The organism is Pseudomonas sp. UBA6753, assembly GCF_002453565.1.
GTDB classification, from domain to species: domain Bacteria; phylum Pseudomonadota; class Gammaproteobacteria; order Pseudomonadales; family Pseudomonadaceae; genus Aquipseudomonas; species Aquipseudomonas putida_Z.
Genome location: NZ_DKHD01000003.1, coordinates 362 through 57,359, shown reverse-complemented (window position 1 = coordinate 57,359; position 56,998 = coordinate 362). Strand labels below are relative to the sequence as shown.

General features: G+C 63.8%; 50 protein-coding genes, 1 other RNA gene and 1 pseudogene (1 of these 52 only partly in view). 31 read left to right on the top strand and 21 right to left on the bottom strand.

Going from position 1 to position 56,998, the window contains the following annotated elements; translation table 11 throughout:
* A protein-coding gene (locus tag B2790_RS02000) for a class I adenylate cyclase (RefSeq protein ID WP_286918145.1) crosses the window boundary here: on the bottom strand, positions 1-2,183 show its 5' portion. 667 nt of this gene lie to the left of the window's left edge; only the first 2,183 of its 2,850 coding nucleotides appear in the window; the start codon lies at positions 2,181-2,183; its stop codon lies beyond the left edge, outside the window.
* A gap of 172 nt (positions 2,184-2,355) precedes the next feature.
* Between B2790_RS02000 and B2790_RS01995 the strand changes: the two genes are divergently transcribed.
* Positions 2,356-2,808, top strand: a complete 453-nt coding sequence (locus B2790_RS01995) for a YaiI/YqxD family protein (protein WP_085592371.1) — start codon at positions 2,356-2,358, stop codon at positions 2,806-2,808.
* Between the two features lie 128 nt (positions 2,809-2,936).
* Here the strand turns inward: B2790_RS01995 and elbB are convergent, their stop codons facing one another.
* A complete protein-coding gene (gene elbB / locus B2790_RS01990) occupies positions 2,937-3,605 on the bottom strand; it encodes an isoprenoid biosynthesis glyoxalase ElbB (RefSeq protein ID WP_046613644.1) in 669 nt (222 codons plus the stop codon).
* 112 nt (positions 3,606-3,717) lie between these two features.
* Here elbB and B2790_RS01985 point away from each other — a divergent pair.
* Positions 3,718-4,344, top strand: a pseudogene (locus B2790_RS01985) (sterol desaturase family protein); the annotation flags it as partial.
* A 501-nt stretch (positions 4,345-4,845) separates the two neighbouring features.
* On the opposite strand, the gene B2790_RS01980 reads toward B2790_RS01985, so the two are convergent.
* Positions 4,846-5,490, bottom strand: a complete 645-nt coding sequence (locus tag B2790_RS01980) for a DedA family protein (protein ID WP_085704029.1) — start codon at positions 5,488-5,490, stop codon at positions 4,846-4,848.
* 213 nt (positions 5,491-5,703) lie between these two features.
* Here B2790_RS01980 and ppk1 point away from each other — a divergent pair, with 213 nt between their 5' ends.
* Positions 5,704-7,947: a polyphosphate kinase 1 gene (ppk1, locus tag B2790_RS01975; protein ID WP_286918144.1), complete on the top strand. Its 2,244-nt coding sequence runs from the start codon at positions 5,704-5,706 to the stop codon at positions 7,945-7,947.
* Here the strand turns inward: ppk1 and ppx are convergent.
* Complete coding sequence (ppx, locus tag B2790_RS01970; RefSeq protein WP_025341063.1) at positions 7,934-9,436, bottom strand: exopolyphosphatase; 1,503 nt, start codon at positions 9,434-9,436, stop codon at positions 7,934-7,936. The genes ppk1 and ppx overlap by 14 nt on opposite strands.
* A gap of 256 nt (positions 9,437-9,692) precedes the next feature.
* Here ppx and trxA point away from each other — a divergent pair, with 256 nt between their 5' ends.
* From trxA to B2790_RS01945, 5 genes are all read left to right on the top strand, one after another.
* Positions 9,693-10,019 (top strand): thioredoxin TrxA, encoded by a 327-nt coding sequence (gene trxA, locus B2790_RS01965; protein WP_012274768.1) that lies wholly within the window; start codon positions 9,693-9,695, stop codon positions 10,017-10,019.
* Positions 10,020-10,347: 328 nt separating this feature from the next.
* On the top strand, positions 10,348-11,607 hold the full coding sequence (gene rho / locus B2790_RS01960; RefSeq protein ID WP_003253661.1) for a transcription termination factor Rho: 1,260 nt from the start codon (positions 10,348-10,350) through the stop codon (positions 11,605-11,607).
* A 204-nt stretch (positions 11,608-11,811) separates the two neighbouring features.
* Complete coding sequence (gene ubiD / locus B2790_RS01955; protein WP_025341062.1) at positions 11,812-13,278, top strand: 4-hydroxy-3-polyprenylbenzoate decarboxylase; 1,467 nt, start codon at positions 11,812-11,814, stop codon at positions 13,276-13,278.
* A complete protein-coding gene (locus tag B2790_RS01950) occupies positions 13,278-14,246 on the top strand; it encodes a CDP-6-deoxy-delta-3,4-glucoseen reductase (RefSeq protein WP_025341061.1) in 969 nt (322 codons plus the stop codon). The genes ubiD and B2790_RS01950 overlap by 1 nt, the downstream gene beginning before the upstream one ends.
* Before the next feature lie 245 nt (positions 14,247-14,491).
* Positions 14,492-15,142: a gamma-glutamylcyclotransferase gene (locus tag B2790_RS01945; RefSeq protein ID WP_025341060.1), complete on the top strand. Its 651-nt coding sequence runs from the start codon at positions 14,492-14,494 to the stop codon at positions 15,140-15,142.
* Positions 15,143-15,256: 114 nt separating this feature from the next.
* On the opposite strand, the gene B2790_RS01940 is transcribed toward B2790_RS01945, so the two are convergent.
* The gene (locus tag B2790_RS01940) at positions 15,257-16,234 is read right to left on the bottom strand and encodes an NADPH:quinone oxidoreductase family protein (protein ID WP_286918143.1); all 978 of its coding nucleotides are present in this window, start codon (positions 16,232-16,234) and stop codon (positions 15,257-15,259) included.
* A gap of 169 nt (positions 16,235-16,403) precedes the next feature.
* Between B2790_RS01940 and B2790_RS01935 the strand changes: the two genes are divergently transcribed.
* A complete protein-coding gene (locus tag B2790_RS01935; RefSeq protein WP_025341058.1) occupies positions 16,404-16,808 on the top strand; it encodes a flagellar basal body-associated protein FliL in 405 nt (134 codons plus the stop codon).
* 198 nt (positions 16,809-17,006) lie between these two features.
* Here B2790_RS01935 and B2790_RS01930 read toward each other — a convergent pair whose 3' ends face one another.
* The 4 genes from B2790_RS01930 to B2790_RS01915 form a co-directional block, all read right to left on the bottom strand.
* Positions 17,007-18,119, bottom strand: coding sequence for an ABC transporter permease (locus B2790_RS01930; RefSeq protein ID WP_286918142.1), 1,113 nt, complete (start codon positions 18,117-18,119; stop codon positions 17,007-17,009).
* A 1-nt stretch (position 18,120) separates the two neighbouring features.
* Entirely contained in the window at positions 18,121-20,841 is a 2,721-nt protein-coding gene (rbbA, locus tag B2790_RS01925; RefSeq protein ID WP_274078267.1) for a ribosome-associated ATPase/putative transporter RbbA, read from the bottom strand.
* Positions 20,838-21,797 (bottom strand): HlyD family secretion protein, encoded by a 960-nt coding sequence (locus tag B2790_RS01920; RefSeq protein WP_085704041.1) that lies wholly within the window; start codon positions 21,795-21,797, stop codon positions 20,838-20,840. Before B2790_RS01920 ends, rbbA begins: the two co-directional genes overlap by 4 nt.
* A gap of 227 nt (positions 21,798-22,024) precedes the next feature.
* On the bottom strand, positions 22,025-22,474 hold the full coding sequence (locus B2790_RS01915) for an EVE domain-containing protein (protein WP_286918141.1): 450 nt from the start codon (positions 22,472-22,474) through the stop codon (positions 22,025-22,027).
* Between the two features lie 178 nt (positions 22,475-22,652).
* Here B2790_RS01915 and B2790_RS01910 point away from each other — a divergent pair, with 178 nt between their 5' ends.
* Positions 22,653-22,805: a hypothetical protein gene (locus B2790_RS01910; protein ID WP_013974724.1), complete on the top strand. Its 153-nt coding sequence runs from the start codon at positions 22,653-22,655 to the stop codon at positions 22,803-22,805.
* A 17-nt stretch (positions 22,806-22,822) separates the two neighbouring features.
* Here B2790_RS01910 and B2790_RS01905 read toward each other — a convergent pair whose 3' ends face one another.
* The 4 genes from B2790_RS01905 to B2790_RS01890 all read right to left on the bottom strand — a co-directional run bounded on the left by B2790_RS01905 (position 22,823) and on the right by B2790_RS01890 (position 24,207).
* The gene (locus B2790_RS01905; protein ID WP_003259369.1) at positions 22,823-23,431 is read right to left on the bottom strand and encodes a 5-formyltetrahydrofolate cyclo-ligase; all 609 of its coding nucleotides are present in this window, start codon (positions 23,429-23,431) and stop codon (positions 22,823-22,825) included.
* Positions 23,432-23,510: 79 nt separating this feature from the next.
* A non-coding RNA gene (ssrS, locus tag B2790_RS01900) (6S RNA) lies at positions 23,511-23,690 on the bottom strand.
* 17 nt (positions 23,691-23,707) lie between these two features.
* Positions 23,708-24,028, bottom strand: a complete 321-nt coding sequence (locus B2790_RS01895) for a cell division protein ZapA (RefSeq protein ID WP_003259368.1) — start codon at positions 24,026-24,028, stop codon at positions 23,708-23,710.
* Positions 24,025-24,207, bottom strand: coding sequence for a TIGR02449 family protein (locus tag B2790_RS01890; protein WP_029886233.1), 183 nt, complete (start codon positions 24,205-24,207; stop codon positions 24,025-24,027). Before B2790_RS01890 ends, B2790_RS01895 begins: the two co-directional genes overlap by 4 nt.
* Positions 24,208-24,388: 181 nt before the next feature.
* Here B2790_RS01890 and B2790_RS01885 point away from each other — a divergent pair, with 181 nt between their 5' ends.
* The 10 genes from B2790_RS01885 to gcvP all read left to right on the top strand — a co-directional run bounded on the left by B2790_RS01885 (position 24,389) and on the right by gcvP (position 36,899).
* Positions 24,389-24,943 carry a YecA family protein gene (locus B2790_RS01885; protein WP_003259367.1) on the top strand — a complete coding sequence of 185 codons (555 nt, stop codon included), beginning with the start codon at positions 24,389-24,391 and terminating at the stop codon, positions 24,941-24,943.
* A gap of 21 nt (positions 24,944-24,964) precedes the next feature.
* Positions 24,965-26,299 (top strand): Xaa-Pro aminopeptidase, encoded by a 1,335-nt coding sequence (gene pepP, locus B2790_RS01880; RefSeq protein WP_025341052.1) that lies wholly within the window; start codon positions 24,965-24,967, stop codon positions 26,297-26,299.
* Complete coding sequence (gene ubiH, locus B2790_RS01875; RefSeq protein ID WP_025341051.1) at positions 26,296-27,495, top strand: 2-octaprenyl-6-methoxyphenyl hydroxylase; 1,200 nt, start codon at positions 26,296-26,298, stop codon at positions 27,493-27,495. Before pepP ends, ubiH begins: the two co-directional genes overlap by 4 nt.
* Positions 27,492-27,977, top strand: a complete 486-nt coding sequence (locus B2790_RS01870) for a DUF4442 domain-containing protein (protein WP_025341050.1) — start codon at positions 27,492-27,494, stop codon at positions 27,975-27,977. The genes ubiH and B2790_RS01870 overlap by 4 nt, the downstream gene beginning before the upstream one ends.
* 9 nt (positions 27,978-27,986) lie before the next feature.
* Positions 27,987-29,204, top strand: coding sequence for a 2-octaprenyl-3-methyl-6-methoxy-1,4-benzoquinol hydroxylase (locus tag B2790_RS01865; protein ID WP_167506578.1), 1,218 nt, complete (start codon positions 27,987-27,989; stop codon positions 29,202-29,204).
* Positions 29,205-29,421: 217 nt separating this feature from the next.
* Positions 29,422-30,423: an extracellular solute-binding protein gene (locus B2790_RS01860; protein ID WP_274078265.1), complete on the top strand. Its 1,002-nt coding sequence runs from the start codon at positions 29,422-29,424 to the stop codon at positions 30,421-30,423.
* Between the two features lie 143 nt (positions 30,424-30,566).
* Positions 30,567-32,189 (top strand): ABC transporter permease, encoded by a 1,623-nt coding sequence (locus B2790_RS01855; RefSeq protein ID WP_286918140.1) that lies wholly within the window; start codon positions 30,567-30,569, stop codon positions 32,187-32,189.
* 125 nt (positions 32,190-32,314) lie between these two features.
* Complete coding sequence (gcvT, locus tag B2790_RS01850) at positions 32,315-33,397, top strand: glycine cleavage system aminomethyltransferase GcvT (protein WP_286918139.1); 1,083 nt, start codon at positions 32,315-32,317, stop codon at positions 33,395-33,397.
* A gap of 51 nt (positions 33,398-33,448) precedes the next feature.
* Complete coding sequence (gcvH, locus tag B2790_RS01845; RefSeq protein WP_286918138.1) at positions 33,449-33,832, top strand: glycine cleavage system protein GcvH; 384 nt, start codon at positions 33,449-33,451, stop codon at positions 33,830-33,832.
* Positions 33,833-34,025: 193 nt separating this feature from the next.
* Complete coding sequence (gene gcvP, locus B2790_RS01840) at positions 34,026-36,899, top strand: aminomethyl-transferring glycine dehydrogenase (protein ID WP_286918137.1); 2,874 nt, start codon at positions 34,026-34,028, stop codon at positions 36,897-36,899.
* A gap of 126 nt (positions 36,900-37,025) precedes the next feature.
* On the opposite strand, the gene B2790_RS01835 is transcribed toward gcvP, so the two are convergent.
* The 3 genes from B2790_RS01835 to B2790_RS01825 form a co-directional block, all read right to left on the bottom strand.
* Positions 37,026-37,340, bottom strand: coding sequence for a DUF2388 domain-containing protein (locus B2790_RS01835; protein WP_003259356.1), 315 nt, complete (start codon positions 37,338-37,340; stop codon positions 37,026-37,028).
* 89 nt (positions 37,341-37,429) lie between these two features.
* Positions 37,430-39,115: a GspE/PulE family protein gene (locus tag B2790_RS01830; RefSeq protein WP_286918136.1), complete on the bottom strand. Its 1,686-nt coding sequence runs from the start codon at positions 39,113-39,115 to the stop codon at positions 37,430-37,432.
* Between the two features lie 206 nt (positions 39,116-39,321).
* Positions 39,322-39,627 carry a hypothetical protein gene (locus B2790_RS01825; protein WP_003259353.1) on the bottom strand — a complete coding sequence of 102 codons (306 nt, stop codon included), beginning with the start codon at positions 39,625-39,627 and terminating at the stop codon, positions 39,322-39,324.
* 126 nt (positions 39,628-39,753) lie between these two features.
* Here B2790_RS01825 and B2790_RS01820 point away from each other — a divergent pair, with 126 nt between their 5' ends.
* Positions 39,754-40,224 (top strand): Lrp/AsnC family transcriptional regulator, encoded by a 471-nt coding sequence (locus B2790_RS01820; protein ID WP_015272225.1) that lies wholly within the window; start codon positions 39,754-39,756, stop codon positions 40,222-40,224.
* A gap of 117 nt (positions 40,225-40,341) precedes the next feature.
* Here the strand turns inward: B2790_RS01820 and B2790_RS01815 are convergent, their stop codons facing one another.
* Complete coding sequence (locus B2790_RS01815; protein ID WP_003259352.1) at positions 40,342-41,709, bottom strand: CYTH domain-containing protein; 1,368 nt, start codon at positions 41,707-41,709, stop codon at positions 40,342-40,344.
* Positions 41,710-41,929: 220 nt separating this feature from the next.
* Here B2790_RS01815 and argE point away from each other — a divergent pair, with 220 nt between their 5' ends.
* Both argE and argA read left to right on the top strand, forming a co-directional pair.
* Complete coding sequence (gene argE, locus B2790_RS01810; protein WP_286918135.1) at positions 41,930-43,072, top strand: acetylornithine deacetylase; 1,143 nt, start codon at positions 41,930-41,932, stop codon at positions 43,070-43,072.
* A 124-nt stretch (positions 43,073-43,196) separates the two neighbouring features.
* On the top strand, positions 43,197-44,495 hold the full coding sequence (gene argA / locus B2790_RS01805) for an amino-acid N-acetyltransferase (protein WP_013974710.1): 1,299 nt from the start codon (positions 43,197-43,199) through the stop codon (positions 44,493-44,495).
* 151 nt (positions 44,496-44,646) lie between these two features.
* Here argA and B2790_RS01800 read toward each other — a convergent pair whose 3' ends face one another.
* Together B2790_RS01800 and B2790_RS01795 are read right to left on the bottom strand one after the other, a co-directional pair.
* Complete coding sequence (locus B2790_RS01800; RefSeq protein WP_015272222.1) at positions 44,647-46,023, bottom strand: glutamine synthetase family protein; 1,377 nt, start codon at positions 46,021-46,023, stop codon at positions 44,647-44,649.
* A gap of 272 nt (positions 46,024-46,295) precedes the next feature.
* Entirely contained in the window at positions 46,296-46,556 is a 261-nt protein-coding gene (locus tag B2790_RS01795) for a hypothetical protein (protein ID WP_085664312.1), read from the bottom strand.
* A 41-nt stretch (positions 46,557-46,597) separates the two neighbouring features.
* Here B2790_RS01795 and B2790_RS01790 point away from each other — a divergent pair, with 41 nt between their 5' ends.
* The 7 genes from B2790_RS01790 (at position 46,598) to B2790_RS01760 (ending at position 54,906) form a co-directional block, all read left to right on the top strand.
* The gene (locus tag B2790_RS01790; protein WP_013974708.1) at positions 46,598-47,956 is read left to right on the top strand and encodes a glutamine synthetase family protein; all 1,359 of its coding nucleotides are present in this window, start codon (positions 46,598-46,600) and stop codon (positions 47,954-47,956) included.
* 46 nt (positions 47,957-48,002) lie between these two features.
* Entirely contained in the window at positions 48,003-49,364 is a 1,362-nt protein-coding gene (locus tag B2790_RS01785; RefSeq protein ID WP_286918134.1) for an aspartate aminotransferase family protein, read from the top strand.
* Positions 49,365-49,534: 170 nt separating this feature from the next.
* Positions 49,535-50,632 carry a polyamine ABC transporter substrate-binding protein gene (locus B2790_RS01780; RefSeq protein WP_025341036.1) on the top strand — a complete coding sequence of 366 codons (1,098 nt, stop codon included), beginning with the start codon at positions 49,535-49,537 and terminating at the stop codon, positions 50,630-50,632.
* A 158-nt stretch (positions 50,633-50,790) separates the two neighbouring features.
* The gene (locus B2790_RS01775) at positions 50,791-51,885 is read left to right on the top strand and encodes a polyamine ABC transporter substrate-binding protein (protein ID WP_025341035.1); all 1,095 of its coding nucleotides are present in this window, start codon (positions 50,791-50,793) and stop codon (positions 51,883-51,885) included.
* Between the two features lie 71 nt (positions 51,886-51,956).
* Positions 51,957-53,099, top strand: coding sequence for a polyamine ABC transporter ATP-binding protein (gene potA / locus B2790_RS01770; protein ID WP_013974704.1), 1,143 nt, complete (start codon positions 51,957-51,959; stop codon positions 53,097-53,099).
* The gene (locus B2790_RS01765) at positions 53,096-54,016 is read left to right on the top strand and encodes an ABC transporter permease subunit (RefSeq protein ID WP_013974703.1); all 921 of its coding nucleotides are present in this window, start codon (positions 53,096-53,098) and stop codon (positions 54,014-54,016) included. Before potA ends, B2790_RS01765 begins: the two co-directional genes overlap by 4 nt.
* Entirely contained in the window at positions 54,013-54,906 is an 894-nt protein-coding gene (locus B2790_RS01760) for an ABC transporter permease subunit (protein ID WP_286918133.1), read from the top strand. The genes B2790_RS01765 and B2790_RS01760 overlap by 4 nt, the downstream gene beginning before the upstream one ends.
* 149 nt (positions 54,907-55,055) lie before the next feature.
* On the opposite strand, the gene B2790_RS01755 is transcribed toward B2790_RS01760, so the two are convergent.
* Complete coding sequence (locus B2790_RS01755; protein ID WP_286918132.1) at positions 55,056-55,511, bottom strand: REP-associated tyrosine transposase; 456 nt, start codon at positions 55,509-55,511, stop codon at positions 55,056-55,058.
* Positions 55,512-56,037: 526 nt separating this feature from the next.
* Here B2790_RS01755 and B2790_RS01750 point away from each other — a divergent pair.
* The gene (locus B2790_RS01750) at positions 56,038-56,310 is read left to right on the top strand and encodes a DUF3077 domain-containing protein (protein ID WP_286918131.1); all 273 of its coding nucleotides are present in this window, start codon (positions 56,038-56,040) and stop codon (positions 56,308-56,310) included.
* A 121-nt stretch (positions 56,311-56,431) separates the two neighbouring features.
* On the opposite strand, the gene B2790_RS01745 is transcribed toward B2790_RS01750, so the two are convergent.
* Positions 56,432-56,998 (bottom strand): hypothetical protein (locus tag B2790_RS01745; RefSeq protein ID WP_286918130.1); only part of this gene is annotated, 567 nt, incomplete at its 5' end.

Sequence of the window (56,998 nt, the reverse complement as noted above, 5' to 3'; positions counted from 1 at the left end):
GCGCTACGCTCTTCGCCCAGGTAGTCCAGCAGCGCCTCGTGCTCGGCCAGGGTGGTGAGGTTGACATGGCCGGCCAGCAGCTCCAGCACATGGGTGTGCTGGGCCACCTGCAGCAAATAGCGGTGGTTCAGGCCCTGGTCCAGCAGCAGCTGCACGGTGTCGAAGATTTCCTCCACGCGTTGGCCGATGGCCTGGGCGCGGCTGTGGCAGAAGCAGCGCACCCGCACCCTCGGCCGGTGGCCGCGCAGCACGGGGCTGTTGAGGAAGTCGCGCAGGCAGCGCACCAGCGCGTGCTCGCCGTCATAGCGCTGGACCAATACCTCGTTCCAGCTGTTGAGGGTGACCTGGTCCAGGGTAAGGACCAGGTTTTCGCGCACGCCTGCATAGCTCAACGAGTCGGTACGCTCGGTGGTCATCAGGATGTTCAGGTCGCGGTGGTGGCGCAGCGGGTCGATGGCGACGTTGACCAGCAGCAGCACCTCGTCGGCAACGCTGGGTTGCAGCAGGCGCACTTCGCTGACGGTCGGCAAGGGCAGGGGGATGCTCTGCTGCAGGCAGCCGACCAGGTTGAACAGCTCGAATTCGCTGAGATCGCTGACACCCGGGTGCAGCGCCAGGCGCGTGCTGCTGTCGATCACCCCGTTGCGATGGGCCCATGTCAGCAGCTCGAGCAGTTCGCGGCAACGCTTGAGCGGGCTGAAGTGGTCCACCTCATGGGGGCTCAGGTTGCCGGTGTACAGCTCCCAGTGGTGGCTGCCGGGCTCTTTGCGGTTAGGCGCCTGGACCAGGGTCAGGGTGCCTTCGGCCAGGTCCGGGGCGATACCGGGGTTGATCACTTCGACCTTGCCGGCGCGGCGCTCGAAGGCCGCGTAAAGGCGCCGGCCCAGCACATTGAGATCGCGCTGGTCGGCGCGGCTGCTGGCGTTCTGGGTGCGGGCGAACTGGCTGAGAAAGCGGTAGCTGTGGTTCAGTTCGGCCACCAGCTCGCGGCGCTCGACGGCAACCTGCTGCACTTTCCATTGGTTGCGACTGTCCAGCAGGGCCAGCTGGCGCTCGTCCCAGCCCCACTCGTCGGCCAGGCGCTGCAACAGCCGGCGTTGCCAGCCATTGGCCCGGGCCGGGTCGCTGAGCTTCTTGTTCACCTTCAGGTACAGGCTGCGCCGCACCAACTCCAGGCGCGCGTGTTCGCCACGCTGCAGCAGGTAGCGCTCGATGCGCCGGTACACCATCACGTACGGGTCCAGCTCGTCGAGGTCGAGCTGGTTGGCGAACACTGCCTGCTTGTAGTCCAGGCTCAGGCAGCGTACGGCGGGGTGTTCGCTGGCATAGGCCTCGGTCAGCAGCAGCTTGAGCAGCGACTTGTAGGGCGAGTCGATGCCTTTGAACAGTTGCCACAAGCCGGCGCCGACGAACTCGCCGGGCGGAATGTGCGCCAGGTTGCCGAGGTCGAGGGCGTCCTGGCTGCGGATGAAACGCTTGGACAGCAGGGTCTGGGTATAGGTGTGGTAATCGTCTTCCTGGTAGACCGGCACCAGCCACCACAGTGGCGTGCGCCCGGCCAGCCAGATAGTAGTGCGGTAGAACTCGTCCAGCAGCAGGTAGTGCTGGGTGGTGCCGCAATCGTCGGAACCGAGCTGGCCCTCGCGTTGGCCCTGGGCGAAACCTTGCGTGTCGATCAGGAAGAAGTGTGCCTCGGCACCCAGGCTTTCCGCCCATGCCTCCAGCAGTTGGCATTTGCGGCGCAACTCGCCCAGCAGCTCGTCGGCCAGACCGGGTGCATGGCACACCCACAGGTCCATGTCGCTGTGCTCGGCCTGGGCCAGCGAGCCCAGGCTGCCCATCAGGAACAGGCCGTGGATCGGCCGCGGCGGGTTGCCATGGCGGGCCTTGTAGGTGAACGAGCGGGCCAGGCGCTGGGCCTCGACTACCAGGTCGGCGCTTGGCTCGTAGCCCGATACGCCGGCGGGAGTGCTGCCGGAGACATAGCCCGGTAGCAACGGGTGGTTCACATGAAACAGCAGCGGCAGCAGCGTCAGCACCTGTTGCTGGCGCGTCGACAGGCCCTCCAGGGCCCGCTGCAGCCGGCCCTGGTTGAGCCGCAGGAAGCGCGCACGCAATGTCGCCAGGACCTTGCGGTCGATGCCTTCGTCCAGGTCGGGGCGGATTTCGTGGGGGTGGTTCATTGCGCACTCGGGCAGGCCAGCGGAGCTGTGGCGAGTGTAGCCTGAGTGGCGGGGTCGGATAAGCGGCAATTGAAATATTGGCGCCATTTTCCCAGCGCGCGTGGGCGACGGCTGCAGCTTTCGTTGCGCTTGAGGCATGATGGGGGCCTCAAGCTGATTGCGAGGTTTTCCGATGCGTGTGTGGATCGATGCCGACGCCTGCCCCAAGGCGGCCAAGGATCTGATCGTCAAGTTCGCCCTCAAGCGCAAGTTCGAGGTAGTGATGGTGGCGGGCCAGGCTGTGGCCAAGCCGGCGTTCGCGATCGTGCGCCTGATCGTGGTGCCCAGCGGCATGGACGCGGCCGATGATTACCTGGTGGAGCACGCCGTGCCTGGCGAGCTGGTGATCTGCAGTGACGTGCCGTTGGCCGACCGCCTGGTGAAAAAGGGCGTGGCGGCACTGGACCCGCGCGGGCGCGAGTTCGACGAGCGCAACATGGGTGATCGGCTGGCGGCGCGCAACCTGTTCACCGAGCTGCGCGAGCAGGGCCAGGTGGGGGGAGGGCAGGCGCCTTATGGCGAGCGCGAGAAGCAGGCTTTTGCCAATGCGCTGGACAGGATCATTGCACGACTGAGTAAAACCTGATGCGGGGGCTGCTTTGCAGCCCATCGCCGGCTAGCCAGCTCCCACCTCGATCGCGTTGGCCTCAAGCCATGCGCTATTCCTGTGGGAGCTGGCTTGCCGGCGATGGCCTGCGCAGCGGGCCCAAGGATTTACTGGTCACCCTCGTGCGTCAGCTCCAGCACCCGATCCACCAGCTTGTAGATCCCGCCAGCCGCTTCACTGATCGACTTGGCCTCCATGTACGCCGGGGTGGTCACCAGCTTGCGCTGGGTGTCCTCGACAATATCGTGCACATCGCACTCTTCATGGGTGCCACCCATCTTCGTCACGGCCGCCGCAGTGCCGGCGTCGGTACCGATGGTGCAGACCACGCCTGGCCCGTAGATCTTCGCCGCCAGCGCCGGCGAGATGCAGATCAGGCCAACCGGCTTGCAGGCGTCGGCAAAGGCTTCGGCCAAGGCCAGCACATCCGGGTGGACGCTGCAGTTGGCGCCTTCCACGGCAAAGTTGGACAGGTTCTTCGCCGCCCCGAAACCGCCCGGCACGATCAGCGCATCGAAGTCTTCGGCCTTGGCCTCGCGGATGTCCTTGACCTCGCCGCGGGCAATGCGCGCCGACTCCACCAACACATTGCGCGATTCGGGCATTTCCTCGCCGGTCAGGTGGTTGATCACATGCATCTGCGCAATGTTCGGCGCGAAGCACTGCACCTGCGCACCACGCTGGTCGAGGCGCAGCAGGGTGATCACGCTTTCGTGGATTTCGGCGCCGTCATAAACGCCACAGCCGGAAAGAATCACCGCTACTTTTTTTGTCATGCTTTTTACTCCAGTGTCGAGGCGCTAAATGTCCTCTAGTTTGGCAGATGTAGCCATAGGGATTCCTGCAAGCGCGGCCTAATCTTGGCGGATAACACCTGAGGTCGTACCCATGGACCTGATCCTGCTGGCCGTGCCGTTCTTCTTCGTTCTGATCGCCGTCGAGCTGCTGGCCGACCGTGTGCGCGGCCAGCGCAACTTCACCCTGGCCGACTCGATCAACAGCCTCAGCACCGGTGCGCTGTCGACCAGTACCGGGTTGCTGACCAAAGGGGTGGGGCTGGTGACCTATGCCCTGGCGTTCGAGCACATGGCGTTGCTGCGCCTGCCGCCGCAGGCCTGGTGGGTGTGGCTGTTGGCCGTTGTCCTGTACGACTTCTGCTACTACTGGCTGCATCGTCTTGGCCATGAGCGCAACGTGCTGTGGGCTGCGCACTCGGTGCATCACCAGAGCGAGGAATACAACCTCACCACGGCGCTGCGCCAGACCAGCAGCGGGTTCATCTTCTCGTGGCTGTTCTACCTGCCGCTGGCGTTGCTCGGTGTGCCGCCGCTGGTGTTCATCACGGTGGCGTCGCTCAACCTGCTGTACCAGTTCTGGGTGCATACCCGGCACATTCCCAAGCTGGGCTGGCTTGAGTGGGTGTTGATCACGCCATCCAACCATCGCGTCCACCATGCGCAAAATCCTGCTTACTTGGATCGCAATTACGGCGGCGTGTTCATTCTCTGGGATCGTCTGTTCGGCACCTTCAAAGAGGAAGACCCGGCCGAGCCGGTGGTGTTCGGGGTGACCACGCCGCTGGCCAGCTGGAACCCGCTGTGGGCCAACCTGCAGTTCTATGCCCAGCTCTGGCACGACGCCCGTCGCGCCGGTAGCCTGTGGGACAAACTGCGCATCTGGTTCATGCCCACCGGCTGGCGCCCGGCCGATGTGGCTGCACGCTACCCGCAGGCCAAGCAGGACCTGGCGTTGTTTCGCAAGTTCGAGGTTGCCCTGGGCCGTGCGCAGCAGGCCTATGTGGCGGCGCAATTCGTGGGTTACGTGGCGCTGGGCAGCTATCTGATGGAGGTGGCCGAACGCGTGCCAACCGCCGCCCTGGTACTCGGCTGGGCGCTGATGGCGTTTGGCTTGTTCGTGCTGGGCGCGTTGCTGGAGAACCGGCCATGGGCCGTGCGCCTGGAGCTGGTACGGTTGCTGGCGAATGCGCCGGCGCTGTACCTGGCCGGCGCACTGGGCCTAGCGGTGGTCGTGCCGCTGGCCTGGTTGCTGCTCGTGGCTTACAGCCTGCTCAGCCTCTGGGGCCTGGGCCTTGCCCGCCGCCTTGCGCTCCGCGCGCAAAGTGCGGAAGCGCCGGCGCAGCCACAGCAGGCCGCCCAGCGCCAACAGGCCACCGAGCACCCATAGCTCGTAGCGCTTCACGTTGCCCAGCAGGCCTTCGAGGATGGCGCCGAAGTGATATGCGGCCGCGCCCAGGGCCACTGCCCAGATGGCAGCGCCAAGACCATTCAGCAACAGATAGCGGCGTGGCGGGTAGCCGGACAGGCCAATGGCCACCGGCATGACCGTGCGCAGGCCATAGACGAAGCGGAAACTCAGTACCCAGATGTCGGGATGGCGACGGATGTGGTCCAGCGCCCGGTCACCCATCGCCTGCCAGCGCGGTTTGCGTGCCAGGATCCTGCGCCCGTGGCGACGGCCCATGAAGTACCACAGCTGGTCGCCGGCATAGCTGCCGAAAAACGCCACCAGGCACACCAGGTTGATGTCCATGTAACCGCGGAACGCAAGGAATCCCGCAAGCACCAGAATGGTCTCGCCTTCGAAGAAGGTGCCTAGAAAAAGGGCGAAGTAGCCGAAATCCTGCAGGAATTGTTGAAGCATTTTCTGAGGTGCTGGCGAAATGAACGCGAAGCCTACCCCTTCGCGCGCGTTCGTGAAAGTGTCCAAATGTGTCTCGACATGAACAATTCCTGCTCGGAGAATGCCAGAAGCCACGCGCCATGGCTTGCCCTGGCATGTAACACAGGCGTCATAATGGGCGCTTATCTTGCCGCTCAATAGATGATAGGGCGTTAACGTCCTCAGGAACGCCAGATGAATAATGAAGTGCTAACCCCTGTCGCGATCAAGGATGCTCAGGAGCTCCCCGAAGAGATGGTGCAGACCCCGCCAGACCTGCCGCCGGCGCCCCTGCCTGCCGCGGAACCGGTGGCAGAAACTGCGGCTCCGGCCCCCGCGCCGACCCCTGCAATCATCATCCCAGGCCTGGACGACAGCAGCCTGTACATTCATCGCGAACTCTCGCAGCTGCAGTTCAATATCCGTGTGCTGGAACAGGCGCTGGACGAGAGCTACCCGCTGCTCGAACGCCTCAAGTTCCTGTTGATCTTCTCCAGCAACCTCGACGAGTTCTTCGAGATCCGCGTCGCCGGCCTGAAGAAGCAGATCAACTTCGCCCGTGAGCAGGCCGGTGCCGACGGCCTGCAGCCGCACCAGGCGCTGGCACGCATCAGCGACCTGGTGCACAGCGAAGTGGAGCGCCAGTACGCGATCCTCAACGACGTGCTGCTGCCAGAGCTGGAAAAGCACCATATCCGCTTCATCCGCCGGCGTTACTGGACACCCAAGCTCAAGACCTGGGTGCGCCGCTACTTCCGCGACGAAATCGCCCCGATCATCACCCCGATCGGCCTCGACCCGACCCACCCGTTCCCGCTGCTGGTGAACAAGAGCCTCAACTTCATCGTCGAGCTCGAGGGTGTCGACGCCTTCGGCCGCGATTCGGGCCTGGCGATCATCCCGGCCCCGCGCCTGCTGCCGCGGGTCATCCGGGTGCCGGAAGAGGTGGGTGGCCCGGGCGCCAACTATGTGTTCCTGTCGTCGATGATCCATGCGCACGCCGACGACCTGTTCCAGGGCATGAAGGTGAAGGGCTGCTATCAGTTCCGCCTGACCCGTAACGCCGACCTGGCGCTGGACTCCGAAGAGGTCGACGACCTGGCCCGCGCCCTGCGCGGCGAGCTGTTCTCGCGCCGCTACGGTGACGCCGTGCGTCTGGAGGTGGCCGACACCTGCCCGAAACACCTGTCGGACTACCTGCTCAAGCAGTTCAGCCTCAGCGAAAGCGAGCTGTACCAGGTCAACGGCCCGGTCAACCTTACCCGCCTGTTCAGCATCACCGGCCTGGACAGCCACCCCGAGCTGCAGTACACGCCGTTTACCCCGGCGATCCCCAAGCTGCTGCAGAACGCCGACAACATCTTCAGCGTGATCGGCAAGCAGGACATCCTGCTGATGCACCCGTTCGAGTCCTTCACCCCGGTGATCGACCTGCTGCGCCAGGCCGCCAAGGACCCGCACGTGCTTGCCGTGCGCCAGACCCTGTACCGTTCCGGGGCCAACTCGGAAATCGTCGACGCGCTGGTGGACGCGGCGCGTAACGGCAAGGAGGTCACTGCGGTGATCGAGTTGCGGGCGCGCTTCGACGAAGAGTCCAACCTGCAGATGGCCAGCCGCCTGCAAGCGGCCGGTGCGGTGGTGATCTACGGCGTGGTCGGCTTCAAGACCCACGCCAAGATGATGCTGATCCTGCGCCGCGAGCAGGGCGAGATCGTGCGTTATGCGCACCTGGGCACTGGTAACTACCACGCCGGCAACGCCCGCCTGTACACCGACTACAGCCTGCTGACCTCCGACGACGCCCTCACCGAGGACGTCGGCAAGCTGTTCAGCCAGCTGATCGGCATGGGCAAGACCCTGCGCATGAAGAAACTGCTGCACGCGCCGTTCACCCTGAAGAAGGGCATGCTCGACATGATCGCGCGGGAAACCCAGTTTGCCCTCGAAGGCAAGCCGGCGCATATCATCGCCAAGTTCAACTCGCTGACCGACGCCAAGGTCATCAAGGCGCTGTACAAGGCCAGCCAGTCGGGCGTGAAGATCGACCTGGTGGTGCGTGGCATGTGCTGCCTGCGCCCAGGCATTCCGGGGGTTTCGCACAACATCCAGGTGCGCTCGATCATCGGCCGCTTCCTCGAGCACACGCGGGTGTTCTACTTCCTCAATGGCGGCGAAGAGCAGATCTACCTGTCCAGTGCCGACTGGATGGAGCGCAACCTCGACAAGCGTGTCGAGACCTGCTTCCCGGTGGAAGGCAAGAAGCTGTTGCTGCGGGTGAAGAAGGAGCTGGAAGGCTACCTTACCGACAACACCCACGCCTGGACCCTGCAGCCGGACGGGCGCTACGTGCGCAGCACGCCAACCGGCAACCAGAACCCGCGCAGTGCCCAGGCGACCCTGCTGGAGCGCCTGAGCAACCCGGTCCTCAACGTACGCTGAGGACGAAGCCGACCCGGGCCAGCCACTCCGCCTCGTTGGCGAAGTCGGCCTGGGTCAGCTGGTTCTGTTCCAGCCAGCCCTCAGGGAAGGCCACATCGAGGCTGCTGTCGGCAGCCTTGAGCTCGACCTTCGGCATCTGCTGGTTGCCACGGATGTGGTGGAACAGGATGGCGAAGCGCAGCAGCACGCACAGGCGCAGCAGCTTGACCCCTTCCTCACCCAGCTCGGCGATCTTGTCCTTGGGGATGTTGCGGCGGTGGCCGCGCACCAGCAAGGCCATCATCTGCTGGTCCTCGCGGGAGAAGCCCGACAGGTCGGAGTGTTCGATCAGGTAGGCGCCGTGCTTGTGGTAGTGGTAGTGGGCGATATCCAGGCCGATTTCGTGCACTTTCGCCGCCCAGCCCAGCAGATCGCGCCAATTCCCGTCTTTGAGGTCCCACGCGTCAGCCACCTGGTCGAAGGCGTGCAATGCCTTGCGCTCGACGCGCGCAGCCTGGCCCTGGTCCACGTGGTAGCGTTCCATCAGCGAGTTCAGGGTGCGTTCGCGCACGTCTTCGTGGTGGTGGCGGCCCAGCAGGTCGAACAGCACGCCTTCGCGCAGGGCGCCGTCGCAGTGGTCCATGCGCTGCAGTTCCAGGGCATCGAAGATCGCTTCGAGAATCGCCAGGCCCGCCGGGAAGATGGTGCGGCGGTCCGGCTTGACGCCTTCGAAATCGATCTTGTCGACCTCACCCAGCTTGAACAGCTTGCGCTTGACCCAGGCCAGCCCCTCGGCGTTGACCTCGCCATTGCCCAGGCCGCCTGCCTTGATGGCGGCGCCGATGGCACGAATGGTACCGGACGAGCCGATGGCCTCGTCCCAGGTCAGGCGGTGCAGGGCATTCTCGATGCTCATCAGCTCGAGGCGCGCGGCGGTGTAGGCCTGGGCGTAGCGGGCCGGGGTGATCTTGCCGTCGCGGAAGTAGCGCTGGGTGAAACTGACGCAGCCCATCTGCAGGCTTTCGCGCAGCAGCGGCTCGAAGCGCTGGCCGATGATGAACTCGGTACTGCCGCCGCCGATATCCGCCACCAGGCGCTTGCCGGGTGTATCGGCCAGGGTGTGCGACACGCCCAGGTAGATCAGGCGCGCTTCTTCACGGCCGGAGATCACTTCGACCGGGTGGCCAAGGATGGCTTCGGCGCGCTGGATGAATTCGTTGCGGTTGCGCGCTTCGCGCAAGGCGTTGGTACCGACGATGCGCACCGAGCCTGCCGGCATGCCGTTGATCAGTTGGGAAAAGCGCTTGAGGCAATCCAGGCCTCGTTCCATTGCCTCTTCACTGAGCTTGCGTTCTTCGTCGATGCCAGCGGCCAGCTGAACCTTCTCGCCGAGCCGCTCGAGAATGCGGATTTCGGTATGGTGGGCCTTGGCCACGACCATGTGAAAGCTGTTGGAGCCAAGGTCGATGGCGGCGATCAGGGACAGGTTCTTCGCGATGGTTTGCGGCATGATCTGGTTGTTCTCGGTCGTTAACCCGGCAATCGTGCCACGATAGCAGGCTGTCGCCAACGCGTGGTACATAGCCGTTGAGCTGGCCTTGATGCAAGGCAATGTGCCATTCGATGCTATGACGTTTGTATGACAGTTTCGATTCGTGGCGTCTTGCACAACTATAGTTACACTCAATCGTCCGCGGCTTCCTGTAGGAGACGGGTGCGGCTATGATGGGCAACGTTTTTTATTGCTTACGACCTTGGAGATTTCCATGAGCGACAAAATCAAACACGTCACCGACGCCAGCTTCGAAGCCGACGTACTGCAGGCTCAAGGCCCGGTGCTGGTCGACTACTGGGCTGAATGGTGCGGCCCATGCAAGATGATCGCTCCGGTTCTGGACGACATCGCTGCTACCTACGAGGGCAAACTGACCGTCGCCAAGCTGAACATCGACGAGAACCAGGAAACCCCGGCCAAGCACGGCGTGCGTGGTATCCCGACGCTGATGCTGTTCAAGAACGGCAACGTCGAAGCCACCAAGGTCGGCGCCCTGTCCAAATCGCAGCTGGCCGCGTTCCTCGACGCCCACCTGTGATGTGAAAAAGCCCCGCAGATGCGGGGCTTTTCTTTGCCCGAAGGGCCTGTGGGAGCGGGTTTACCCGCGAATTCGATGCCGAACCCGCTGCCGCCTTCGCGGGTAAACCCGCTCCCACATGGCACGATTTACCCGGTCAAAACCACTAGACGTCGAAAAAAGCAAGTGTTACATTCGGCCTCGCACTGCTTCTCCAGTGCCCTCTACACGCCGTCGCCGAAGCATCCCTAATTCGAATCAGTACGCGATCCTGTCGCCATCTAGCGGCGCGGCCTCATTAAGCCAGAAGCTTAATTCTCCCTTCTTACATGATTACGTCACTCCCCTTATGAACCTGACTGAACTCAAGCAAAAGCCGATTACCGATCTTTTGGAAATGGCCGAACAGATGGGCATCGAAAACATGGCCCGTTCGCGCAAACAGGACGTGATTTTCGCCCTGCTGAAGAAGCACGCGAAAAGCGGCGAAGAGATCTCGGGTGACGGCGTGCTGGAGATTCTCCAGGATGGTTTCGGTTTCCTGCGTTCGGCTGATGCGTCCTACCTGGCCGGCCCTGACGATATCTACGTCTCGCCCAGCCAGATCCGCCGCTTCAACCTGCGTACCGGTGACACCATCGTCGGCAAGATCCGCCCGCCGAAGGAAGGGGAGCGTTACTTCGCCCTGCTGAAGGTCGACACCATCAACTTCGACCGCCCGGAAAACGCGAAGAACAAGATCCTGTTCGAAAACCTGACGCCGCTGTTCCCGAACAAGCGCCTGAAGATGGAAGCCGGTAACGGCTCCACCGAAGACCTGACCGGCCGCGTCATCGACCTGTGCGCCCCGATCGGCAAAGGCCAGCGTGGCCTGATCGTTGCTCCGCCGAAAGCGGGCAAGACGATCATGTTGCAGAACATCGCGGCCAACATCACCCGCAACAACCCCGAGTGCCACCTGATCGTCCTGCTGATCGACGAGCGCCCGGAAGAAGTGACCGAAATGCAGCGCACCGTGCGCGGCGAAGTGGTTGCTTCCACCTTCGACGAGCCGCCAACCCGCCACGTGCAGGTCGCCGAAATGGTGATCGAGAAGGCCAAACGCCTGGTCGAGCACAAGAAGGATGTGGTCATCCTGCTGGACTCCATCACCCGTCTGGCGCGTGCCTACAACACCGTGATCCCGAGCTCCGGCAAGGTACTGACCGGTGGTGTCGACGCCCACGCCCTGGAGAAGCCGAAGCGCTTCTTCGGTGCCGCGCGTAACATCGAGGAAGGCGGTTCGCTGACCATCATCGCCACCGCGCTGGTCGAAACCGGCTCGAAGATGGACGAAGTGATCTACGAAGAGTTCAAGGGCACCGGCAACATGGAGCTACCGCTGGACCGCCGCATCGCCGAGAAGCGCGTGTTCCCGGCCATCAACATCAACCGTTCCGGTACCCGTCGCGAAGAGCTGCTGACCGCCGACGACGAACTGCAGCGCATGTGGATCCTGCGCAAGCTGCTGCACCCGATGGACGAAATCGCCGCCATCGAGTTCCTGGTCGACAAGCTCAAGCAGACCAAGACCAACGACGAGTTCTTCCTGTCGATGAAGCGCAAGTAAGCGTTTCAGGCCAAGCAGTAATTGGGGCCGCTTTGCGGCCCTTCGCGGGCACGCCCGCTCCCACAGGTTCAGTGTGATCCTTGTGGGAGCGGGCGTGCCCGCGAAGGGGCGCGAAGCGGCCCCAATGCATTTTTGCCCCCAAACAAAGCCCGAACGGCGCTACACTCTGCACCCCGACCGATACGGCCAACACGAGGCTCCTGCATGCAGTATCGCGACTTGCGCGACTTCATCCGTGGCCTGGAACAGCGCGGCGAGCTCAAGCGCATCCAGGTTCCGATCTCCCCCGTCCTGGAAATGACCGAGGTCTGCGACCGCACCCTGCGTGCCAAGGGCCCTGCATTGCTGTTCGAAAAGCCCACCGGCTTCGACATCCCGGTGCTGGGCAACCTGTTCGGCACCCCGGAGCGCGTGGCCATGGGCATGGGCGCCGAGTCGGTCGATGAACTGCGGGAAATCGGCAAGCTGCTGGCCTTCCTCAAGGAGCCTGAGCCGCCGAAGGGCCTGAAGGATGCCTGGTCCAAGCTGCCGATCTTCAAGAAAGTCGTGTCGATGGCGCCGAAAGTGGTCAAGGACGCGGTGTGTCAGGAAGTGGTGGTCGAGGGGGACGATGTCGACCTCGGCGCTCTGCCGATCCAGCACTGCTGGCCGGGCGACGTGGCGCCGCTGATCACCTGGGGCCTCACCGTCACCCGCGGCCCGAACAAGGACCGCCAGAACCTGGGCATCTACCGCCAGCAGGTGATCGGCCGCAACAAGGTCATCATGCGCTGGCTCAGCCACCGTGGCGGGGCCCTGGACTACCGCGAATGGTGCGAGAAGAACCCTGGCCAGCCGTTCCCGGTCGCCGTGGCCCTGGGCGCTGACCCGGCCACCATCCTCGGCGCCGTGACCCCGGTGCCGGACACCCTCTCCGAGTACGCCTTCGCCGGCCTGCTGCGCGGCAACCGCACCGAACTGGTCAAGTGCCGGGGCAGCAACCTGCAGGTACCGGCCACCGCCGAAATCATCCTGGAGGGCGTGATCCACCCGGGCGAAATGGCCCCGGAAGGCCCGTACGGCGACCACACCGGCTACTACAACGAAGTGGACAGCTTCCCGGTGTTCACCGTCGAGCGCATCACCCACCGGCAGAAACCGATCTACCACAGCACCTACACCGGCCGCCCGCCAGATGAGCCGGCGATCCTCGGCGTGGCGCTGAACGAAGTGTTCGTGCCGATCCTGCAGAAGCAGTTCCCGGAAATCGTCGATTTCTACCTGCCGCCGGAAGGCTGCTCGTACCGCATGGCGGTGGTGACCATGAAGAAGCAGTACCCGGGCCACGCCAAGCGCGTGATGCTGGGTGTGTGGTCGTTCCTGCGACAGTTCATGTACACCAAGTTCGTTATTGTCACCGATGACGATATCAATGCCCGTGACTGGAACGATGTGATCTGGGCCATCACCACACGCATGGACCCCAAGCGTGATACGGTGATGATCGACAACACCCCGATCGACTACCTGGACTTCGCGTCGCCGGTATCCGGGTTGGGGTCGAAGATGGGCCTGGACGCCACGCACAAGTGGCCGGGCGAGACTACACGCGAATGGGGACGGGTCATCGTCAAGGACGAAGCCGTCACCCGCCGTATCGATGAGCTGTGGGATCAGTTGGGAATAGATTGATGCAGGTAACGTTGCAGCCGTCCGGGGCGGTGCTGGCGCTCGAACCCGGGGAACGGATCCTGGATGGAGCGCGGCGGCTGGGCTATGACTGCCCGAACAGCTGCCGCAATGGCAATTGCCATGTCTGCGCCGCGTTGTTGGTCGAAGGGCGGGTACGCCAGGACGGTGAAGTCCGCGACCATGGCGAGCTGTTCACCTGCATTGCCGAACCGCTGGAGGACTGCGTGTTGCTCTGGGATGGTGTGCTCGCCCTGGGCGAGTTGCCGGTGCGCAAACTGGCGTGCAGTGTCAGTGAGTGCGTCGAGGTCGGTGGCGACGTCTGGCGCGTGCGGTTGCGCGCGCCGGCTGGCAGGCCGCCGCGCTACCACGCGGGGCAGTACCTGATGATCGAGCGCGAAGGCGGCAAGCAGGCGGCGTTTTCGCTGGCTTCCGCACCCCATGCCGGGCGCGAGCTGGAGCTGCATGTGCTGGCGCGCGAGCCCAGTGCGGTGCAACTTATCGAGCAGCTCAAGCGCGACGGCCTGGCGCGCATCGAAATGCCGTTCGGCGACACCCACCTGGCCGAGTTGCCCGACGGGCCGCTGGTGCTGATCGCTGCTGGCACCGGCATGGGCCAGATGCACAGCCTGGTCGAGCATTGCCGGGCTCAGGGTTTCAAGCACCCGGTGCACCTGTACTGGGGCGTGCGCCGGCCCGAGGACTTCTACCAGATCGAGCACTGGGACGAATGGCAGCGCCTGCCCAACCTGTTCCTGCATCAGGTGGTCAGCGACCTGTGCGGTTGGGAAGGCCGTTGCGGCATGCTGCATGAGGCGGTCTGCGAGGACATCGCCGACCTCAACAGCGTGCATGTATATGCCAGCGGCTCGCCGAACATGATCTATGCCACGCTCGACGCCCTGGTCGAAGCCGGCATGGATGCGCACCGTATGCGCGCCGATGTGTTTGCCTACGCACCACGCGGCTAATAACCGAAGTTTGAAAGTATGGGTATAAGGCGGTAATTGTTACCGCCTTGGCTAATAACTTTCACAGTTGCCGAAACAGTACTTTCCAGTCGTCGGGAGCGCGGATGAAACTCTGGCGCGAGGGCTTGAGTATTCCTGTACTTCTGTCCTATGGTTACTGCAAGCGCCCTTGGTACAGAGGCTGGGGGCGCATCGTTATCGAATCTCGCTACATCCGTAGTTCACAGGGATAATGGCGGCAGCTTATGTCGGCACTTGAAAGTATGTCCTGGGAAGTTTCATATCCACCGACACTCGACTTCGGTCAGCAACATACTCGCGAACAGTTGTTCAATTCCATGAAGACAACCATGTCTCGCCATCAGGGTGGGCCGGTGTGGCTGTTCGCTTATGGTTCGTTGATCTGGCGACCGGAGTGCAACTCGGTGGAGCGCCAACGCGCGCGGGTACATGGTTACCACCGTGGCTTGTACCTGTGGTCGCACGAACACCGCGGCACTCCGGAAACCCCCGGGCTGGTGTTCGGCCTGGACCGTGGTGGTTCCTGCAGTGGTTTTGCCTACCGGCTGGATGAAAGCAGCCTGGACGAGTCGCTGATGGCCTTGTGGCAGCGCGAGATGCCGTACCCGGCGTACCGGCCGCACTGGCTCAGTTGCCGGTTGGGTGATGGCAGCAAGGTGCAGGCCCTGGGCTTCGTGCTGGAGCGGCATTTGCCGTGCTATGCCGGGAACCTGCCGGACACCCTGCTCAGCCAGATCCTGGCCAGTGCCAAGGGGCGCTATGGCACCACGCGTGATTATGTCGAACAGACCTTGAATGCCCTTCGCAGCCACCAGATGCCCGATCGCAACTTGGAGGCGCGGTTCAGGCGCTGCCATAACCTGCGCGAAGTTTGATTAGCCTGCACCGGCCTCTTAGCGTGCCCGCCCGCTCCCACAGGATCACCACAGCCTTGAACGGCATGGTATTCCTGTGGGAGCGGGCGTGCCCGCGAAAAGGCCGGAACTGTCTTACCTGGCCAGCACCACCAACTTACCCACAGCCTGACGCTGCCCCAACTTTTCAATGGCAGCCCCTGCCTCAGCCAGTGGATAAGTCTGCGACACCAGCGGCTTCAACTTGCCTTCGGCATGCCATGCAAACAGCTGCCGGAAGTTGGCCGCATTGTCCTCCGGCTGACGCTGGGCAAACGCCCCCCAGAATACCCCGAGCACCGCCGCGCCCTTGAGGAGCACCAGGTTGCCCGCCAGCTGCGGGATGGTCCCGCTGGCAAAACCCACCACCAGCAACCGGCCATTCCAGGCCAGCCCGCGCACTGCCTGCTCGAACAACTCGCCACCCACCGGGTCGTAGATCACGTCCACGCCCTGGCCGCCGGTCAGGCGCTTGATCTCATCACGCAGGCTGGCCTGGCTGTAGTCGATCAGTTCATCCGCGCCGGCTGCCTTGGCCACGGCCAGTTTTTCCGCACTGCTGGCGGCCGCGATCACCCGCGCACCCATGGCCTTGCCGATCTCCACCGCCGCCAGGCCGACCCCGCCGGACGCGCCCAGCACCAGCAGGGTCTCGCCCGCCTGCAACTGGCCGCGCTGGCGCAGGGCGTGCATGGAGGTGCCGTAGGTCATGCCGAATGCCGCTGCGGTGGTGAAGTCCATGCTCGGCGGGATCGGCAGCACATTGTAGTACGGCACCGCCACCTGCTCGGCAAATGCACCCCAGCCGGTCAGCGCCATGACCCGGTCGCCGACCTTGAACGCGCCGGCCTTTTCCCCGACGGCGGCCACCACGCCCGCTGCCTCGCCGCCGGGGGAGAACGGCAACGGTGGCTGGAACTGGTACTTGCCTTCGATGATCAGGGTGTCGGGGAAGTTGACCCCGGCGGCCTGCACATCCAGCAGGATCTCGTTTTTCTTCGGCACCGGGCTGGCCACCTCTTCCAGCACCAGGTCGCGCGCCGGGCCCAGGGTTTTGCACAACACAGCTTTCATCGGGGCTATTCCTTTGCGGGTCGTGGCCGATAAGTGTAGGAGGGTCGCCTGCCCGGTCAACGAGCATGGGGCGCCCTGATGTGCAGGCATAAGTGGCTGCACAAGCCCGGGCTTGGGTTTGAGCGGCATGCTGGGTAAGCTGGCGCCAACTGTATTGAGGAGCAAATTCGTGAAAGCGTGGATCTTGATGGTGCTGGCGCTGCTGCTGCCGGCTGCGGCCATGGCCGAGGAAGCCAAGGAAGGGGCGCCGAAAGTCGCCTACATCAGCCTGAGCCCGCCCTTTGTCGGCAACTACGCCCTCGACGGCAGCCCGCGGCTGCGCGTGTACAAGGCCGACGTGGCACTGCGCGTGACCGGCGACGAAGCCGCGAAGGCGGTGAAGCACCACGAGCCACTGATCCGCAATCAGCTGGTGGCGCTGTTCACCCAACAGTCGGTGGACAGCATGAGCAACGTCGAGGCCAAGGAGCATCTTCGCCAGGAAGCGCTGAAACAGGTGCAGCAGGTGATGGAAGCCGAAGAGGGCAAGCCGATCGTTGAAGACCTGCTGTTCAACAACCTGATCGTGCAGTGATCCGCTCGTTCGAGTTGGCGCGCTTCGGGTGGAATCTACTTTCAATGGCCTGGCAGGGACCTGTGGGAGCGGGCAAGCCCGCGAAGCAGGCGGCGCGGTGAGTGGCACCGGCTTCGCCGGTGTTCGCGGGCGTGCCCGCTCCCACAGGGATCGCGCAGACTCTTATATTTGAACCGGGCAGGTGGTCTTGAGTTTTGCTCAGGACGCCAGGCTTCGGCGAAACCGCGCCAGCGCCACGCCGAAGAACACCAGCCCGATCACGGCCAGCGCCAGGATGTCCGGCCACACCACCGTCCAGCCGGCATCACGGAACAGGATTGCGGCGCCAAGGCTGACAAAGTGCGTCGACGGCGACCCTTGCATCACCCACTGCAGCCACTGCGGCATGCTGTCCAGCGGTGTGCTGCCGCCGGACAGCAACAGCATCGGGATGATCACCGGGATTGCCAGCAGGCCGAATTGTGGCGTCGAGCGCGCCAGGGTGGCGAGGAAGATGCCCAGTGCGGTGCTGGCGAACAGGTACAGCGCGGTCACGGCCAGGAACAGGCCCATCGAACCGGAGAGCGGCACGCCAAGCGCGCCCTTGACCACCACCACCAGCGAAATCCAGGTGCAGATCACCACCACCAGCGCGTTGCTGGCGATTTTCGCCAGCATGATTTCCAGCGCAGTCAGCGGCAGCACCAGCAGGTGGTCGAGGGTGCCGTGCTCGCGCTCGCGCAGCAACGCGGTGCCGGTGAGGATGATCGCCAGGATGGTGATGTTGTTGACGATCTGGATCACCGCCAGGAACCAGCCACCCTCCAGGTTGGGGTTGAACAGGGCCTTGGCGTTGATTGCCACCGGGCTCTGCGTGTTGTTGCGCTGGCTGTAGTCGAGCAACTCGCGTTCGAAGATGCGGCCGATATAGCCGGCCCCGATGAACGCCTGACTCATCGCCGTGGCGTCGACATTGATCTGTAGTTCCGGTGATCGTCCGGCCAGCAGGTCGCTCTGGAAATTCACCGGCACGTTGATCACGAAGGTGTACTGGCCGCTGTCCATGGCCTGGTCCAGGCGCCCCGGGGCCAGCGGCACGGCGGGCTGGAATTCGGGTGGTTGCAGGGCTTCGCCGAGCTTGCGTGACAGCAGGCTGTGGTCTTCGTCCACCACCGCGACGCTGGCGTTGTGCACGCCGATCACCGAGCCGGCTGCGGGCATGTAGATGGCCACGCTGAAGGCATACAGCAGGAACAACAGCAGCACGCTGTCATGGCGCAGGCTGGTCAGCTCTTTCAGGCCCAGGCGCAGGGTGTGGTTCAGGCGCGACATCTCAGGCCTCCTGCTTCTTCAGCATGGCCAGGCTCAGGCCAGTGAACACGACAAAGAAACTGAGCAGGATCAGGCACTGCGGCCACAGTTCGCGCAGGCCCAGCGCCTTGGTGAAGGTGCCGACCGCGATGTCGAGGAAGTAGCCCGCCGGGAACAGCTGGCCCATCACCGCCGCCGCGCCGTCCAGCGACGAGCGTGGCACGATCAGCCCGGAAAACTGGATGGTCGGCAGGCTGGTGATGATCATGGTGCCCAGGATGGCGGCGATCTGGGTGCGGGTGAAGGCCGAGATCAGCAGGCCCAGGCTGGTGGTCGCCAGCAGGTAAGCGACGCCACCACAGGCCAGGGCCAGCACGCTGCCCTTGAGCGGCACGCCGAACAGCCAGCGGTTCATCGCCACCAGCAGCGCCAGGTTGACCAGGCTCACGGCCAGATAGGGCATCTGCTTGCCGAGCAGAAACTCCAGGCGGGTGAGGGGTGTGGCGTAGAAGTTGGTGATGGAGCCGAGCTCTTTCTCGCGGACGATACCCAGCGCGGTGAGCATGGCCGGAATGAAGGCCAGGATCAGCGCCATTACCCCCGGGCCGATGGCGTTCACGCTGACCACATCCTGGTTGTAGCGAAAACGGGTTTCCAGGCGCACCAGGTCCTGGCGCGGCTGCGGCTGTGGGCTGGCCTTGGCCAGTTGCTCGAGGTTGGCCTGATGCACGGCTTCCACGTAGTTGCGGCTGGTTTCCGCGCGGAACGGCATGCCGCCATCGAGCCAGGCAGCCACCACCGGTTGACGCCCGGCGTACAGGTCGCGGCCAAAGCCGGGTGGGATTTCCAGCGCCAGTTTGATTTCCGAGCGCTGCAGGCGCTGGTGCATTTCGCGGGTATCGCGGATGGGCGCCTGTTCGGCGAAATAGCGTGAACCACGGAAGGCTTCCAGATAGGCCCGGCTTTGCGGGCTCTGGTCCTGGTCGTGTACGGCGAAGGCGAGGTTTTCCACATCCAGCGAAATGCCATAGCCGAAGATCACCATCATGAACACCGCCCCCAGCAGGGCGAAGGCCAGGCGTACCTTGTCGCGCAGCAGCTCCTTGCCCTCACGGCTGGCCACCGCCAGCAGGCGACGCAGGCTGAAACCCTGGCGCAGCGCCGGCGCAGGCGTGGCGGCCTGTTCCAGCACGGCGTTGTCGGTGGCTTGCGGCGCCAGTTCCTGGGCCTGTTCCAGGCAGCGTACGAACGCATCTTCCAGGGTGTTGCCCTGGTACTGGCGTTGCAGGGCTCCCGGCGTGTCGCAGGCCAGCACCCGGCCTGCATGCATCAGCGAGATGCGGTCGCAGCGTTGAGCTTCGTTCATGAAGTGGGTAGAAAGGAAAATGGTCACGCCCTGCTCGCGTGACAGCTCCACCAGCAGGCGCCAGAAGTCGTCACGGGCAGCCGGGTCGACGCCGGAGGTGGGTTCGTCGAGGATCAGCACTTCCGGGCGGTGCAGCACCGCCACCGCCAGTGACAGGCGCTGGCGCAGGCCGAGGGGCAGGGCGCCGGATGGCTGGTCGGCGATGGCACCCAGGTCGAAGCGCTCGATCAGTTGGTCGATACGCTGGGCGCTCTCGGCCTTGGGCAGGTCGAACAGGCGGGCATGCAGGGCCAGGTTCTGCCGGGTGCTGAGCTCGCCATACAGCGAAAAACTCTGCGACATGAAACCGACCCGCTTGCGCGTGGCCAGGTCGCTGGCATCCACCGGGCGGCCGAGCAGGCTGGCGCTACCTTCGCTGGCCGGCATCAGGCCGGTGAGCACTTTCATGGTGGTGGTCTTGCCGCAGCCGTTGGAGCCCAGGAAGCCGAAGATCTCCCCGCGGCCAATGGCGAAGCTGACCTTGTTCACTGCAGTGAAATCGCCAAAGCGCAGGGTCAGGTCGTGGGCCTCGATGGCGACCGAGGTGTCAGTGGCCGGGCGCGGTGGAATGATGAGCGGAGGGTGTTGTGCCTTGCCCGCACCTTGGTAATGGGTGAAGGCGTCGTCCAGCTTGCCACTGGGGGTGACTGCGGCAAGTTCATGGCTGGGGCCGGCGGCCAGCAGGCGGCCGCCATCGAGCATCAGGCAATGCTCGAACTGTTCGGCCTCTTCCATGTAGGCGGTGGCCACCAGCAGGGTCAGTTGCGGGCGCTGCGCGCGTACCTGTTCGACCAGCTCCCAGAAGCGCCGCCGCGACAGTGGGTCGACGCCGGTGGTCGGCTCGTCGAGGATCAGCAGGTCCGGCTCGTGGATCAGCGCGCAGCACAGGCCCAGCTTCTGTTTCATGCCGCCCGACAGCTTGCCCGCCGGGCGCTCGGCAAAGCGCTGCAGGTCGGTGGCCTGCAGCAGGTTGGCCATGCGCTGTTCGCATTCGCGGCGGCCGAGGCCGAACAGGGTGGCGAAAAAGCGGATGTTCTCGCTGATCGACAGCTCCGGATACAGGTTGTTGCCCAGCCCCTGCGGCATGAACGCCACTTTCGGATACAGCGCCGCGCGATGGCGCCGCTGGCGGATCGAGCCACCCAACACCTGCAGTTCGCCCTGTTGCAGGCGCTTTACACCGGCGATCAGCCCCAGCAGGGTCGATTTGCCAGCCCCGTCAGGGCCGATCAGCGCGCAGCGGGTGCCCGCCGGCAGGCTGAACCCGAGGGGGTGCAGGGCCACCAGGTCGCCGTAGCGATGGCTGATACCCTCGGCCAGCAGTGCCGGGGCGTTCATTGCAGGTTGGCCGGCCAGTCCACCTCAGCCGTGCGTACATAGCCGGCGCCTGGCATGCCCGGCTTGGCCTGCGGTACGGCGCCCGGGTCGGTCAGGCGCAACTTGACCCGGAACACCAGCTTCTGCCGCTCGTCGCGGGTTTCCACCTGCTTGGGGGTGAACTGGGCCTTGGCCGCGACAAAGGCCACCTTCGCCGGTAGCGCCCGCTCGGGTAGGGCGTCGAGCACGATCCGCGCCTGGTCGCCGACGGTCAGCCGGCCACTGGTGGAGGCGGGCAGGTAGAGGTTCATGTACTGGTCGCTGGGGTCGATCAGCATCAGTACGCGGCCGCCGGCACCCAACACTTCACCGGGCTCGGCCAGGCGCAGCTGGATGATGCCGTCGATCGGTGCGCGCAGGCTGCTGTCGTCGATTTCGCTGGTGAGCTGCGCCACCTGGGCCTCGGCGGCGCCGATGGCGGCCTTGATCGCCGCCAGTTGGGCGCGGGCGGCGACCACGGCGGCGTTGGCCGTGTCGAAGCGCGCCTGCTGTTGGTCGAGCAACTGCTGGCTGGCGTATTTGCGCTGGAAGATCTCGCGCACGCGCTTGAGCTCCTGGCTGGCCAGCAGCAGTTCGCTTTGGCGCAGCTGCACGCTGGCCTGGGCGGCGGCGTAGTTTTCCCGGGCGCGCAGTACTTCGGCTTCGGCCTGGCTGCGCTGGGCTTCCATGGTACGGGTGTCGATGCGGGCCAGCAGCTGGCCGCGAGTTACCTTGTCACCTTCGTCGACCAGCACTTCGGCCAGGCGGCCGGGGATTTTGCTGGCGATCTGCACTTCGGTGGCTTCCAGGCGACCGTTGCCCATGCTCAGGCCTTCGGGCAACTGGTCGTGGAGCGACTTCCAGTACCCCAGCCCACCGGCTGTTGCGAGTAGGGCGATCAGCGCGGTGGCGAAGATCCTGGGGGCGTATCGGTTCATCGGTCTGCATCCTTGCGGTCATGCACACTGCATCATGGCCTGTGGCCACGCGCGGCGTGTTGATATCAGTCAAATCCATGACTGGGGCTGCTTCGCAGCCCATCGCCGGCAAGCCAGCTCCCACAGGGGCAGCGCATGGCTTGAGGTCTATGCGGTCGGGGTGGGAGCTGGCTTGCCGGCGATGGGCCGCAGGGCGGCCCCTTTGGTTTATGACCTTAGCCGCAGTTTCAACGCAAAGCGACAATCACCGCCCATTGCTCTGGCGTCACCGGCATCACCGACAGGCGGCTGCCCTTCTGCACCAGCGGCAGTTCGGCCAGGCCTGCCTGCTGTTTCAGCCAGCCCAACTCCAGCACCCGTGGCAGGGTTTGCACATGGGCCACATCCACCGCGCTCCACGGGTTCTTGTCGGCCGTGGCCTTGGCATCGTAGTAGTGGCTTTGCGGGTCCAGCGCGGTCGGGTCGGGGTAGGCGACGCGGGTGATCCTGGCAATGCCGGCGATGCCCGGCTGCGGGCAGCTGGAGTGATAGAAGAAGAACTCGTCGCCAACGCTCATGGCCCGCAGGAAATTGCGCGCCTGGTAGTTGCGCACGCCGTCCCAGCGCGCTTCGCCGAGGCGGCCGAGGGCTTCGATGGAGAGCTCGTCGGGCTCGGATTTCATCAGCCAGTAGGCCATGGGTGCTGCTCCTGAAAAGGTTTGAAATAACCTGTTGCATGAAACCGACAGTCGGTTGGCGTCAAGGTTTGCGTGCAGACGCAGGTTGTCGGAAAATGCGCCCCGTTTAAAGCGCGATGCTCCGGCGATACCCAGAAAATTGCCGAGCCTGAACAGTTTGCCTGGGGGGCAATCTTCGATGAATCAACGTAACAAGCCGGATCTGCTGTGGATCCTGGTGTTCATTTTCGGTCTGGGTGTGGTCACGACCGGTTATGCGCAAGGGATCTGGGAGCGCAAGCTGGACAACGCCTATCAGATGCCGGTCGACGCCAGCCAGCCGCAACGTTGATGCCCCGCCGGCGCCGCTCAACGCGGCGCCAGGTACCAGCCACGGTCCGAGACCGTCCCCTGCAGCGGTACATCCCAACTGGCCTGAGCCAGCCGCTCGACCTTCTGGCATTCATGTGCCAGCCCCAACAGCAAAGGCTTTTTCCAGGTCTGGCGACGCGCCTGGTAGGCCAGGCTGCGATCATAGAAACCACCGCCCATTCCCAGGCGACCGCCCACTTCGTCGAAACCGACCAACGGTAGCAGGATCAGGTCCAGCGACCAGATCGGGCGCTGGCGCTTGCGCTCGGTGACCGGCTCGGGAATGCGAAAGCGGTTGGGCTTGAGCTTCTCGCCCTGCTCGAAGCGCTGGAACACCATGCGCGTGCGCGGCCAGGCGTGCAGCACCGGCAGGTAGGTGCGCTTGCCGCGGCGCTGGGCTTCGCGCAGCAGCAGGTAAGGGTCGATCTCGCCGTCGTTGGGCAGGTAAAGGGCAATGTGCCGGGCGCGTCGGAACAGCGGGTGCTGCGCCAGCTGGCGGTACAGGCCAAGGGCGGCCTGGCGTTGCTGGGCAGGGGTAAGGGCGCGGCGGGCGTTGCGGAGCAGGCGACGGAGCTGGGGGCGGGTGAGCTGCGCGGTGTCGGTCATGGCACGGGCGATCCCAGGTGCTGGCCGACGTGGTCGGCCAAAACGAATTGCCCGCCGGAAGGGGCGGGCAAGAGAATTCAGGCTCCCCGATAAGACCGCTATCGGTGTAGCCCTTGAACCCGAAAGTTCAAGGTGGAGATTGCAGGGGGCGTTAAGGCTTTCCGTCGGGCGGACATGCACACCGGCCCCAGCGTGCAACCCCCGTGGTTGTGCGTATCGGCTCAGGGACATAACCGACTGGCGCATCCCCCAGGGAGTGGCGCCAGTATACCAATCTCAGCCGATTTTGGTATCCGCGTCGTCGGACAGTGCCTGGTCGACCCGTTCCAGCAGGTCGCGCACCTGTTCGCGGGTGGTGCCGCCTGCCGGGGCATCGTTGCGGTCTTCCTGGCGGTGCAGCATTTCGTGGGTGATGTTCAACGCTGCCATGACCGCGATGCGGTCGGCGCCGATCACCTTGCCGCTGCTGCGGATTTCGCGCATCTTGCCGTCCAGGTAGCGCGCGGCGCTGACCAGGTTGTTGCGCTCTTCCGGCGGGCAGATGATCGAATATTCCTTGTCGAGGATCTGCACGGTGACGCTATTGCTTGAACTCATGAGTCTTGCTCCAGAGCCTTGAGGCGTAAAATCATCGACTCGACCTTGCGCTTGGCGATCTCGTTCTTTTCGATGAGGTGGGCGCGCTCTTCGCGCCAGGATTTTTCCTGAGCTACTAGGAGTGCATTTTGCCGTTTTAGTTGCTCGACACGTTCGATCAGCAACTCGAATCGGCTCATCAGTGCCTGCAGGTCGTTCTCTTGCGTGGGTTGCACTCGATTCGCTCCGTCGTTGAGTCACCTGGCGATGATGCCTCTCCCTGGGCGGCGACGGCCAGTGCCGATGGTCTTGGCGCGCCTGCCGGTGCTAGGATACAAGGTCTCCATTCTAGTCATTGCGCCGTCTGGCGCCTAGCTGCCCATGCCCAATACCCAATCGCCCTACATCGCCTTCGCCATGCTGCTGTCCAGCAATGGTCATCCTGTCACCCCGGCCGAACTGCACGGCCTGCTGATCGGCCGCAGCTGCGCCGGTGCCGGCTTCGACGCCGACGGCTGGCTGGCCGATGCCGCCCAGCTGCTGGAAACCGAGCCCGGTGACACCGTGCGCAACGCCCTGGTCGGCCTGCAGGAAATGGTCAAGGGCGAGCTGACCAGCGACGACATGGCCATCGTCCTGCTGCTGCCTTCCGACGACGCCGCCCTGAGCGACCGCGCCACCGCGCTGGGCCAGTGGTGCCAAGGCTTCATCACCGGTTTCGGCCTGAATGCCGGTGGCAAGGACCTGTCCGACGAGGCCAAGGAAGTGCTGCAGGACCTGGTAGCCATTTCCCAGGTCCAGGAAGCCCTCGAGGAATCCGAGGACGGCGAGAGCGACTACATGGAAGTCATGGAATACCTGCGCGTGGCGCCGTTGCTGCTGTTCTCCGAGCTGGCCAAGCCGGCCGCCCCCGCACCCAAGCCATCGCTGCACTGATCAACCGGGGGTAGTCTGCCCATGAGCCACATTCCCAAGGCCGAGTATGCCCGTCGGCGCAAGGCGCTGATGGCGCAGATGGTCCCCAACAGCATCGCCATCCTGCCCGCCGCCGCGGTTGCCATCCGCAACCGCGACGTCGAGCACGTTTACCGCCAGGACAGCGACTTCCAGTACCTCAGCGGTTTCCCCGAGCCGGAAGCGGTGATTGCGCTGATCCCGGGGCGCGAGCATGGCGAATACGTGCTGTTCTGCCGTGAACGCAACCCCGAGCGCGAGCTGTGGGATGGTCTGCGAGCCGGCCAGGAAGGTGCGGTGCGCGATTTTGGCGCAGACGATGCCTTCCCCATCACCGACATCGACGAGATCCTGCCGGGCCTGATCGAAGGCCGTGAGCGGGTGTACAGCGCCATGGGCAGCAACCCCGAGTTCGACCGCCGGCTGATGGACTGGATCAACGTGATCCGCTCCAAGGCCCGCCTGGGTGCCCAGCCGCCGAACGAGTTCGTTGCGCTGGATCATCTGCTGCACGACATGCGCCTGTATAAATCGGCAGCGGAAGTGAAGGTGATGCGCGCTGCCGCAGATATCTCGGCGCGGGCTCACGTGCGGGCCATGCAGGCCTGCCGGGCCGGGTTGCACGAATACAGCCTGGAAGCCGAGCTGGACTACGAGTTCCGCAAGGGCGGGGCGAAGATGCCGGCCTACGGCTCGATCGTCGCGGCCGGACGCAATGGCTGCATCCTGCACTATCAGCAGAACGACGCCCCGCTCAAGGATGGCGACCTGGTGCTGATCGACGCCGGCTGCGAGATCGACTGCTACGCCAGCGACATCACCCGTACCTTCCCGGTCAGCGGGCGCTTTTCGCCGGAGCAGAAGGCCATCTACGAGCTGGTGCTCAAGGCCCAGGCCGCGGCGTTTGCCGAAATCGCCCCCGGCAAGCACTGGAACCACGCCCATGAGGCGACCGTGCGGGTCATCACCGAGGGCCTGGTGGAACTGGGCCTGCTGACGGGCGAGGTGCAGGCGCTGATCGACAGCGAGGCCTATCGTGCCTTCTACATGCACCGCGCCGGGCACTGGCTGGGCATGGATGTGCACGATGTGGGCGAGTACAAGGTGGGCGGCGAGTGGCGGGTGCTTGAACCCGGCATGGCGCTGACCGTCGAACCGGGCATCTACATAGGCGCCGACAATCAGGCCGTGGCCAAGAAATGGCGCGGCATTGGTGTAAGGATCGAGGACGACGTGGTAGTGACCAGGCAAGGTTGTGAAATCCTGACTTCGGGCGTGCCGCGCACGGTCGCCGAGATCGAGGCGCTGATGCAGGCCGCCCGCAAGGACGCGGCATGAATCGGGTAAACCTGGCGATCATCGGTGGCGGCCTGGTGGGCGCGAGCCTGGCCCTGGCCCTGCAGGCGGGGGCCAAGGCGCGGGGCTGGAAGATCCTGCTGATCGAGCCCTTCGCCCCCGGTGACAGCTTCCAGCCCAGCTACGACGCACGTTCGTCGGCACTGTCGTTCGGTACCCAGCAGATCTACCAGCAGCTGGGCCTGTGGCAGGCCATCGGCCATCGCGCCGAGCCGATCCGGCAAATTCACGTATCTGACCGCGGCCGCTTCGGTGCCACCCGCCTGGATGCCCTGGAAGAGGGCGTGCCGGCGCTTGGCTACGTGGTGGAAAACGCCTGGCTGGGCCAGTGCCTGTGGCAAGGGCTGGACAGCGAGGTGGTGAGCTGGCGCTGCCCGGCGGAGGTGACCGCGATGCAGGCCATCGAAGGTGGCTACCGCCTGCTGCTGAACGACGACACCCAGCTGGAGTGCGACCTGGCGGTACTGGCCGACGGTGGCCGCTCCGGCCTGCGCGAACAGCTGGGTATCCATGTTCGCCACACGCCCTACCAACAGAGCGCGTTGATCGCCAATATCACCCCGGGCGAGGCCCACGGTGGCCAGGCCTTCGAGCGTTTCACCGAAGAAGGCCCCATGGCCCTGCTGCCGCTGCCGGATAACCGCTGCGCGCTGGTCTGGACCCGCCAGGGCATGGACGCGCGACGCCTGGCCGACATCGACGAGCGCAGTTTCCTGCGCGAGCTGCAGGGCGTGTTCGGCTATCGCCTGGGCGCCTTGCGCCAAGTCGGCGCGCGGCACCTCTACCCACTGTCGCTGATCGAGGCCCAGGAGCAGGTGCGGCCGCATCTGGTGGTGCTGGGCAACGCCGCGCACAGCCTGCACCCCATTGCCGGCCAGGGCTTCAACCTGTCGCTGCGTGACGTGCAGGCGCTGGCCGAGGCGCTGCTGGCCGGGCCGCAGCAGCCTGGCGACCTGACCACGTTGCAGGGCTACCACCAGCGTCAGCGCCTGGACCAGGCCATGACCATCGGTTTTTCCGACCAGGTCACCCGCCTGTTTGGCAGTAGCCAGCCGTTGCTGGCCGCCGGGCGCAACCTTGGCCTGCTCGGGCTCGACCTGCTGCCACCCGCAAAAAGCTGGTTCGCCCGCCAGGCCATGGGCCTGGGCACCCGCCCCGATCCGCGAGGTCAGGCATGAGTGACGACACGCGCAGGCTGGCGCGCCGGGCGTGCCTGTTGCGCTGGCGGCTTAACCTGTTCCCGCCGCACCTCGGTGCTGGTATCCGCGTGCAGCACATCAGCCCGGACCTGCGCAGCGTCAAGGTGGCGATGAAACTGACCCGCTGGAACCGCAACTACGTCGGCACCCAATGCGGCGGCAGCCTGTACGGCATGGTCGACCCGTTCTACATGCTGCTGTTGATCGAGCAGCTGGGGCGTGACTACATCGTCTGGGACAAGGCGGCCAGCATCGATTTCATTTCGCCGGGCAAAGGCCCGGTGTATGCCGAACTCCACGTCGATGACGCGCTGCTGGACGAAATCCGCCAGCAGACCGCCACCGGCAAGAAATGCCTGCCGCGTTTGCAGGTCGATATCCGCGACGGCGCCGGCGAGCTGGTGGCGCGGGTCGATAAAACCCTATATGTGCGGCTCAAGCCGCAAGCGAGGCTGGCGTAAGGCATGGAAATGCGCGCAGATCTGTTGATTGTCGGTGCCGGTATGGTCGGCAGCGCCCTGGCCCTGGCGTTGCGCCACAGTGGCTTGCAAATCCTCTTGCTCGACGGCGGCCCGCTGACGGTCAAGCCGTTCGATGCCCAGGCCCCGTTCGAGCCGCGTGTCAGCGCGCTGTCGGCAGCCAGCCAGCGCATTCTCGAGCGCCTTGGCGCCTGGGATGGCATTGCCCGGCGGCGTGCCACGCCATACTCGGACATGCATGTGTGGGATGGCAGCGGCACCGGGCAGATTCACTTCTCGGCTGCCAGCGTGCATGCCCAGGTGCTCGGCCACATCGTCGAGAACCGGGTGGTGCAGGATGGCCTGCTGGAGCGCCTGCATGACAGCGACATCGGCCTGCTGCCCAACGCGCGGCTCGAACAGCTGCGCCGCTCCGGCGACGAGTGGCTGCTGACCCTCGCCGATGGCCGCCAGCTGCGTGCGCCGCTGGTGATCGCGGCCGACGGTGCCAACTCGGCAGTGCGGCGCCTGGCCGGCTGCGAAACCCGCGAGTGGGATTACCTGCACCATGCCATCGTCACCAGCGTGCGTTGCAGCGCCGGGCACCAGGCCACGGCCTGGCAGCGCTTCACCGATGAAGGGCCACTGGCGTTCCTGCCGCTGACCCGCGATGGCCAGCAGGACTGGTGCTCGATCGTGTGGTCGACCACCCCGGAGCATGCCGAGCAATTGATGGCGCTGGATGAAGCGGCCTTCCTGAAGGCCCTTGAGCGGGCTTTCGAGGGGCGCCTGGGTGATGTGCTGCAGGCCGACCCGCGGCTGTGCGTGCCGCTGCGCCAGCGCCACGCCAAGCGCTATGTGGACGAAGGCCTGGCATTGATCGGTGATGCCGCACACACCATTCACCCGCTGGCCGGGCAGGGCGTCAACCTGGGCTTCCTCGATGCTGCAGTGCTGGCCGAAGTGCTGGTCAACGCCTGCGAGCGTGGCGAGCGGCTGGCGGATGTGAAGGTGCTGAGCCGTTACGAGCGACGGCGCATGCCGCACAACCTGGCGCTGATGGCGGCGATGGAAGGGTTCGAGCGGTTGTTCCAGGCCAACCCGTTGCCGTTGCGCTGGTTGCGCAACAGCGGGTTGAAGCTGGTGGAGCAGATGCCGGAGGCCAAGGCGCTGTTCGTGCGGCAGGCGCTGGGTTTGAGCGGTGATCTGCCGGATCTCGCCAAGGCTTGAGATTGTCGGGGCCGCTTTGCGGCCCTTTCGCCGGCAAGCCAGCTCCCACCTCGACCGCATCGACCTCAAGCCCTGTGCAGTACCTGTGGGAGCTGGCTTGCCGGCGATGGGCTGCGCAGCAGCCCCTCTGCAACATCCGGTAACGCCTATGTAGATGAGTCGGAAAATGGGATTCACTACCATTTGCGCCTCTCATACGATCCGAGGAGTGCTTTCCATGTTGCCACGCAAGCCCCTACTGGCCGCCCTGGCCCTGACCCTGTTTGGCGGCACCGCCCACGCAGCGGACGAAGTGGTGGTGTACTCCTCGCGCATCGACGAGCTGATCAAGCCGGTGTTCGATGCCTATACCGCCAAGACCGGGGTCAAGATCAAGTTCATCACCGACAAGGAAGCCCCGCTGATGCAGCGCATCAAGGCCGAGGGCGAAAACGGCGTGGCCGACCTGCTGCTGACCGTCGATGCCGGCAACCTGTGGCAGGCCGAGCAGATGGGCATCCTGCAGCCGATCAAGTCCGACATCATCGACCAGAACATCCCGCCGCAGTACCGCGCCTCGTCCCACGACTGGACCGGCCTGAGCCTGCGCGCCCGCACCATCATCTACTCCACCGAGCGGGTCAAGCCGCAGGAGCTGAGCACCTACGAAGCCCTGGCCGACAAGCAGTGGGAAGGCCGCCTGTGCCTGCGCACGGCGAAGAAGGTGTACAACCAGTCGCTGACCGCCACCCTGATCGAGACCCACGGCGAGGCGAAGACCGAGCAGATCGTCAAAGGCTGGGTCAACAACCTGTCCACCGACGTGTTCTCCGACGACAACGCAGTGATCCAGGCCATCGAGGCCGGCCAGTGCGACGTGGGCGTGGTCAACACCTATTACTACGGCCGCCTGCACAACCAGAACCCGAAACTGCCGGTGAAGATCTTCTGGCCCAACCAGGGTGACCGTGGCGTGCACGTGAACCTGTCGGGCATCGGCCTGACCAAGCATGCGCCACACCCGGAGGCGGCGAAGAAGCTGGTGGAATGGATGACCGGTGAAGAGGCGCAGAAGCTGTTCGCCGACATCAACCAGGAGTTCCCGGCCAACCCGAAGGTCAAACCATCGGAAGAAGTGGCAGCGTGGGGCAGCTTCAAGGCTGACAGCATTCCGGTGGAAATCGCCGGCAAGCGCCAGGCTGAAGCGATTCGCTTGATGGATCGGGCTGGCTGGAACTAAGCGCCAGGCTTTATCCTCCTTGGGCCTGCAAGGGCCCTTTCGCGGGTAAACCCGCTCCCACAGGACTACTCAATCCCTGTGGGAGCGGGCGTGCCCGCGAACGACCGCATAGCGGTCGCAAATCAGCCACAGAGACATTCAACTTGCCCCACACCCCCCAACGCCGCTGGTACCTCCCGGTCACCCTGGTCGCCGCCCTGGTGCTCCTGCCCCTGAGCGTCCTGCTGCTGTCCTGGCAGTCGATCGACCTGCAGATCTGGTCGCACCTGCTCGACACCCAGATGACTCGCCTGCTGGACAATACCCTGACGCTGGTGGTGGGTGTGGGCATCGGCGTCACCGTGCTCGGCGTCAGCCTGGCCTGGCTGACCAGCCTCTGCGAGTTCCCTGGCCGGCGCTGGCTGGACTGGGCGCTGATGCTACCGTTCGCCATCCCGGCCTATGTGCTGGCGTTCGTCTTCGTTGGCCTGCTGGACTTCGCCGGCCCGGTGCAGAGCGCCCTGCGCGAGGTATTCGGGCCGATGCGCCTGCCGCGGGTGCGCTCCACCGGCGGGGTGATCGTCGTCCTGGTGCTGGTGTTCTACCCCTATGTCTACCTGCTGGCGCGCAGCGCATTTCTGGCCCAGGGCAAGGGCCTGATGGAAGCGGCACGGGTGCTGGGGTTGTCCCCGTTGCAAGCGTTCTGGCGTGTGGCCCTGCCCATGGCACGGCCCGCGATCGGCGCCGGTATTGCCCTGGCCCTGATGGAAACCCTGGCCGACTTCGGCGCGGTGGCGGTGTTCAACTTCGACACCTTCACCACGGCTATCTACAAGACCTGGTACGGCTTCTTCAGCCTGTCCAGCGCAGCCCAGCTGGCCAGCCTGTTGCTGCTGGCGGTGATGCTGGTGCTTTATGGCGAGCGCCGTGCCAGGGGGGCCAGCCGCAGCGGCAACGAGCGGCCGCGCGGGCAGGCGCTGTATCACCTGCGCGGGTTCAAGGCGTTGCTGGCCAGTGGCTGGTGCCTGCTGGTGTTCGCCTGCGCCTTCGTCATCCCGTTGCTGCAACTGCTGGCGTGGTTCTGGCAGCGCGGCCGGCATGACCTGGACGAGCGCTATGTCGGCCTGGTGCTGCACACCCTGTACCTGGGCGGCATGGCGGCGCTGGTCACGGTGTGCGTGGCGTTGCTGCTGGCCTTTGCCCGGCGCCAGGCGCCGACGGGCGGTATCCGCGCCGGGGTAGGCCTGGCCAACCTGGGCTATGCCTTGCCCGGCTCGGTGCTGGCGGTGTCGATCATGCTGGCCTTCAGTTACCTCGACAACCACCTGGTCATCCCGCTGTCCAGCTGGCTGGGCGGTGCCGGCAAGCCGCTGCTGCTGGGCAGCCTGGCCGCATTGCTGCTGGCCTACCTGGTGCGCTTCATCGCGGTGGCCTACGGGCCGCTGGAGAGCAGCCTGGAGCGGATCCGCCCGTCACTGCCCGAGGCATCCCGCAGCCTGGGCGTCGGTGGCGCGGGACTGTTTTTCAAGGTGTATCTGCCGCTGCTGGTGCCTGGCGCGCTCAGCGCCGCCCTGCTGGTTTTCGTCGACGTGCTCAAGGAAATGCCGGCCACCTTGCTGATGCGCCCGTTCGGCTGGGACACCTTGGCGGTGAGGGTGTTCGAGATGACCAGCGAGGGCGAGTGGGCGCGTGCATCGTTGCCGGCACTGACCCTGGTGCTGGTGGGCCTGCTGCCGGTCATCGGCCTGATCCGCCGTTCGGCACGTCGACCCGGTCACAGTCACTGAGGGTGCCAGCCCGCGCCCTTGCGGCTACAATGCGCGGCATTCGCGCGGCGGGTCCTACACAAGAAGAGCTGACGACCCGACGTCATCGACCGCCGCCGCTTCGCCACGCCCGGAAGGAGAAACCCATGGGACAGCGCACGCTTTTGTATGACCTGCACCTGGCGCTTGGCGCCAAGACGGTCGATTTCGGTGGCTGGGACATGCCCCTGCACTATGGCTCGCAGGTCGAGGAGCACCATCAGGTGCGCAGCGATTGCGGGGTGTTCGATGTTTCCCACATGACCGTGATCGATGTCGATGGCAACGATGCCTGCGTTTGGCTGCAGCGTTTGCTGGCCAACGACGTGGCCCGCCTCGACGACGTCGGCAAGGCACTGTACAGCCCGCTGCTCCACGAGCAGGGTGGGGTAATCGACGACTTGCTCGTCTACCGCATGGAAAACGGCTACCGCCTGGTCACCAACGCCGCCACCCGCGCCAAGGTGCTCGACTGGCTGCAGCTGCAGCGTGACGGTTTTGCCGTGGACTTCAAGGTCCGCCCAGACCTTGCCATCCTTGCCATCCAGGGCCCGCATGCCCGAGATAAGGTTGCAGCCCTGCTCAGCCCCTCGCGTGCGGCGCTGATCCGCGAACTGCGTCATTTCGAAGGCTTTGCCGAAGGCGACTGGTTCATTGCCCGCACCGGTTATACCGGTGAAGACGGCCTGGAGATCATCCTCCCCGGCGAGCAGGCCGTGGCCTTCTTCAACGACCTGGTCGGTGCCGGCATCGCCCCCAGCGGCCTTGGTGCCCGCGATACCCTGCGCCTGGAAGCCGGCATGAACCTATACGGCCAGGACATCGACGAAAACCACACACCGCTCACCTCCAACCTCGGCTGGAGCATCGCCTGGGAGCCGGCCGAGCGCGATTTCATCGGCCGCGCCGGGCTGCTGGCAGAAATCGAGCACGGCGTGCAGGAAAAACTGGTCGGCCTGGTGCTGGAAGAGCGCGGCGTGCTGCGTGCCCACCAGGTGGTGCGTGTAGCCGGGATTGGCGAAGGGGAGATCACCAGTGGTAGTTTCTCGCCTACGCTGAGCAAGTCCATTGCCCTTGCACGCGTGCCCATGGCCACCGGCGACCGGGCCGAGGTGGAAATCCGCGGCAAGTGGTACCCGGTGCGGGTGGTCAAACCGACCTTCGTGCGCCACGGCAAGATCCTGATCTGAACAATTTTTAACCGGCGGGCGTACCGCTGAGCCAATCGAGGAATTCAAGACATGAGCAATATCCCCGCCGACCTGCGTTTTGCCGAAAGCCACGAGTGGGCTCGCCTGGAAGCCGACGGCACCGTGACCGTGGGTATCAGCGACCACGCCCAGGAAGCCCTGGGTGACGTGGTGTTCGTCGAGCTGGCTGAAGTCGGCAAGGTGTTTGGCGCTGGCGACGCTGCCGGTGTGGTCGAGTCGGTCAAGGCCGCTTCGGACATCTATGCCCCGGTTGGTGGCGAAGTGATCGCGGTCAACGAAGAACTGGCTGACAGCCCTGAGCTGCTCAACGAAGAACCTTACGAGTCGTGGATCTTCAAGCTGAAGCCAAGCAACCCGGCCGAGCTGGACAAGCTGCTGGATGCTGCTGGTTACGCAGCCGCTATCGGCGAATAAGGCTTCAGGCCTCATCGCCGGCAAGCCAGCTCCCACAGAGATAGCGCGCGCCTCAGGGCCTGTGGTTACCTGTGGGAGCTGGCTTGCCGGCGATAGGGCCGGTACTGACAAAACAAGTTTCCCCGCAGAATCGGCAATCCCTTCCTAGACTTGTAAGTCTCCATGAGAGCTGTTCCAGGAAGAGAGCGTCGTCATGTCCCAGTCGCCATCCCTGCATCAACTGCAAGAGCTCAACCCATTCCTGCGTCGCCACCTGGGCCCGGATGCCACGGAGCAGCAGGCCATGCTCAACGCGCTGGGTGTCGCCAGCCGCAGTGAGCTGATCGAGCAGACCGTACCGCCAGACATCCGCCTCAATCGCCCCCTCGACCTGCCGCCGGCACTGGACGAACAGGCCGCCCTGGCCAAGCTCGCCGGTTACGCCGGGCAGAACCAGGTCTGGACCAGCCTGATCGGCATGGGCTACCACGGCACCATCACTCCCACGGTCATCCTGCGCAACGTGCTGGAGAACCCGGGCTGGTACACCGCCTACACGCCTTATCAGCCCGAGATTGCCCAAGGCCGGCTGGAGGCGCTGCTGAACTTCCAGCAGATGGTCATCGACCTCACCGGGCTGGCCCTGGCCAATGCCTCGCTGCTCGACGAAGCCACCGCCGCCGCCGAGGCCATGGCCCTGGCCAAGCGGGTGGCGCGCAACAAGAGCAATGCCTTCTTCGCCGACGAGCACTGTCACCCGCAGACCCTGTCGGTACTCAAGACCCGTGCCGAGGGCTTCGGCTTCGAGCTGATCGTCGACTCTGTGGATAACCTTGGCAAACACGCGGTTTTCGGGGCCTTGCTGCAGTACCCGGATACCCACGGCGAGGTGCGCGACCTGCGCCCGCAAATCGACCATTTGCACAGCCAGCATGCCCTGGCCTGCGTAGCCGCCGACCTGCTCAGCCTGGTGGTGCTGGCACCGCCTGGGGAGCTGGGTGCCGATGTGGTGCTGGGCTCGACCCAGCGCTTTGGCGTACCGATGGGCTATGGCGGCCCCCACGCGGCCTATTTCGCCTGCCGCGATGACTACAAGCGAGCCATGCCGGGGCGCATCATCGGCGTGTCGCGCGATGCCCGTGGCAACACCGCGTTGCGCATGGCCCTGCAGACCCGCGAGCAGCATATCCGCCGCGAGAAGGCCAACTCCAACATCTGCACGGCCCAGGTGCTGCTGGCCAACATTGCCGGCTTCTACGCGGTGTACCACGGCCCGGAAGGCCTGCAGCGCATTGCCCAGCGCGTGCACCGGCTGACCTTCATCCTGGCCGCCGGCCTCGAGGCCAAGGGCATCAAGCGCCTCAACCAGCACTTCTTCGACACCCTCACCCTGGACGTCGGCGGTGCCCAGGCGGCCATCATCGAAAGCGCCGAAGCCGCGCAGATCAACTTGCGCATCCTTGGCCGCGGGCACCTGGGCGTGAGCCTGGACGAGACCTGCTCGGAGCAGACGGTGCTGCGCCTGTTCGACATCTTCCTGGGGGTGGACCACGGCCTGGAAATAGCCGCACTCGACCAGCTGGCCCTGCCCGAAGGCATCCCCGCCAGCTTGGTGCGGTGCACGCCGTTCCTCGCCCACCCGGTGTTCAACCTGCATCACAGCGAAACCGAGATGCTGCGCTACCTCAAGCAGCTCGAGAACAAGGACCTGGCGCTGAACCAGTCGATGATCCCGCTGGGTTCGTGCACCATGAAGCTCAACGCCACCAGCGAGATGATCCCCATCACCTGGCCTGGCTTTGCCCAGCTGCACCCGTTTGCCCCGGCGGCCCAGGCCACCGGCTACAAGGCGATGATCGACGAACTGGAAAGCTGGCTGTGCGCCATTACCGGCTTCGATGCTATCTGCATGCAGCCCAACTCCGGTGCCCAGGGCGAGTACGCTGGCCTGATGGCCATTACCCGCTACCATCGCAGCCGCCACCAGCCGCAACGCACGCTGTGCCTGATCCCGTCGTCGGCCCACGGCACCAACCCGGCGTCGGCGCAAATGGCCGGCATGGAGGTGGTGATCGTCGATTGCGACGACGATGGCAACGTCGACCTGGCCGACCTCAAGGCCAAGGCCCACTCGGCCGGGGATCGGTTGTCGTGCCTGATGATCACTTACCCGTCGACCCACGGCGTGTATGAAGAGGGGATTCGCGAAATCTGCGAAGTGGTCCACCAGCACGGTGGCCAGGTGTACATGGATGGCGCCAACCTCAATGCCCAGGTGGGCCTGGCGCGGCCGGCGGATATCGGCGCCGACGTTTCACACATGAACCTGCACAAGACCTTCTGCATCCCCCACGGTGGCGGCGGCCCGGGTATGGGCCCGATCGGCATTCGCGCGCACCTCAAGCCGTTCGTCGCCAGCCACCCGGTGGTGCCGGTACCCGGCCTGGACCCGAACAACAGCGCGGTCAGTGCCGCGCCCTGGGGCAGTGCGAGCATCCTGCCGATCAGCTGGATGTACATAGCCATGATGGGGCCGCAGCTGGCCGATGCCAGCGAGGTGGCGATACTCTCGGCCAATTACCTGGCCAGCCAGCTAGGTGGCGCCTTCCCGGTGCTCTACCGTGGGCGCAATCAGCGGGTGGCGCATGAGTGCATTCTCGACCTGCGGCCGCTGAAGGCGCTGACCGGCATCAGCGAAGAGGACGTGGCCAAGCGCCTGATGGACTATGGCTTCCACGCGCCGACCATGTCGTTCCCGGTGCCGGGCACGCTGATGGTCGAGCCGACCGAGAGTGAGTCGAAGGCCGAACTGGACCGCTTCGTCGAGGCGATGTTGGCGATTCGGGCGGAAATTGGCGAAGTGCAGGAGGGCAACTGGCCGGCGGAGAACAACCCGCTCAAGCATGCGCCGCATACCCTGGTCGATGTGCTGGCGGTGTGGGACAGGCCCTACAGCCTGGAACAGGCGGTGGCGCCCAGTGCTCACGTGCGCCAGCACAAGTACTGGCCAGCGGTGAACCGGGTCGACAACGTGTATGGGGACAGGAATCTGTTCTGTGCTTGTGTGCCGGTGGAGGCGTATCGCTGAGATCGGTGCTGGATTCTTCGCGGGCTTGCCCGCTCCCACAGGGACCGCACAAGGCTTGAATCTTGTGCAAGTGCTGTGGGAGCGGGCATGTCGGGGCGCCGAACCGCCGCGAAGCAAGCGACGCGGTTACTCGGCTACCGCATTCTTGGCCAAGATGGCATTGGCCAGTTCCATGTCGGAAGCCTGCATCCCCGGGTTCTCTGCGCGGGCCTGGCGAATCGCCGCTTCAAGGAACGGCCCGCGGATCGCGCCTTCGCTGGCCACGAAGCTGCCGGCGTCATCCTGCGCCGCCATCACCAGCTTGTGATCCCCGGAGGTCAGGTAGCTCGATGCCGTGGTAGCACCGGTAGTCATCACGTTACGCCAGAAGGTATCGGCCATGGCCGAGCCGATAGGCAGCGAAAGCAAGGCAGCGGCAGCGATGGCGGTTTTGAAACGCATGTTGAAACACCTCGAAGGGTGAGGGTTGAAGATGCGCGGTTTGATCCTGCCACAGGGGGGCAAGTTCCTTGAATACAAAGGATTTTTGCTCAGGAACAGGCCCGTAGCACTTCCTCTTGGCGGGTGTGCCCGCAGGCTACCTTGGCTTCGCCGCAGCGGCGCAGATCGAGCAAGCCATCGGCCACGGCCTGGCGCCGCAAACTGGCCAGATCGCTGCCCGGCCCTATCAGGGCGCGCAGGCTGTCGCTGGGCACCAGCAGCTCGAACAACCCTGTGCGGCCATGGAACCCCGTGCCACGACAGGTACGGCACGGCTGGCCTTCGGGCAGCGCTGCACCACCCCGGCAATCCGCGCACAGTGTGCGCACCAACCGCTGGGCCATTACCCCCACCAGCGTTGCCTTGATCAGGTAGTCGGCCACACCCAGTTCCTGCAGGCGGGTGATCGCGCCACAGGCGTCGTTGGTATGCAGGGTCGACAGCACCAGGTGCCCGGTCAGGGCTGCCTGCACCGCCACCAGGGCGGTCTCGCGGTCACGGATTTCGCCGATCATGATGATGTCCGGGTCCTGGCGCAGCATGGCCCGCACACCGTTGGCGAAACCCAGGTCCAGGGCGGGCTGCACCTGCAACTGGTTGAAGGTGGGATCCAGGCGCTCGATCGGGTCCTCGATGGTGCACAGATTGACCTGCGGCGTGGCCAGCAGCTTGAGGCTGGCGTACAGCGTGCTGGTCTTGCCGGACCCGGTGGGCCCAGTGACCAGGATGATGCCCTGGCGCTGGCGCAGCAGGCCTTGCCACTGGTCCAGTTGTGGCCCATCCAGGCCCAGCCGGTCGAAGCCTTCCTGCAGCTGTTGCGGGTCGAACAGGCGCAGCACCAGTTTTTCGCCGAACGGGGTCGGCAAGGTCGACAGCCGCAGCTCCACCTCGCCGCCGCCAGGCAGGCGGCTTTGCAGCCGGCCATCCTGCGGCCGGCGCTTTTCCGCGACGTCCATGCGCCCCAGGTGTTTCAGGCGGCTGACCAGCGCCAGGGTCACCCCGGCGGGGAAGGCATAGACGTTGTGCAGCAGACCGTCGATGCGGTAGCGCAGCTGGCCCTGCTCGCGGCGTGGTTCCAGGTGGATATCGCTGGCGCGTTGCTCGATGGCGTACTGCAGCAGCCAGTCGACGATATGCACGATGTGCGCGTCGTCCGCACTGGCCTCGGCCTGGCGCTTGCCCAGCTCCAGCAGCTGTTCGAGTTCGCCCAGGCTGGCTGACTGCTGGTGCTGCGCGCCCTTTACTGATTGGGCCAGGCGGTGGAACGACTGCCCTGCCTGGCGGACCTGCTGCGGGCTGGCCAGCACGCGCCGGATCGGCCGGCCCAGGCTGCGGGTGAGGTCGGCCAGCCAGTCGTCCTGGTAGGGCTGGGCGCTGGCGACGGTGACGCTGGAGGCGTCAGCGGCGACGATAAGGATGCCGTGGCGCTGTGCGAAGGCCGGGGATATCAGGCCGGTGACCTGGGGCAGGTCCAGTTGCAGCGGGTCGATGCGCAGGTAGGGCTGGCCGACCTTGTTGGCCAGCCATTGGCAGAGGCGGTCCAGGTCCAGGAGCTGGCCAGGGTGTCGGCGGTCTTCCAGGGCGCAGGCGGCGATCTGTTCCAGCGGGTGGGCGGTGGGGTGAGCGGCGGCGTGCTCGAGTACCTGGAGGGTGTCGTTGGCGTGCAGGTGCTGGTCGGCGAGCAAGGCCTGGAGCACGCGCTTGAGGTCGAGTGCCGGGTTGTCGGGTGTGTGCATGGTGGGCGTCCGTGCCTGATAGGGGAGTGCTGATCAAGGCTAGCCGGGCGAGGGAGGGTTACCGAGGGTGAAAGGTTTCGGAATCTTGCAGTCCCTGTACTGGCCTCTTCGCGGGCTCGCCCGCTCCCACGGGTACACCACAGGGCTGAGGCCGGTGGTAATCCTGTGGGAGCGGGCGAGCCCGCGAAGGGGCCAAAGTGGATGGCTCAGACCACCGCCAGCTCCACCCGCTGCAGGTTGCTCAGGCTCACCTCACCCACACACACCAGGTTACGCAGTTTCTGCGCAATCACCTCGGCCCGGTGCCAGCTCAGGCCGCCGATGCCGACCTCGATATCCAGCCAGTCATCCTGCTGGCTGACCTGCACGCTGTGCGGGGTCAGGAACTGCAGGGCAAACAGGTTGAGCACCCGGCACAGGCTGTCAGGCTCGGCCTCGGCCTGCAGGCGATAGTGCACGGTGCTGTGGGCGCTGCTGGCGGCCCAGGCGTCGGTACGGGGCTGTGCGTTCATGCTGGTCTCCGCAAATGTGGGAGAAATTCTTACACGTTGGCGGCGGTATTTTTTCGCTATGATTTGATCATTTCGCTGTATTGGCGAATTGTTCTATTCGTGAAGTACTGTTCTGGAGAATTATTGATGCACAGCGAGCTGGACGCCTACGACCGCCGTATCCTCGAACTGCTGCAGGAGGACGCTTCGCTGTCCAGTGCGCAGATCGCCGAACGCGTGGGGCTGTCGCAATCGCCGTGCTGGCGGCGTATACAGCGGTTGAAGGAGGAGGGGGTGATTCGCGGGCAGGTGACCTTGCTGGACCGCAAGAAGGTCGGCCTGAACACGCAGATATTCGCCGAGGTGAAACTGAACGCCCACGGACGCTCCAACTTCACCGAGTTCACCGACGCAATCCGCGGGTTTCCGGAGGTGCTGGAGTGTTATGTGCTGATGGGGTCGGTGGACTTTCTGTTGCGCATCGTCACCCCGGATATCGAGGCTTATGAGCGGTTCTTCTTCGAGAAACTTTCGAACGTGCCGGGGATACAGGAAGTGAACTCGATCGTGGCGCTGTCGGAGATCAAGTCCACCACCAGCCTGCCACTGTCGCGCTGAGGCCATTCGCGGCGGTTCGGCGCCCCGACTCGCCCGCTCCCACAGGTGCTGTGCAGGCCCAGGCCTTGTGCAGTTCCCTGTGGGAGCGGGCAAGCCCGCGAAGAAGGCTACGCGGTATCAAGCCTTGAGCAGGTGCTTCCAGCCGCGGCTCTGATCCACCGCCCGAGCCTGTTCGATACGCGCTTCCAGCACTTCATCGCTGATCGGCTGTTCAGCCAGCTCATGCAGTTTCTTCAGGTCGCCATACAGGCGGTCCATCTGCGGCGCTTCCAGCACCTGACGGGCATGGTGCAGCCAGGCCAGCAGCTGTTCGATACGCGGCAGTTGCTCGGCCAGGTCTTCCGGACGCTGGGTGTACAGCGGCAGTTTCAACGCTCGGCCTTCTTCGCCCAGCAGGTGCGCCAGCCAGCTTGCCAGCTGCGCCTTGCCCTGGCGCTCGCCACGGCCTTTGCGCTCCACGGTCCAGGCACGGGCCAGCAGCCAGCGCGAGGTTTCCAGCGAGAACTGGCCCCAGCGCACGTCCTCCAGCTCTTCGGCGAACTGCTCGGGGGCGGCGCGGCGGATATCTTCGTCTTCGTTGCCGGCCTGCACCAGCGGGCGCCAGTCTTCGAGCAGGGCGTCGAGGCTGCTGCGCAGGTCGCGGGTGGTGGCGCGCGGCGCGGCCTGGCCCAGGCTGGCGGTAATGGCACGCAGCTCGCTCAGGCACTCGACCCAGTCCTGGAGCAGGCGCCAGTGGCCGTTGTGGCGGTATTGCTCGGCCAGGCGCTGGCTGCTGCCCAGCAGTTGCCAGGCCAGTGCGGCGTAGGCGTCGTCCACGGCCATTTCGGCTTCCAGCTCGGTGTGCGGCAGGCCCAGCTCGTAGCTGTCCGGCTCCAGCAGGCGGTAGCCACGCTCGGCCTTGCTGATGTCGCATGGCATCAACGGCAGGCTGGCGGCCAGCTCGGCGGCCAGTTCCAGCAGTGCCTGCGGCTCGCCTTCGCGCAGTTCCAGTTCCAGCTCGCAGATTTCTTCCTTGCGCTTGCCGGCGATCACGAACCCCTGGTCCAGCGCGGCCTCGATCACCACCTTGCTCTTGCCACGGCCCCAGGCGATTTCGGCGTATTCACGGCTGAAGTCGGTGGTGAACAGCGGCTTGATGGTCTTTTTGTCCAGGTTGGCCAGTTGCGCGGGCCAGCAGCTGTCGTCGAGCTTCTTCAGGTCGAGCTTGACCTTGTCCAGCTGCCATTCGTGCTCGTTGCGCTCGGACAGGCCGGCCACGCTGGTGCCGCGGCACTTGAGGGTCTGGATGATGGCCTCGCCATCGCGGCGCAGGCGCAGGGCGACACGGGCGGCGGAGAGCTCGCGCTCGGGGGTGTCGAAGTACTGGTTGAGCAGTTCGCGGGTCTGCCAGCCGGACTTGTTGCGCTTTTTCAGCAGAGGGTGCTCGCGCAGGGCGGCAAGGGTCTCGCGGCTGGCGCGGAGCTTGAGTTCGGTTTCTTTGTGCATCACAGGCTCGAAGGAGGGGGCGTGGTTGCCCAGCAGTCTACAGGAGTCGGCTCTCGTCTGTTGGATCGTGGTGGCCTTCTTCGCGGGCTTGCCCGCTCCCACAGGTACAGCATCGCTTTCAAGGGCGGTGCAGTCCCTGTGGGAGCGGGCAAGCCCGCGAAGAAGCCCACACGGTTGGACGGCATTGCTATGATGGGCAACGCTTCCGAGGAGTACGCGCATGCCGTTGCCGACGCTGAAAGACCAGTTCGCCGCCCTGATCGCCGCGCCCTCGGTCAGTTGCACCCAGCCTGCGCTGGACCAGTCCAACCGCCAGGTCATCGACCTGCTGGCCGGCTGGCTGGGTGACCTGGGTTTCAAGTGCGACATCCAGCAGGTCAGCCCCGGCAAGTTCAACCTGCTGGCCAGCCGTGGCACCGGCCCGGGTGGCCTGGTGCTTGCGGGGCACAGCGACACCGTACCCTATGACGAACAGCTGTGGGCCAGCGACCCGCTGAAGCTGACCGAAACCGATGGCCGCTGGGTCGGCCTGGGCAGCTGCGACATGAAGGGCTTCTTCGCCCTGGTCATCGAGGCGGTCATCCCGCTGCTGGAGCACGATTTCAAGCAACCGCTGCTGATCCTCGCTACCTGTGACGAAGAAAGCTCCATGTCCGGTGCCCGCGCCCTGGCCGAGGCCGGCCAGCCACTCGGCCGTGCGGCGGTGATCGGCGAGCCCACCGGGCTGCGGCCGATCCGCATGCACAAGGGCATCCTCATGGACCGCATCGACATCCTCGGGCACAGCGGCCATTCGTCGGACCCAAGCCTTGGCCGCAGCGCCATGGAGGCCATGCACGCGGTGATGGGCGAGTTGATGGGCCTGCGCCAGCAATGGCAGCAAACCTACCGCAACCCGCAATTCACCGTACCGACCCCGACCATGAACTTCGGCTGCATCCACGGCGGCGACAACCCCAACCGTATCTGCGGTCAGTGCGCCCTGGAATTCGACCTGCGCCCGCTGCCAGGCATGGACGTGGAGCAACTGCGCGCAGCCATCCGCTCCAAGCTGGTGCCGGTGGCAGAGCGTTTTGAGGTGCGCATCGACTATGCGCCGCTGTTCCCGGAGGTGCCGCCATTCGAGCAGGCTGCCGACGCCGAGCTGGTGCAAGTGGCGGAGCGCCTGACCGGCCATCGCGCCGAAGCGGTGGCGTTCGGCACCGAAGCGCCTTATCTTCAGCAACTGGGTTGCCAGACCATCGTGCTGGGCCCCGGCGACATCGCCTGTGCTCACCAGCCCGGCGAATACCTGGAAATGTCACGAATCGAGCCTACCGTGCGTCTATTGCGTGACCTGATCCGGCACTATTGCCTGGACTAAACGTCAACCGAACTGTTTCGTTCCTGCCTAGAGGAGACCGCGCGTGACCGCAAGCCTGTTCCGACGATGATCCTGAACGCCCCCTGTATCGCCGTTCTCCGTCCACTTATCCACAGGCCCTGTCATGCCCGACTACGTCAACTGGCTGCGTCATGCCTCCCCGTATATCAATGCCCATCGCGACTGCACCTTTGTGGTCATGCTCCCTGGCGATGGGGTGGAACACCCTAATTTCGGCAACATCGTCCACGACCTGGTGCTGCTGCACAGCCTGGGCGTGCGCCTGGTGCTGGTGCATGGCTCGCGCCCGCAGATCGAAAGCCGCCTGGCTGATCGCGGCCTGACCCCGCACTACCACCGTGGCCTGCGCATCACCGATGCCGCCACCCTGGATTGCGTGATCGATGCCGTCGGCGCCTTGCGCCTGGCCATCGAAGCACGCCTGTCGATGGACATCGCCGCTTCGCCGATGCAGGGCTCGCGCCTGCGCGTGGCGTCCGGCAACCTGGTTACGGCGCGGCCGATAGGCGTGCTCGAAGGCGTGGACTACCACCACACCGGCGAAGTGCGCCGGGTCGACCGCAAGGGCATCAGCCGCCTGCTCGACGAGCGCTCCATCGTGCTGTTGTCGCCGCTGGGCTACTCGCCCACGGGTGAAATCTTCAACCTGGCCTGCGAAGACGTGGCCACCCGCGCCGCCATCGAACTGGGGGCCGACAAGCTGCTGCTGTTCGGTGCCGAGCCGGGCCTGCTGGATGCCGATGGCAAGCTGGTGCGTGAGCTGCGCCCGCAGCAGGTTGCCCCGCATCTGCAGCGCCTGGGCAGCGATTACCAGGGCGAATTGCTGGATGCCGCGGCCGAAGCCTGCAAAGGCGGCGTGGCGCGCAGCCATATCGTCAGCTATGCCGAGGACGGCGCCTTGCTGACCGAGCTGTTCACCCGTGGCGGTGGCGGCACGCTGGTGTCGCAGGAGCAGTTCGAAGTGGTGCGCGAGGCGACCATCGAGGACGTGGGCGGTTTGCTGGAACTGATCAGCCCGCTGGAAGAGCAGGGCATCCTGGTGCGCCGTTCGCGTGAGGTGCTGGAGCGGGAGATCGAGCAGTTCAGCGTGGTCGAGCGCGAGGGCATGATCATCGCCTGTGCGGCGTTGTACCCGATTGCCGACTCCGACGCCGGCGAACTGGCGTGCCTGGCGGTGAACCCGGAGTACCGCCATGGCGGGCGTGGCGACGAGCTGCTGGAGCGGATCGAAAGCCGGGCGCGGCAGTTGGGGCTGAACACCCTGTTCGTGCTGACGACGCGTACCGCGCACTGGTTCCGCGAACGCGGGTTTGCGCCGAGCGGGGTCGAGCGCCTGCCAGCGGCGCGGGCTTCGCTGTACAACTACCAGCGCAATTCGAAAATATTCGAGAAGCCTCTGTAAGCCTGTACCGGCCTCTTCGCGGGCTCGCCCGCTCCTACAGGTACACCGCAGGCTTCAGACCTTGTGAGTACCCTGTGGGAGCGGGCAAGCCCGCGAAGCAGGCGACACCGATCTCGAACAAAAACGCCGCCCTTGTGGGCGGCGTTCTTGTTTACACGGTATGCAGGTACCAGTTGTACTCGAGGTCGGAGATCGAGTGCTCGAACTCCTCCAGCTCGCTCTCCTTGCACGCGACGAAGATGTCGATGTACTTCGGATCGATGTACTTGTTCAGGATCTCGCTGTCGTCCAGCTCGCGCAGGGCATCGCGCAGGTTGTTCGGCAGGCTCTGCTCCAGCTGCTCGTACGAGTTGCCTTCGATCGGCTCACCCGGCTCGACCTTGTTGGTCAGGCCATGGTGCACGCCGGCCAGTACGGCGGCCATCATCAGGTACGGGTTGGCGTCGGCACCGGCCACGCGGTGCTCGATGCGCACGGCGTCCGGCGAACCGGTCGGCACGCGCAGGGCCACGGTGCGGTTGTCCAGGCCCCAGCTTGGCGCGTTCGGCACATAGAACTGCGCGCCGAAGCGGCGGTACGAGTTGACGTTCGGGCAAAGGAACGCCATGGACGCGGGCAGGGTCTCGAGCACACCGCCGACAGCGTGACGTAGCGCGGCGTTCTGCTCGGGATCCTCGCTGGTGAAGATGTTGTTGCCATCTTTGTCCAGCACGGAAATGTGTACATGCAGGCCGTTGCCTGCCTGGCCCGGGTAGGGCTTGGCCATGAAGGTGGTGTCCATTTCATGGTCGTAGGCGATGTTCTTGATCAACCGCTTGAGCAGTACCGCGTAGTCGCAGGCCTTGAGCGGGTCGGCCACGTGGTGCAGGTTGACTTCGAACTGCGCCGGGGCGCTTTCCTTGACGATGGCGTCGGCCGGGATGCCTTGCTCCTTCGCGCCTTCCAGGATGTCCTGCAGGCAGTCGGCATATTCGTCGAGGTCGTCGATCAGGTACACCTGGGTCGACTGCGGGCGCTTGCCCGAAATTGGCGAGCGTGGCGGCTGCGGGCGGCCGTTCACGTTCTCCTGGTCGATCAGGTAGAACTCCAGCTCGAACGCGGCGCAGATGGTCAGGCCCATCTCGGTGAACTTGTCGACCACCTGGCGCAGCACTTCACGCGGGTCGGCAAAAAACGGCTCACCTTCGAGCTCGTGCATGGTCATCAGCAGCTGGGCGGTCGGGCGCTTCTGCCAGGGTTCGTTGGAGAGGGTGCCGGGGATCGGGTAGCAGATGCGGTCAGCATCGCCGATGTCCAGGCCCAGCCCGGTGCTTTCAACGGTGGAACCGTTGATGTCCAGGGCGAAGAGGGAGGCAGGCAGGTTGATGCCTTTCTCGTAAACCTTGTGGAGGCTGGTGCGCTCTATGCGCTTGCCACGCACCACACCATTCATATCTGCAATCAGAAGGTCAACGTAGAGAACCTCAGGATGTTCCTTAAGGAACGCGTTCGCTTCGTTAAGCTGAACGGCACGCGGGGGTACCGACATGATGCAACACCTTTGTTGTTAAAAATATCAATCAAGGGGGGCTTGCAAGACCAGTCAATCGAAAAGACAAACTGATGTCAAGCCAACCCCATGATGCCCTGAAATGGCACATCGACGGCAGATTTGCTGCATCTCGGGGCAAACCATTATCCGCTATTTCCCGCGCAAAGGGCTATCTCCGACCAACCGTGTTTTATTTTTTACGGAGGTGTTGTGTAAAAAAATGAACAAGGCTAAGCTCGGCCTCAACCCAGAACACAATAATACGAGGGTCACATGGTCCGCTTGCCGAGACCTGAAAGCACTGCCTGCGCAGTGCCATCGGGTACATCCGTCATTTTTGCAAGCTTCGTCAATGGCGTGGCCGCCCTGGCCGCAATAATTGACGTTTGGCGCTCCCGGACCTGCCCTCGTAGCGGCTTGCCGCCCTTCGTTTCGTCTTCCTGCCCTTCGAACTCATTACGGACGCACCTGTTTTCAGTGTATCCACTGTGGCTCTGCGCGGGGGTTTTTGCTTTAGCAATGTACTCCATCCAGAATCAGTGCGCGGACCACCTTACCTCCTGAGGTATTTATGAGTAACAACCTCGACCAGCTCACCGATTGGTTGAAAGAGCACAAGATCACCGAAGTCGAATGCATGATCAGTGACCTGACCGGCATCACGCGCGGCAAGATTTCGCCTACCAACAAGTTCATCGCCGAAAAAGGCATGCGCCTGCCCGAGAGCGTGCTGCTGCAGACCGTGACCGGCGACTACGTCGACGACGACATCTATTACGAACTGCTGGACCCGGCAGACATCGACATGATCTGCCGCCCCGACGAGAACGCCGTGTTCCTGGTGCCATGGGCCATCGAGCCGACCGCCCAGGTGATCCACGACACTTACGACAAGAAGGGCAACCCGGTCGAACTGTCGCCGCGCAACGTGCTGAAGAAAGTCCTCAAGCTCTACGCCGACAAGGGCTGGCAGCCGATCGTCGCGCCGGAGATGGAGTTCTACCTGACCAAGCGCAGCGAAGACCCGGACTTTCCGCTGCAGCCCCCGGTAGGCCGTTCGGGCCGCCCGGAAACCGGCCGCCAGTCGTTCTCGATCGAAGCTGCCAACGAATTCGACCCGCTGTTCGAAGACGTCTACGACTGGTGCGAACTGCAGCAGCTGGACCTCGACACGCTGATCCATGAAGACGGCACGGCGCAGATGGAGATCAACTTCCGTCATGGCAACGCCCTGCACCTGGCCGACCAGATCCTGGTGTTCAAGCGCACCATGCGCGAGGCCGCGCTCAAGCACAATGTGGCCGCCACCTTCATGGCCAAGCCCATGACCGGCGAGCCAGGCAGTGCCATGCACCTGCACCAGAGCGTGGTCGACGTGGCCACCGGCAAGAACATCTTCAGCAACGACGACGGCAGCATGAGCGAACTGTTCCTGCACCACATCGGTGGCCTGCAGAAGTTCATCCCCGAGGCGTTGCCGCTGTTCGCCCCCAACGTCAACTCGTTCCGTCGCTTCCTGCCCGACACCTCGGCGCCGGTGAACGTGGAGTGGGGCGAGGAAAACCGTACCGTCGGCCTGCGCGTGCCGGACGCCGGCCCGCAAAGCCGCCGGGTCGAGAACCGCCTGCCAGGCGCCGACGCCAACCCTTACCTGGCCATCGCCGCCAGCCTGCTGTGTGGCTACATCGGCATGGTCGAAGGCATCGACGCCAGCGCGCCGGTGCAGGGCCGTGGCTACGAACGCCGCAACCTGCGCCTGCCACTGACCATCGAAGATGCCCTGGAACGCATGGAAAACAGCCGTGCACTGGTGCAGTACCTGGGCAAGAAGTTCATCACCGGCTACGTCGCCACCAAGCGCGCCGAGCACGAGAACTTCAAGCGAGTCATCAGTTCCTGGGAGCGTGAGTTCCTGCTGTTTGCTGTCTGATCAACTTGGTGCCGCAGGACGCGGCTGTCGAACAACGGAGAAGCACATGAGCGTCAACAACCCGCAAACCCGTGAATGGCAAACCCTGAGCGGGGAGCATCACCTCGCGCCCTTCAGCGACTACAAGCAGCTGAAGGAGAAGGGGCCGCGCATCATCACCAAGGCCCAGGGTGTGCATTTGTGGGATAGCGAGGGGCACAAGATCCTCGACGGCATGGCTGGCCTGTGGTGCGTGGCAGTGGGTTATGGCCGTGAAGAACTGGTTCAGGCGGCAGAAAAGCAGATGCGCGAGCTGCCGTACTACAACCTGTTCTTCCAGACTGCCCACCCGCCTGCGCTGGAACTGGCCAAGGCAATCACCGATGTCGCGCCGCAAGGCATGACCCATGTGTTCTTCACCGGCTCCGGCTCCGAAGGCAACGACACCGTGCTGCGCATGGTCCGCCATTACTGGGCGCTGAAAGGCAAGCCACAGAAGCAGACCATCATCGGCCGCATCAACGGCTACCACGGCTCCACCGTGGCTGGTGCCAGCCTGGGCGGCATGAGCGGCATGCACGAGCAGGGCGGCCTGCCGATCCCGGGCATCGTGCATATCCCGCAGCCTTACTGGTTCGGCGAAGGCGGCGACATGACCCCGGATGAGTTCGGGGTGTGGGCGGCCGAGCAATTGGAGAAGAAAATCCTCGAAGTCGGCGAAGACAATGTCGCCGCCTTCATCGCCGAGCCGATCCAGGGCGCCGGCGGCGTGATCATCCCGCCGGAAACCTACTGGCCGAAGGTAAAAGAGATCCTCGCCAGGTACGACATCCTGTTCGTCGCCGACGAAGTGATCTGCGGTTTCGGCCGTACCGGCGAGTGGTTCGGCTCCGACTACTACGACCTCAAGCCCGACCTGATGACCATCGCCAAGGGCCTGACTTCCGGTTACATCCCCATGGGCGGTGTGATCGTGCGTGACACCGTGGCCCAGGTACTCAGCGAAGGCGGCGACTTCAACCACGGCTTCACCTACTCCGGCCACCCGGTAGCGGCCGCCGTGGGCCTGGAAAACCTGCGCATCCTGCGTGACGAGAAAATCGTCGAGAAGGCGCGCAGCGAAGCGGCACCGTATTTGCAAAAGCGTTTGCGTGAACTGCAGGACCACCCTCTGGTGGGCGAGGTACGCGGCCTGGGCCTGCTCGGCGCGATCGAGCTGGTCAAGGACAAGGCCACCCGCAGCCGTTACGAGGGCAAGGGCGTGGGCATGATCTGCCGCACCTTCTGCTTCGAAAACGGCCTGATCATGCGCGCGGTGGGTGACACCATGATCATTGCGCCGCCGCTGGTGATCAGCCATGCAGAGATCGACGAACTGGTGGAAAAGGCACGCAAATGCCTCGATTTGACCCTTGAGGCGATCAACTGAGCACCTGCTAGGCTAGCGATGTGGCATTAAGTCGTTACTAGGCCCTGCTTTCCTTGATACAGGGCCTTGTAACTTGCCAGACTAGCGACTGTTTCAGTCGCCGCGCGCTCTGCACCGTAGGTCCTGGCTGCTGAACAGATGGCTAAATAAAAAATTCTGGAGCATTACGCATGAATAAAATGGGCAAGACGTTGCTGGCCGCCGCCCTGATGGGTGCCATGGCTACCGCTGTTCAGGCTGAAGACAAGGTGTTGAACGTCTACAACTGGTCGGACTACATCGCTCCGGACACCATCGCCAAGTTCGAGAAGCAGTCGGGCATCAAGGTCAAGTACGACGTCTTCGACAGCAACGAAACCCTCGAAGCCAAGCTGCTGGCAGGCAAGTCGGGCTATGACATCGTCGTGCCTTCGAACAACTTCCTGGCCAAGCAGATCAAGGCTGGCGTGTACGAGGAACTGGACCGCTCCAAGCTGCCGAACTGGAAGAACCTCGACCCTGACCTGCTCAAGGCCGTTGGCGATGCCAGCGACAAGGACAACAAGCACGCCTTCCCGTACATGTGGGGCTCGATCGGCATCGGCTACAACCCGGAGAAGGTCAAGGCCGCGCTGGGCGTGGACAAGATCGACTCGTGGGACGTGGTGTTCAAGCCTGAGAACATCGCCAAGCTCAAGAGCTGCGGCGTGAGCTTCCTGGATGCCCCGACCGAAATGCTGCCGGCTGCGCTGCACTACCTGGGCCTGCCGAGCAACAGCACCAAGAAGGAAGACCTGAAGGCCGCCGAGGACCTGTTCCTCAAGATCCGTCCTTCGATCACCTACTTCCACTCGTCCAAGTACATCGGCGACATGGCCAACGGCAACATCTGCGTAGCCGTCGGTTACTCGGGTGACCTGGAGCAGTCCAAGGCCCGTGCCCACGAAGCCGGTGACAAGGTCAAGGTGGACTACGTCATTCCGAAGGAAGGTGCCGGTACCTTCTACGACATGGTCGCCATCCCCAAGGATGCCGAGCATAAAGACGCTGCCTACCAGTTCATGAACTTCCTGATGCAGCCGGAAATCATGGCCGAGATCACCAACGCCGTGCGCTTCCCGAACGGCAACGCTGCCGCCACCCAGTTCGTGGACAAGGAAATCACCAGCGATCCGAGCATCTATCCGCCAGCTGAAGTGAAGAAGCAGCTGTACGCGATCGCTGCGCCTGAAGCGTCTGCCCAGCGTGTGATCACCCGCAGCTGGACCAAGATCAAGTCGGGCAAATAAGCCCGATGCGGTACCTCTGGGCCGGGGAATCCCGGCCCAGAGCCAGTGAAAGGCAATTGATGATTGCGGCATCGAAGCTGCGAAGGTAAGTTGCGCGCCGGTTTTGCGTGTGCGGCAGCATTGTCGCTACCCAGGCACTGATTGTGAGGACCACCCACTTGTCCATTTCTGTATTCCGCAAGGCCTTGATGGCTGGAGCGGGCCTGACGCTGGCATGCAGCGTCCAAGCGGCGCCTACGGTGCACTTCTACAACTGGTCCGACTACGTCGGCCCGACCACACTCGCGGACTTCGAGAAAGCCACGGGCATCAAGCCCGTGCAAGACGTGTTCGATTCCAACGAAACCCTGGAAGGCAAGCTGCTGGCCGGCAACACCGGCTATGACGTGGTAGTGCCATCCAACCATTTCCTCGGCAAGCAGATCAAGGCGGGCGCGTTCCAGAAGCTCGACAAGAGCCTGCTGCCCAATTACTCCAACCTGGACCCGGCGTTGATGAAACGCCTGGAAAGGAACGACCCGGGCAACCAGTACGCCGTGCCTTACCTGTGGGGCACCAACGGCATCGGTTACAACGTCGACAAGGTGAAGGCCGCGCTGGGCGTGGACACCATCGACTCCTGGGCAGTGCTGTTCGAGCCCGAGAACATGAAGAAGCTCGCCAAGTGCGGCGTGGCCTTCCTCGACTCGGCGGACGAAATGCTGCCGGCGGTGCTCAACTACATGGGGCTGGACCCCAACAGCACCAATGCCAAGGACTACCAGGCCGCCGAGAAGAAACTGCTGGCGGTACGCCCGTACGTGACCTACTTCCACTCGTCCAAGTACATCACCGACCTGGCCAACGGCGACATCTGCGTCGCGGCAGGTTTCTCGGGTGATGTGTTCCAGGCCAAGGCCCGCGCCGAAGAAGCGAAGAAGGGCGTGAACCTGGCCTACGCCATTCCCAAGGAAGGCGGCAACCTCTGGTTCGACGTGCTGGCGATCCCCAAGGACGCCAAAAACGTCAAAGAGGCGCATGCCTTCATCAACTATTTGCTGAAGCCTGAGGTTATCGCCCAGGTCAGTGATTACGTCGGTTACGCCAACCCGAACCCCAAGGCTGGCGACCTGATGGACCAGGCCGTGAGGACTGACGCCGCGGTTTACCCACCGCAGGAAGTGCTGGACAAGATGTTCGTGAACTCAGAGTTGCCACCCAAGGTGCAACGGCTGATGACCCGTAGCTGGACCAAGGTCAAGTCGGGCAAGTAAAAATCCAGGCCCGTGGCGGCACCTGTAGAACAGGGCTCGCGGGCACAAAAATCTTGTTGGGAGTTTCACTCATGGCAGTTGCCTCCGGTGCCTATAAAAAAGCCCTCGAGGGTGGCCAGCAACCCAAGCAGGTGCTGGTCAAGATCGACCGGGTCACGAAAAAGTTCGACGAAACGGTAGCCGTGGACGATGTGTCCCTGGAAATCCGCAAGGGCGAGATCTTCGCCCTGCTGGGTGGCTCCGGTTCCGGCAAGTCCACCTTGCTGCGCATGCTGGCCGGCTTCGAACGCCCGACCGAAGGGCGGATCTTCCTCGATGGCGTCGACATTACCGACATGCCGCCCTACGAGCGGCCGATCAACATGATGTTCCAGTCCTACGCGCTGTTCCCGCACATGACCGTGGCGCAGAACATCGCCTTCGGCCTGCAGCAGGACAAGATGCCCAAGGCCGAGATCGACGCCCGCGTGGCCGAGATGCTCAAGCTGGTGCACATGACCCAGTACGCCAAGCGCAAGCCGCACCAGCTGTCCGGCGGCCAGCGCCAGCGCGTGGCCCTGGCCCGCTCGCTGGCCAAGCGCCCCAAGCTGCTGCTGCTCGATGAGCCGATGGGTGCACTGGACAAGAAACTGCGTTCGCAGATGCAGCTGGAGCTGGTGGAGATCATCGAGCGCGTGGGCGTGACCTGCGTGATGGTGACCCACGACCAGGAAGAGGCCATGACCATGGCCCAGCGCATCGCCATCATGCACCTGGGCTGGATCGCCCAGATCGGTTCGCCGGTGGACATCTACGAGACGCCTACCAGCCGCCTGGTGTGCGAGTTCATCGGCAACGTCAACCTGTTCGAAGGTGAAGTGGTCGACGACGCCGAAGGCCACGCGATCATTGCCAGCCCGGAGCTGGAGCGCAAGATCTATGTCGGCCACGGCATCACCACTTCGGTGGAAGACAAGCACATCACCTATGCGTTGCGCCCGGAAAAGATGCTGGTCACCACCCAGCAACCGACCTGCGAGCACAACTGGTCGCGCGGCAAGGTTCACGACATTGCCTACCTGGGTGGCCACTCGGTGTTCTACGTCGAGTTGCCGAGCGGCAAGGTCGTCCAGTCGTTCGTCGCCAACGCCGAGCGCCAGGGCACCCGCCCGACCTGGGGCGATGAAGTGTACGTGTGGTGGGAAGACGACAGCGGCGTGGTACTGCGGTCATGAAACTGCGCAAGCTCAAGCGAGCCTTCCAGCGTATTACCCCGGAGGGGCGGCACCTGGTGATCGGCGTGCCGTTCATCTGGCTGTTCCTGTTCTTCATGCTGCCGTTCTTCATCGTGTTGAAGATCAGCTTCGCCGAAGCCGACGTGGCGATCCCGCCGTATACCGAGATCTACAGCTACGTCGAAGACAAGCTGCAGCTGGTGCTCAACCTGGCCAACTATGGCCTGTTGACCGAGGATGAGCTGTATATCTCGGCCTACCTGGGCTCGCTGAAGATGGCCTTCTTCAGCACCCTGCTGTGTCTGCTGATCGGCTACCCGATGGCCTATGCGATTGCCAACGCCAAGAAGGAAACCCAGACGGTCTTGCTGTTGCTGATCATGATGCCCACCTGGACCGCGATCCTGATCCGCGTCTATGCCTGGATGGGCATTCTCAGCAACAACGGCCTGCTCAACGGCTTCCTGCTGTGGACCGGGTTGATCGACCAGCCGCTGCAGATCCTCAACACCAACCTGGCGGTATACATCGGCGTGGTCTATTCGTACCTGCCGTTCATGATCCTACCGCTGTTCGCCAACCTGGTGAAGCACGACCCGAGCCTGCTCGAGGCCGCTTCGGACCTGGGTTCGAGCACCTTCAACAGCTTCTGGAAGATCACCGTGCCACTGTCGAAGAACGGCATCATCGCCGGCTGCATGCTGGTGTTCATCCCGGTGGTGGGCGAGTTCGTGATCCCTGAACTGCTTGGCGGCCCGGAAACCCTGATGATCGGCAAGGTGCTGTGGCAAGAGTTCTTCAACAACCGTGACTGGCCGGTGGCCTCCGCGCTGGCGGTAGTGATGCTGGCGATCCTGATCGTGCCGATCCTGCTGTTCAACCGCAGCCAGGCCAAAGAAATGGAGGGCAGGGCATGAAGCGCTTCAGTTTCTCCAAGCTGATGCTGGTGCTCGGTTTGCTGTTCATCTACCTGCCGATGCTGATCCTGGTGATCTACTCGTTCAACGCCTCCAAGCTGGTGACGGTATGGGGTGGCTGGTCGGTGAAGTGGTACGTCGGCCTGCTCGACAACACCCAGTTGATGGGTTCGGTGATGCGTTCGCTGGAAATCGCCTGCTACACGGCGGTGGCAGCCGTGGCGCTGGGTACCTTGGCGGCGTTCGTGCTGACCCGGGTTACCCGCTTCAAGGGCCGTACGCTGTTCGGTGGCCTGGTCACCGCGCCGTTGGTAATGCCCGAGGTGATTACCGGCCTGTCGCTGTTGCTGCTGTTCGTGGCCATGGCGCAGATGATTGGCTGGCCGCAGGAGCGCGGCATCGTCACCATCTGGATCGCCCATACCACGTTCTGTGCGGCGTATGTGGCGGTGGTGGTGTCGGCACGCCTGCGTGAGCTGGACCTTTCGATCGAGGAAGCGGCGATGGACCTGGGCGCCAAGCCGTGGAAGGTGTTCTTCCTGATCACCATCCCGATGATCGCGCCGTCGTTGGCGGCGGGCGGCATGATGTCGTTCGCCCTGTCGCTGGATGACCTGGTACTGGCCAGCTTCGTCTCCGGCCCGGGTTCAACCACCTTGCCGATGGAAGTGTTCTCGGCGGTGCGCCTGGGCGTGAAGCCGGAGATCAACGCCGTGGCAAGCCTGATCCTGCTGTCGGTGTCGCTGGTGACCTTCTTCGTCTGGTACTTCAGCCGCCAGGCCGAAGAGCGCCGTCGCAAGGCGATACAGCAGGCGATCGAAGAGGGTGCTGCGGCCAATGCTTCGCAGCCACAGGCCAAGCGCCCGGCGCAGGTTGCGGCGTCGGCCTGACCCGGCCTTTTCGCGGGCACGCCCGCTCCCACAGGGACATCACAGCTTTCAGGTTAGTGGTGAGCCCTGTGGGACAGGGGCACCAAAACCTTCAGGCATGTGGGAATCCCTGTGGGAGCGGGCAAGCCCGCGAAGGCCCCAACGCCGACTCAAAGCCATACCGCATCCCAGTGTGGATAGTCCCTGACACTCCTGACCAATCCTGCCCTCAAGGGATTGGCAACAATGTACCGGGCTACATGCACCACACACTCTTCCCGCCGCAGCGCATGGTCATGGTAACCGGGTTGCCAGATCGGTTTGTGCCTGACACCTGCCTTGCGTAACGCAATGGCTGTGCGTGATTTGAACTTGCGCATCAACGTTCCCATTGCCACTTCCTTCAGCTCGACCAGCCAATGCAGGTGGTCCGGCATCACTACCCAGGCCAGGGAATGGCAATCCTGAATGTCATTTGAAACCCGCAGGTGTTTGACCACCAGGCGAGCATTGTCGAAGTCATGGAACAGTGGTTTTCGTTGGTGCGTGATGGTGGTCAGCAGGTAGAGCCTGCCTGGCTCGGAGTAGCGCCCACGACGCAGTCGGTGGGATTCAGCTAGTGGCATTGTGATCTTCCTTGAAATTGAATCTCCTTTTGAAAGGTAGTGGCTGAAGCGGGGATTACCGGGTGGCTGATGGTTTCTGAATATGGCAGAAGCTTGTGCATTGCTGTGCCGGCCTCTTCGCGGGCGCGCCCGCTCCCACAGGTACAGCGCTGGCTTGGGGCTGGCGACATTCCTGTGGGAGCGGGCATGCCCGCGAAGAGGCCCTGAAGGCGTACGACTTTTCATCAACTCAAACCAAAGGCTTCAGTTGGATCGGCTTGGGAATTATCCTACGAGCCGTGTCGAAGCTGCTCTGTTGTAGGGGAAATGCCCCAGGGATAACGTCGTCGAGTCGCCAATCAAGGTGACCGGGTGTGAGAAACCCGCTCGATGTTGAACAGGCTTCCTGTCATGGCGGCCTTGCGTGGGCAGGCCTCGGCCTGGCCGGGTTCAATGTCCTCGGTTTTCTCACCCCGCGTACGGCTGCCACCCCTTATCCGTGAGAAAGATGAACTGGCGGTTCCATAAACGACATTGGATTCCGACCATGACAACGCACGTTCCAAATCACCCAAAAAACAGCAGCACCGTCGGTAAAGAAACCTGCATGGACCTTTTCCGCGTCCAGGCCAATATCCCCTTCAACCATGCCTTCTCCGAACTCTCCGTAATGCTCGGGTGCATCAATCACCTGACGACTGAAGCCGAGATGGAAAATGGCCGGCTGGCTGGTAGTGCCGCGAGAATTCTCAGTGGCTTTGCCAAAGCACTGATCGATGACATCGAGCTGGGACTGAACAAGGCTTCAGTTCAGCTCTGACCTGTACCGGCCCTTTCGCGGGTAAACCCGCCCCCACAAGTATCCGTGCAGCCTTCATGGCTTGCACATGCCCCTGTGGGAGCGGGTTTGAACTCGAAGAGGATCTTCTATGTAAGTTTTTTTATAAGCCAAAGGTTTGCTGCCGGAATCTACTTATATTTTGGGATGGGTCAGCTTCACTGTAACTTGAAGGAGGTGATCCTGCGTTATGCTGGGTATGGGGAGTGAAAATTCGCGTTACAACTTTACCTATATTGGCATCATAACGGACACTTAAGTCAACACCTGACGAGGGTTGAGGCTGCGTTGGAACGGCAGGTGCATGGGAAACGCTGTTAGAGGATGCAGCACCTTGTGGGGGATTAATGGTGTTTCGTAGGTCATAAATGGTGCCGTTTTGGTGAATAATGGTCCGGTGTTGGTCCTGAACGGTTTGTCGTAGGGCATAAATTTTGCCGTTTAGGCTTCGATTTTCTTTTTGCAGATTAGATGATTTGAGTTGGGACTTTACGTACGCGCCTGTCATTAGAGTTAAGGTGGCGAAACCAAGAACTCCTGCTGTTATATATAGAATATGTCGGCTTTTGGGGTCTTTTACCAAGGCTCCTGCAATGGCGGTTCCTACTGTTGCGGCCCCAGTAATTCCTATCGCAGTATTGAGAAAAATGGATAAAGGAAAATGACCAGT

Coding starts and splice junctions, on each gene's coding strand:
- B2790_RS01995 (WP_085592371.1), top strand. CDS start 2,356: ATGCGTGTGTGGATCGATGCCGACGCCTGCCCCAAGGCGGCCAAGGAT.
- elbB (WP_046613644.1), bottom strand. CDS start 3,605: ATGACAAAAAAAGTAGCGGTGATTCTTTCCGGCTGTGGCGTTTATGAC.
- B2790_RS01980 (WP_085704029.1), bottom strand. CDS start 5,490: ATGCTTCAACAATTCCTGCAGGATTTCGGCTACTTCGCCCTTTTTCTA.
- ppk1 (WP_286918144.1), top strand. CDS start 5,704: ATGAATAATGAAGTGCTAACCCCTGTCGCGATCAAGGATGCTCAGGAG.
- ppx (WP_025341063.1), bottom strand. CDS start 9,436: ATGCCGCAAACCATCGCGAAGAACCTGTCCCTGATCGCCGCCATCGAC.
- trxA (WP_012274768.1), top strand. CDS start 9,693: ATGAGCGACAAAATCAAACACGTCACCGACGCCAGCTTCGAAGCCGAC.
- rho (WP_003253661.1), top strand. CDS start 10,348: ATGAACCTGACTGAACTCAAGCAAAAGCCGATTACCGATCTTTTGGAA.
- ubiD (WP_025341062.1), top strand. CDS start 11,812: ATGCAGTATCGCGACTTGCGCGACTTCATCCGTGGCCTGGAACAGCGC.
- B2790_RS01950 (WP_025341061.1), top strand. CDS start 13,278: ATGCAGGTAACGTTGCAGCCGTCCGGGGCGGTGCTGGCGCTCGAACCC.
- B2790_RS01945 (WP_025341060.1), top strand. CDS start 14,492: ATGTCGGCACTTGAAAGTATGTCCTGGGAAGTTTCATATCCACCGACA.
- B2790_RS01940 (WP_286918143.1), bottom strand. CDS start 16,234: ATGAAAGCTGTGTTGTGCAAAACCCTGGGCCCGGCGCGCGACCTGGTG.
- B2790_RS01930 (WP_286918142.1), bottom strand. CDS start 18,119: ATGTCGCGCCTGAACCACACCCTGCGCCTGGGCCTGAAAGAGCTGACC.
- rbbA (WP_274078267.1), bottom strand. CDS start 20,841: ATGAACGCCCCGGCACTGCTGGCCGAGGGTATCAGCCATCGCTACGGC.
- B2790_RS01920 (WP_085704041.1), bottom strand. CDS start 21,797: ATGAACCGATACGCCCCCAGGATCTTCGCCACCGCGCTGATCGCCCTA.
- B2790_RS01915 (WP_286918141.1), bottom strand. CDS start 22,474: ATGGCCTACTGGCTGATGAAATCCGAGCCCGACGAGCTCTCCATCGAA.
- B2790_RS01910 (WP_013974724.1), top strand. CDS start 22,653: ATGAATCAACGTAACAAGCCGGATCTGCTGTGGATCCTGGTGTTCATT.
- B2790_RS01905 (WP_003259369.1), bottom strand. CDS start 23,431: ATGACCGACACCGCGCAGCTCACCCGCCCCCAGCTCCGTCGCCTGCTC.
- B2790_RS01895 (WP_003259368.1), bottom strand. CDS start 24,028: ATGAGTTCAAGCAATAGCGTCACCGTGCAGATCCTCGACAAGGAATAT.
- B2790_RS01890 (WP_029886233.1), bottom strand. CDS start 24,207: ATGAGCCGATTCGAGTTGCTGATCGAACGTGTCGAGCAACTAAAACGG.
- B2790_RS01885 (WP_003259367.1), top strand. CDS start 24,389: ATGCCCAATACCCAATCGCCCTACATCGCCTTCGCCATGCTGCTGTCC.
- pepP (WP_025341052.1), top strand. CDS start 24,965: ATGAGCCACATTCCCAAGGCCGAGTATGCCCGTCGGCGCAAGGCGCTG.
- ubiH (WP_025341051.1), top strand. CDS start 26,296: ATGAATCGGGTAAACCTGGCGATCATCGGTGGCGGCCTGGTGGGCGCG.
- B2790_RS01870 (WP_025341050.1), top strand. CDS start 27,492: ATGAGTGACGACACGCGCAGGCTGGCGCGCCGGGCGTGCCTGTTGCGC.
- B2790_RS01865 (WP_167506578.1), top strand. CDS start 27,987: ATGCGCGCAGATCTGTTGATTGTCGGTGCCGGTATGGTCGGCAGCGCC.
- B2790_RS01860 (WP_274078265.1), top strand. CDS start 29,422: ATGTTGCCACGCAAGCCCCTACTGGCCGCCCTGGCCCTGACCCTGTTT.
- gcvT (WP_286918139.1), top strand. CDS start 32,315: ATGGGACAGCGCACGCTTTTGTATGACCTGCACCTGGCGCTTGGCGCC.
- gcvH (WP_286918138.1), top strand. CDS start 33,449: ATGAGCAATATCCCCGCCGACCTGCGTTTTGCCGAAAGCCACGAGTGG.
- gcvP (WP_286918137.1), top strand. CDS start 34,026: ATGTCCCAGTCGCCATCCCTGCATCAACTGCAAGAGCTCAACCCATTC.
- B2790_RS01835 (WP_003259356.1), bottom strand. CDS start 37,340: ATGCGTTTCAAAACCGCCATCGCTGCCGCTGCCTTGCTTTCGCTGCCT.
- B2790_RS01830 (WP_286918136.1), bottom strand. CDS start 39,115: ATGCACACACCCGACAACCCGGCACTCGACCTCAAGCGCGTGCTCCAG.
- B2790_RS01825 (WP_003259353.1), bottom strand. CDS start 39,627: ATGAACGCACAGCCCCGTACCGACGCCTGGGCCGCCAGCAGCGCCCAC.
- B2790_RS01820 (WP_015272225.1), top strand. CDS start 39,754: ATGCACAGCGAGCTGGACGCCTACGACCGCCGTATCCTCGAACTGCTG.
- B2790_RS01815 (WP_003259352.1), bottom strand. CDS start 41,709: ATGCACAAAGAAACCGAACTCAAGCTCCGCGCCAGCCGCGAGACCCTT.
- argE (WP_286918135.1), top strand. CDS start 41,930: ATGCCGTTGCCGACGCTGAAAGACCAGTTCGCCGCCCTGATCGCCGCG.
- argA (WP_013974710.1), top strand. CDS start 43,197: ATGCCCGACTACGTCAACTGGCTGCGTCATGCCTCCCCGTATATCAAT.
- B2790_RS01800 (WP_015272222.1), bottom strand. CDS start 46,023: ATGTCGGTACCCCCGCGTGCCGTTCAGCTTAACGAAGCGAACGCGTTC.
- B2790_RS01795 (WP_085664312.1), bottom strand. CDS start 46,556: ATGGAGTACATTGCTAAAGCAAAAACCCCCGCGCAGAGCCACAGTGGA.
- B2790_RS01790 (WP_013974708.1), top strand. CDS start 46,598: ATGAGTAACAACCTCGACCAGCTCACCGATTGGTTGAAAGAGCACAAG.
- B2790_RS01785 (WP_286918134.1), top strand. CDS start 48,003: ATGAGCGTCAACAACCCGCAAACCCGTGAATGGCAAACCCTGAGCGGG.
- B2790_RS01780 (WP_025341036.1), top strand. CDS start 49,535: ATGAATAAAATGGGCAAGACGTTGCTGGCCGCCGCCCTGATGGGTGCC.
- potA (WP_013974704.1), top strand. CDS start 51,957: ATGGCAGTTGCCTCCGGTGCCTATAAAAAAGCCCTCGAGGGTGGCCAG.
- B2790_RS01765 (WP_013974703.1), top strand. CDS start 53,096: ATGAAACTGCGCAAGCTCAAGCGAGCCTTCCAGCGTATTACCCCGGAG.
- B2790_RS01760 (WP_286918133.1), top strand. CDS start 54,013: ATGAAGCGCTTCAGTTTCTCCAAGCTGATGCTGGTGCTCGGTTTGCTG.
- B2790_RS01755 (WP_286918132.1), bottom strand. CDS start 55,511: ATGCCACTAGCTGAATCCCACCGACTGCGTCGTGGGCGCTACTCCGAG.
- B2790_RS01750 (WP_286918131.1), top strand. CDS start 56,038: ATGACAACGCACGTTCCAAATCACCCAAAAAACAGCAGCACCGTCGGT.